This window comes from Streptomyces actinomycinicus, from assembly GCF_016741775.1.
Lineage (GTDB): Bacteria > Actinomycetota > Actinomycetes > Streptomycetales > Streptomycetaceae > Streptomyces > Streptomyces actinomycinicus.
Window position 1 is genome coordinate 1 of the sequence record NZ_JAERRK010000035.1, and the last position, 46,435, is coordinate 46,435.

The 46,435-nt window shown below is 67.7% G+C and carries 43 protein-coding genes and 6 pseudogenes; 28 read left to right on the top strand and 21 right to left on the bottom strand.

From position 1 onward, the window contains the following. Both JK359_RS37190 and JK359_RS37195 read left to right on the top strand, forming a co-directional pair. Positions 1-385: pseudogene (locus JK359_RS37190) on the top strand (dienelactone hydrolase family protein); the annotation flags it as partial. Between the two features lie 1,805 nt (positions 386-2,190). Beyond that, positions 2,191-2,997 (top strand): IS5 family transposase, encoded by an 807-nt coding sequence (locus JK359_RS37195; protein ID WP_236679053.1) that lies wholly within the window; start codon positions 2,191-2,193, stop codon positions 2,995-2,997. On the opposite strand, the pseudogene JK359_RS39640 reads toward JK359_RS37195, so the two are convergent. After that, positions 2,939-3,442: pseudogene (locus tag JK359_RS39640) on the bottom strand (hypothetical protein). The gene JK359_RS37195 and the pseudogene JK359_RS39640 overlap by 59 nt on opposite strands. 425 nt (positions 3,443-3,867) lie before the next feature. Between JK359_RS39640 and JK359_RS37200 the strand changes: the two are divergent. The 5 genes and pseudogenes from JK359_RS37200 to JK359_RS37220 form a co-directional block, all read left to right on the top strand. Next, positions 3,868-4,980, top strand: a complete 1,113-nt coding sequence (locus tag JK359_RS37200) for a glycosyltransferase family 4 protein (RefSeq protein WP_201844059.1) — start codon at positions 3,868-3,870, stop codon at positions 4,978-4,980. 1,055 nt (positions 4,981-6,035) lie between these two features. Next, on the top strand, positions 6,036-6,845 hold the full coding sequence (locus JK359_RS37205; protein ID WP_201844060.1) for a hypothetical protein: 810 nt from the start codon (positions 6,036-6,038) through the stop codon (positions 6,843-6,845). A gap of 1,115 nt (positions 6,846-7,960) precedes the next feature. Next, positions 7,961-8,905: a hypothetical protein gene (locus JK359_RS37210; protein ID WP_201844061.1), complete on the top strand. Its 945-nt coding sequence runs from the start codon at positions 7,961-7,963 to the stop codon at positions 8,903-8,905. Positions 8,906-9,147: 242 nt separating this feature from the next. Next, complete coding sequence (locus tag JK359_RS37215; RefSeq protein ID WP_201844062.1) at positions 9,148-10,479, top strand: hypothetical protein; 1,332 nt, start codon at positions 9,148-9,150, stop codon at positions 10,477-10,479. A gap of 52 nt (positions 10,480-10,531) precedes the next feature. After that, positions 10,532-11,728 (top strand): annotated as a pseudogene (locus JK359_RS37220) (IS701 family transposase); the annotation flags it as partial. Here the strand turns inward: JK359_RS37220 and JK359_RS37225 are convergent. Further along, positions 11,723-11,824 (bottom strand): annotated as a pseudogene (locus JK359_RS37225) (IS5/IS1182 family transposase); the annotation flags it as partial. The pseudogenes JK359_RS37220 and JK359_RS37225 sit on opposite strands and share 6 nt — an antisense overlap. Positions 11,825-12,693: 869 nt before the next feature. Here JK359_RS37225 and JK359_RS37230 point away from each other — a divergent pair. After that, the gene (locus JK359_RS37230) at positions 12,694-13,449 is read left to right on the top strand and encodes an AAA family ATPase (protein WP_201844063.1); all 756 of its coding nucleotides are present in this window, start codon (positions 12,694-12,696) and stop codon (positions 13,447-13,449) included. A 122-nt stretch (positions 13,450-13,571) separates the two neighbouring features. On the opposite strand, the gene JK359_RS37235 is transcribed toward JK359_RS37230, so the two are convergent. Then, positions 13,572-13,877: a hypothetical protein gene (locus tag JK359_RS37235; protein ID WP_307788448.1), complete on the bottom strand. Its 306-nt coding sequence runs from the start codon at positions 13,875-13,877 to the stop codon at positions 13,572-13,574. 82 nt (positions 13,878-13,959) lie between these two features. Further along, entirely contained in the window at positions 13,960-15,543 is a 1,584-nt protein-coding gene (locus tag JK359_RS37240) for an SEL1-like repeat protein (protein ID WP_201844064.1), read from the bottom strand. Positions 15,544-15,928: 385 nt separating this feature from the next. Here JK359_RS37240 and JK359_RS37245 point away from each other — a divergent pair, with 385 nt between their 5' ends. From JK359_RS37245 to JK359_RS37255, 3 genes are all read left to right on the top strand, one after another. Further along, positions 15,929-16,180 carry a plasmid mobilization protein gene (locus tag JK359_RS37245; RefSeq protein ID WP_201844065.1) on the top strand — a complete coding sequence of 84 codons (252 nt, stop codon included), beginning with the start codon at positions 15,929-15,931 and terminating at the stop codon, positions 16,178-16,180. Further along, positions 16,177-16,560: a fic family toxin-antitoxin system, toxin component gene (locus JK359_RS37250; protein ID WP_201844066.1), complete on the top strand. Its 384-nt coding sequence runs from the start codon at positions 16,177-16,179 to the stop codon at positions 16,558-16,560. The genes JK359_RS37245 and JK359_RS37250 overlap by 4 nt, the downstream gene beginning before the upstream one ends. A 450-nt stretch (positions 16,561-17,010) precedes the next feature. Next, entirely contained in the window at positions 17,011-19,272 is a 2,262-nt protein-coding gene (locus JK359_RS37255) for a WD40 repeat domain-containing protein (RefSeq protein WP_201844067.1), read from the top strand. 356 nt (positions 19,273-19,628) lie between these two features. On the opposite strand, the gene JK359_RS37260 is transcribed toward JK359_RS37255, so the two are convergent. After that, a complete protein-coding gene (locus tag JK359_RS37260; protein WP_201844068.1) occupies positions 19,629-19,925 on the bottom strand; it encodes a hypothetical protein in 297 nt (98 codons plus the stop codon). A 30-nt stretch (positions 19,926-19,955) separates the two neighbouring features. Here JK359_RS37260 and JK359_RS37265 point away from each other — a divergent pair, with 30 nt between their 5' ends. Further along, positions 19,956-20,210 carry a hypothetical protein gene (locus JK359_RS37265; protein ID WP_201844069.1) on the top strand — a complete coding sequence of 85 codons (255 nt, stop codon included), beginning with the start codon at positions 19,956-19,958 and terminating at the stop codon, positions 20,208-20,210. Here the strand turns inward: JK359_RS37265 and JK359_RS37270 are convergent. Beyond that, positions 20,184-20,582, bottom strand: coding sequence for a hypothetical protein (locus JK359_RS37270; protein WP_201844070.1), 399 nt, complete (start codon positions 20,580-20,582; stop codon positions 20,184-20,186). The genes JK359_RS37265 and JK359_RS37270 overlap by 27 nt on opposite strands. Before the next feature lie 918 nt (positions 20,583-21,500). Next, entirely contained in the window at positions 21,501-21,746 is a 246-nt protein-coding gene (locus JK359_RS37275) for a hypothetical protein (protein WP_201844071.1), read from the bottom strand. A gap of 1,322 nt (positions 21,747-23,068) precedes the next feature. On the opposite strand from JK359_RS37275, the gene JK359_RS37280 reads away from it, so the two are divergent. The 5 genes and pseudogenes from JK359_RS37280 to JK359_RS37300 all read left to right on the top strand — a co-directional run. Then, positions 23,069-23,605 (top strand): phospholipase A2 family protein, encoded by a 537-nt coding sequence (locus JK359_RS37280; RefSeq protein ID WP_201844072.1) that lies wholly within the window; start codon positions 23,069-23,071, stop codon positions 23,603-23,605. 1,297 nt (positions 23,606-24,902) lie between these two features. Continuing rightward, positions 24,903-25,247: an NUDIX domain-containing protein gene (locus JK359_RS37285; RefSeq protein ID WP_201844073.1), complete on the top strand. Its 345-nt coding sequence runs from the start codon at positions 24,903-24,905 to the stop codon at positions 25,245-25,247. Between the two features lie 64 nt (positions 25,248-25,311). After that, positions 25,312-26,082, top strand: a complete 771-nt coding sequence (locus tag JK359_RS37290; protein WP_201844074.1) for a class I SAM-dependent methyltransferase — start codon at positions 25,312-25,314, stop codon at positions 26,080-26,082. A gap of 513 nt (positions 26,083-26,595) precedes the next feature. Continuing rightward, on the top strand, positions 26,596-27,399 hold the full coding sequence (locus JK359_RS37295; RefSeq protein WP_201844075.1) for a class I SAM-dependent methyltransferase: 804 nt from the start codon (positions 26,596-26,598) through the stop codon (positions 27,397-27,399). A 100-nt stretch (positions 27,400-27,499) separates the two neighbouring features. Further along, positions 27,500-27,682: pseudogene (locus JK359_RS37300) on the top strand (IS5/IS1182 family transposase); the annotation flags it as partial. A gap of 28 nt (positions 27,683-27,710) precedes the next feature. Here the strand turns inward: JK359_RS37300 and JK359_RS37305 are convergent. From JK359_RS37305 to JK359_RS37320, 4 genes and pseudogenes are all read right to left on the bottom strand, one after another. Beyond that, complete coding sequence (locus tag JK359_RS37305) at positions 27,711-28,730, bottom strand: hypothetical protein (protein ID WP_201844076.1); 1,020 nt, start codon at positions 28,728-28,730, stop codon at positions 27,711-27,713. A 1,256-nt stretch (positions 28,731-29,986) separates the two neighbouring features. Continuing rightward, positions 29,987-30,314 (bottom strand): annotated as a pseudogene (locus JK359_RS37310) (helix-turn-helix domain-containing protein). Continuing rightward, positions 30,311-30,457 carry a hypothetical protein gene (locus tag JK359_RS37315; protein ID WP_236679054.1) on the bottom strand — a complete coding sequence of 49 codons (147 nt, stop codon included), beginning with the start codon at positions 30,455-30,457 and terminating at the stop codon, positions 30,311-30,313. The pseudogene JK359_RS37310 and the gene JK359_RS37315 overlap by 4 nt, the downstream one beginning before the upstream one ends. Positions 30,458-30,636: 179 nt before the next feature. Then, positions 30,637-31,671 (bottom strand): hypothetical protein, encoded by a 1,035-nt coding sequence (locus tag JK359_RS37320; protein WP_307788449.1) that lies wholly within the window; start codon positions 31,669-31,671, stop codon positions 30,637-30,639. A 435-nt stretch (positions 31,672-32,106) separates the two neighbouring features. On the opposite strand from JK359_RS37320, the gene JK359_RS37325 reads away from it, so the two are divergent. Next, positions 32,107-32,310 carry a hypothetical protein gene (locus tag JK359_RS37325; protein WP_201844077.1) on the top strand — a complete coding sequence of 68 codons (204 nt, stop codon included), beginning with the start codon at positions 32,107-32,109 and terminating at the stop codon, positions 32,308-32,310. 9 nt (positions 32,311-32,319) lie between these two features. On the opposite strand, the gene JK359_RS37330 is transcribed toward JK359_RS37325, so the two are convergent. Then, positions 32,320-33,143, bottom strand: a protein-coding gene (locus JK359_RS37330; RefSeq protein WP_201844078.1) for an IS5 family transposase whose coding sequence is annotated in 2 segments (ribosomal slippage) — positions 32,320-32,823 and positions 32,826-33,143 — 822 coding nt in all. Because the reading frame shifts where the segments join, the coding sequence is not laid out codon by codon here. 90 nt (positions 33,144-33,233) lie between these two features. Here JK359_RS37330 and JK359_RS40295 point away from each other — a divergent pair. Beyond that, on the top strand, positions 33,234-33,599 hold the full coding sequence (locus tag JK359_RS40295; protein ID WP_504739959.1) for an NsdA family TPR-like regulatory protein: 366 nt from the start codon (positions 33,234-33,236) through the stop codon (positions 33,597-33,599). A 53-nt stretch (positions 33,600-33,652) separates the two neighbouring features. Here JK359_RS40295 and JK359_RS39655 read toward each other — a convergent pair whose 3' ends face one another. From JK359_RS39655 to JK359_RS37355, 5 genes are all read right to left on the bottom strand, one after another. After that, positions 33,653-33,967: a glycosyltransferase gene (locus tag JK359_RS39655; protein WP_236679060.1), complete on the bottom strand. Its 315-nt coding sequence runs from the start codon at positions 33,965-33,967 to the stop codon at positions 33,653-33,655. After that, positions 33,850-34,539: a glycosyltransferase gene (locus tag JK359_RS39660; protein ID WP_307788450.1), complete on the bottom strand. Its 690-nt coding sequence runs from the start codon at positions 34,537-34,539 to the stop codon at positions 33,850-33,852. The genes JK359_RS39655 and JK359_RS39660 overlap by 118 nt, the downstream gene beginning before the upstream one ends. A gap of 7 nt (positions 34,540-34,546) precedes the next feature. Continuing rightward, the gene (locus JK359_RS37345; protein WP_201844080.1) at positions 34,547-34,759 is read right to left on the bottom strand and encodes a hypothetical protein; all 213 of its coding nucleotides are present in this window, start codon (positions 34,757-34,759) and stop codon (positions 34,547-34,549) included. 75 nt (positions 34,760-34,834) lie between these two features. Beyond that, positions 34,835-36,142, bottom strand: coding sequence for a hypothetical protein (locus tag JK359_RS37350; protein ID WP_201844081.1), 1,308 nt, complete (start codon positions 36,140-36,142; stop codon positions 34,835-34,837). 47 nt (positions 36,143-36,189) lie between these two features. After that, complete coding sequence (locus tag JK359_RS37355) at positions 36,190-37,440, bottom strand: nucleotide sugar dehydrogenase (RefSeq protein WP_201844082.1); 1,251 nt, start codon at positions 37,438-37,440, stop codon at positions 36,190-36,192. 66 nt (positions 37,441-37,506) lie between these two features. Between JK359_RS37355 and JK359_RS37360 the strand changes: the two genes are divergently transcribed. Then, positions 37,507-38,280 carry a glycosyltransferase family 2 protein gene (locus JK359_RS37360; RefSeq protein ID WP_201844083.1) on the top strand — a complete coding sequence of 258 codons (774 nt, stop codon included), beginning with the start codon at positions 37,507-37,509 and terminating at the stop codon, positions 38,278-38,280. Positions 38,281-38,416: 136 nt separating this feature from the next. Here the strand turns inward: JK359_RS37360 and JK359_RS37365 are convergent, their stop codons facing one another. The 4 genes from JK359_RS37365 to JK359_RS37380 form a co-directional block, all read right to left on the bottom strand. Beyond that, the gene (locus JK359_RS37365; RefSeq protein WP_201844084.1) at positions 38,417-39,316 is read right to left on the bottom strand and encodes a TauD/TfdA family dioxygenase; all 900 of its coding nucleotides are present in this window, start codon (positions 39,314-39,316) and stop codon (positions 38,417-38,419) included. Between the two features lie 119 nt (positions 39,317-39,435). Next, positions 39,436-39,861 carry an ATP-binding protein gene (locus JK359_RS37370; RefSeq protein WP_201844085.1) on the bottom strand — a complete coding sequence of 142 codons (426 nt, stop codon included), beginning with the start codon at positions 39,859-39,861 and terminating at the stop codon, positions 39,436-39,438. A gap of 271 nt (positions 39,862-40,132) precedes the next feature. Then, on the bottom strand, positions 40,133-40,465 hold the full coding sequence (locus JK359_RS37375; RefSeq protein WP_236679055.1) for a hypothetical protein: 333 nt from the start codon (positions 40,463-40,465) through the stop codon (positions 40,133-40,135). A 236-nt stretch (positions 40,466-40,701) separates the two neighbouring features. Further along, positions 40,702-41,334 carry an SMI1/KNR4 family protein gene (locus tag JK359_RS37380; protein WP_201844086.1) on the bottom strand — a complete coding sequence of 211 codons (633 nt, stop codon included), beginning with the start codon at positions 41,332-41,334 and terminating at the stop codon, positions 40,702-40,704. A 585-nt stretch (positions 41,335-41,919) separates the two neighbouring features. Here JK359_RS37380 and JK359_RS39665 point away from each other — a divergent pair. The 8 genes from JK359_RS39665 (at position 41,920) to JK359_RS37410 (ending at position 46,016) form a co-directional block, all read left to right on the top strand. Further along, on the top strand, positions 41,920-42,144 hold the full coding sequence (locus JK359_RS39665; RefSeq protein ID WP_236679056.1) for a hypothetical protein: 225 nt from the start codon (positions 41,920-41,922) through the stop codon (positions 42,142-42,144). A gap of 156 nt (positions 42,145-42,300) precedes the next feature. Then, entirely contained in the window at positions 42,301-42,489 is a 189-nt protein-coding gene (locus JK359_RS39670) for a sigma-70 family RNA polymerase sigma factor (RefSeq protein ID WP_236679057.1), read from the top strand. Then, complete coding sequence (locus JK359_RS37390) at positions 42,486-42,692, top strand: hypothetical protein (protein ID WP_201844087.1); 207 nt, start codon at positions 42,486-42,488, stop codon at positions 42,690-42,692. Before JK359_RS39670 ends, JK359_RS37390 begins: the two co-directional genes overlap by 4 nt. Before the next feature lie 56 nt (positions 42,693-42,748). After that, a complete protein-coding gene (locus tag JK359_RS37395) occupies positions 42,749-43,198 on the top strand; it encodes a hypothetical protein (protein WP_201844088.1) in 450 nt (149 codons plus the stop codon). Positions 43,199-43,382: 184 nt separating this feature from the next. Beyond that, the gene (locus JK359_RS40050) at positions 43,383-43,505 is read left to right on the top strand and encodes a hypothetical protein (protein WP_269139081.1); all 123 of its coding nucleotides are present in this window, start codon (positions 43,383-43,385) and stop codon (positions 43,503-43,505) included. 174 nt (positions 43,506-43,679) lie between these two features. Continuing rightward, complete coding sequence (locus tag JK359_RS37400; protein WP_201844089.1) at positions 43,680-43,991, top strand: hypothetical protein; 312 nt, start codon at positions 43,680-43,682, stop codon at positions 43,989-43,991. A 459-nt stretch (positions 43,992-44,450) separates the two neighbouring features. Then, positions 44,451-45,077 (top strand): hypothetical protein, encoded by a 627-nt coding sequence (locus JK359_RS37405; protein ID WP_201844090.1) that lies wholly within the window; start codon positions 44,451-44,453, stop codon positions 45,075-45,077. A gap of 84 nt (positions 45,078-45,161) precedes the next feature. After that, positions 45,162-46,016, top strand: coding sequence for a GNAT family N-acetyltransferase (locus JK359_RS37410; protein ID WP_307788451.1), 855 nt, complete (start codon positions 45,162-45,164; stop codon positions 46,014-46,016). Positions 46,017-46,435 lie beyond the last annotated feature (419 nt).

Below are 46,435 nucleotides of genomic sequence, written 5' to 3' on the forward strand. Positions count from 1 at the left end.
ACAGCCCGAGACCAGCGCCGGACCCGTCGCGGTGACCGGCTACTGCCTAGGCGGCCTGCTGGCGGTGCGCACCGCTGCGGCCCACCCCGGCCAAGTGGCCGCCGTCGCCGGATTCCATGCCCCCGTGGGCGCCGCCGGGCCCGACACCCTGCGCCGCCTCGGCGCCAAGGTCCACTTCGGCCACGCCGAAACCGACCTGACGTCCGAGGGCCTCGGCGAACTCAACCAGACCTTGGCCGCCGCGGGTGTCGACTACACCTCTGAGATCTACCCCGACACCGTCCATGGCTTCACCATGGCCGACACCGACGCCTTCAATCCCGCGGCGCTGCAGCTACATTGGGCCCTGTGCATCATGAAAAATGCACGTCAGATGGTCCGGGGCGGTAGTCCACCGACAAGGTCATCCGTCCGCGATGCCCCCTGTGAGCTGACCGCGCCCGGTGAAGGGATCGCGAGAGGTGAGGATGGCTACCCCGGCCAGTTGTCAGTGCCCGCCCGTAGCCTCGAAGAGGGAGTCGTGCTGAAGGGGGCCCCATGGCAGTCCGACCCTGTTCCAGGTGCGGCAAGAATGAGAGTGCCAACCGCAAAGGCAAGCCAGGACGCTGTGTTGAGTGTATCGATGCGATCTACCGTGCACTCAAGGTAGATCCAGAGGGGACGTTTGTATCTCCTGGGGCGCCGAGGAACTACCGGTGCCAGACCTGTGGCAGGCCTGGGGCGGTTTCGTACAAGGAGATCCAGTCGCGAAGTATTGAACTCTGCGACTGGTGCGTCGGTCGCCGCATGTATGAGGATGGTCTGGCGCGGGACCCAGAGCACTGGCTGATGGACCAGAGCGACGTGGCCCGAATGGTCCGCGAAGCAGGTTTTGAGATGGTGGATGGGTCTGGGATGACACTTGCCGAGAGTCAAATGGTCAGCCGCATCGGGGAAGTTTGGGAGTCGATCGATGTCATGTGTGTACTCTGTGCTGCCCCGAACACCTTCAACGCCGTCCGCATGCTTTCGAGTTCGAGTAAGCCATGGACGCAGTGCTATGCATGTTTCACGTCAAAGTTCGCTGGTTGGCAAAGTGAGTTCTATAGCAAGTTCGGATTGATTCGAGAGCACGACGGGTATGCGAAGCCATCGGATCCAGTCTCTGCGCACTGTGCTGAGCCCGACTGTGGTGCGAGCAGGAAGGTCTCCATCTGCGCGCTCGCTGCTGGCGCCCCTCCTTGCTTGCGGTGCGCAGAGGGGATCGACCCGCATCTCCCTCACTGGGTATATCTGATCCACTTTCCCTCCCTTGGGCTGATCAAGGTCGGAATCACGCATAGCGAGCCGAGGGTGTATGACCGCGTCGCTGCCCACATCTCTCGGGGCGGTGTCCCGATTGATCAGTGCCTCGTTCCGAATCGGGAGGCTGCTCGCACTGTTGAGGATTGCATATTGGAGTCGATGCGCCAGCACCTACGCCCCGGAGATCCGAGAGACTTCCCTCAAGGAGGGTGGACTGAGACCTGGGTCGACAGTGCTCCCTCCTTGGACCTCCGCGCGATGATTGATGAAATTGCCACCCAGAAGGCCCCTGGATTCGATCGAAGGGCAAAGGTGGAAGATGCCCCTTCATCGCCGGCAGTGGACGGCAGCATGCACGGTAGGTTCGTGTTCTCTGAGGAGGTTTCGGAGAGTGGAGAGGTCACTCATACCGTGACTTTTGTTCATCCACTGCTTGGGTGATCAATTTCTGTCCTCGCTTCGCTGTATTGGAGTTGGACAGGTGGTGTGGAGTGGTACGAAGTAAGGCGCCAGCATGGGCGTATGACTGATCTTGATCACCAATGAGCGGTGTGCATCGCGAAGCCGCAGGTCGCGGGTCTGGTGTGAATGACGAGTGGGGCACTCGCGCCGGTCGGTGGCCAATGACCTTGGTATAACTGCCTGTTCTCTGTCCGCTCGCGTGGTCGATCGGGTTCGAACAGCGTCGTGGTTCGAGTGAGTTGGCCGGTCCGCGTGCATGGAAGAAGGGCCTCTTGGTAGCTCGCGGTTGTTGATTCCAGCGAGAAGCAAGAAGACCTGTTGTCGAAGTGTCGCGTGGTCGTGGTTGCCGGGTCCAGTTCGTCCACTCGGGGGTGTGACTGCCTCGCTCACAGGTTCGGTAACGCGGTCGACCGGGCAGATCGCCGGCTCCGCGACGGCTCGGACATGAGCGACGCGCAGTGGGCTGTGGTGAAGAATCTGCTGCCGGTTCCCGGATGGCTGGCGGGTCGCGGCGGACGGCCGGAGGGCTACTGCCACCGGCAGATGATCGACGCGGTGCGCTACCTCGTCGACAACGGCATCAAGTGGCGGGCGATGCCTTCCCACTTCCCGCCCTGGCCGCGGGTCTACGCCTTCTTCGCCCGCTGGCGGGACACCGGGCTGACGGCCGAATTGCACGACCGGCTGCACCAGGCGGTCCGCCAGGCGGAAGGCCGTGACCCGGAGCCGAGTGGGGCTGTGGTGGACTCGCAGTCGGTGAAGGCGGACGCGACCGTTGCCCACGTCTCACGAGGGTTCGACGCAGGCAACAAGATCAACGGACGCAAGCGGCACCTGCTGACCGACACGCACGGGCTTCTCCTGGCCGTGCAGGTCACACCGGCGTCCGTGACCGACCGGGACGGCGCCCGGATCCTCCTGCCGCCGGCAACCGGCCGCTTCCGGAGGCTGGCGCGGGTCTGGGCCGACGGCGGCTACACCGGTCACCTCACCGGCTGGACCAGCCAGCATCTCGGGCTCGTCCTCGATATCGTCCGCCGGGGCAAGGACGTCAGAGGCTTCCAGGCACTGCCCCGCCGCTGGGTCGTCGAGTGGTCCTTCGCCTGGCTTGTGCGCAGTCGGCGCCTGGTCCGGGACTACGAACGACGCGCCGACACCAGCGAAGCCGTCATCCGGTGGTCGATGATCGCACTCATGAACCGCCGCCTGGCCGCACGACCTCATCGGCCTGCTGCCCTGCCGGCAGGGTGAACCTTCCGGGCTTTGCCTCCACCAGCCAGCCACGTTCCACCAGCCTCTTCAACCGTGCTCTCGCACCCTCGACCCGCCAGGCGGAGGCACTGTCCCAGCCGAGTACCACGGCCGCCCGCCGGGCGCCCAGCCCGTCGTCTCCGGCCTCTGCCGCGGCGGATCACCGCCTGGTAGTCGAGCGACAGGTCCTCGACCCCGGCCGCGTTCTTGCGATGCGGCACCGCACGGCGCGGGCTACCGGCTTCCGCCGCGACGGACCGCCGACCGCCATGGCGGGTGCGTCCTCCTCGGCCAGTGCCTCCAGATACTGCTCGAGCCCGATCACCCGCCGTCTGAGGACCTCCTCGGCGTCCGCCAAGTCCTCCCGCCCCCACTCGAGTTCGGCTTCGAGTTCCTCCACCCGCACCATCGCGGCCTTCCGCCGCGCTCCCAGGACCGCCCGCATCGACGGCATCCGACACCCCCACGACAACTCGGTCAGCAACGAGTCGAGGCTTCCGTGGCAGCCGCAATCCCATGTCTGACCAACGGAATCCGCACACGAGGTTCGGAAAGAGAACGACCTCTGAGGCGCCCGGACCAGTCGCTCCGGCGGTCAAGTGGCTTGTGTAGGTGCACCGTTAGTGCTTCCGCACGCTCCCTCACACGATGGACACGCTCCGCATTCCTCCAGACACGAAGGGTAGTTGAGTGGGACGTCGGCGTTCTCGTCACGGCACGGGAGTCGTGCGGCTCGCCATCGTCACAAGGCATTCACGGCCCTCTGGCTCGGCCGCGGCGTCTTTTTGACCCCTTTGGAGGGAGTTCTTGCTGGTGGACACTGTGATGTCCCGCCCGTACCGGCTGACCACGACGCCCAGGGGGCGGTGCATGTCCATTGTGGCCCGGGTGTACGGATATCCACCGGACCACAACGCCGGATCCGAGTGGATGCTGCACTCGATGCTCCGTCCTCTGGCCGAGCGCGGTCACCGGGTGGAGGTGTGGCTGTCGCACCCCGGGAGGATCGAGAAGAGCTACGAGGTCGACGGGGTGCAGGTCGTCCCCTACCAGGAAGGCATGGACTTCGCCGCTCACGCCCAGAAAGCCGACGTGCTGTTGTCCCACTTCGAGAACGTGCCCCTGGTGGCAGGGCTCGCTAGAGACCGGCTGATCCCCCTGGCGGTGATCTGCCACGACAACTTCGCCGTGAGCTTCCACAACGCGGCGGGAGCCGACCTCGTCGTCTACAACAGCGAGTGGATCAGACGGGACGGTGAGATCTTCTACGCCCGTTACCCCCGGGAATTCCTGCCCAGGAACAGCATCGTGGTGAGGCCGCCGGTGCTCGCGGAGGAATACCGTACGGAACCCGGTGACCGTGCGACCCTGGTCAACCTCAATGCTGACAAGGGCGGCGAGGTGTTCTGGCAGATCGCCGCATGGACCCCGGAGTGGAATTTTCTCGGTGTCCGCGGCGCCTACGGGCAGCAGGTCATGCCGCCGCCGCGGCTGCCCAACTGCGAAGTGGTCGACGGGGTGCCCGGGCAGCGGATGCGCGAGCACGTCTACAGCCGCTCGCGCGTCGTGCTCATGCCGAGCCTGTACGAGTCCTGGGGGCGGGTGGCGGTGGAGGCGTTCGCGTCGGGCATCCCGGTCGTCGCCCACCCGACCCCCGGGCTCGTCGAATCGTTGGGCGAGGCCGGGATCTTCGCCTACCGCGACGACCTCCATGCCTGGATCCATGCTCTCTCGTCCCTGCGGGACCCTGACAACTGGGCCCGGGCTTCCCGCCGGGCTAGGGCCCGCTCCATCGAACTGAGCGCGGCGCCCGACCTCGACCTGTGGTGCGACGCCGTCGAAGCACTGGGCAGGACGAGCCGACGCCACGGACACGGAGGGCGCAGACGGGCCATCGGCACGCTCGTCGACGCCACCGACATGCGCCCCAGCCCCGGGGACGGCATCGCGGATCCGGCAGCCGAACGACGCACCTGCCCCTGACGGTAAGGCACAGCACAAACGGACCACGGCCTCACCACCGCAGGCAACGACATCGAAGAGCACGGCAACAGCCCGGAAGAAAGTCCTGGCAGGCGCCAGGACTTTCCTGCAGAGCTGTCCGCCTGCACTGCGAGGCATGGCCATTCCAGTCCAGCTGCAACGAAGGGACGCACACCATGACCCAGGAAACCCTCCTTCCCTCCGCCCCCCAACCCGTCGCTGTCGAATCCGGTACGGCCATCGCGGAGACGGCCAGCGCACCCATCGCCCCGTACACCCACATTCGCCGCTTCAACCATTCCGGCGGTGTCGAGAACTTCACCGTCCCCCCGGGTGTCACGACCATCAACGCCCGCTGCTGGGGCGGCGGAGGCGCAGGAGCTGATACCGGGGGCGCAGGCGGATACGCCACCGGGAACATCGCTGTCGTGCCGGGGGAAACGCTGCGGGTCGTGGTCGACCTGGGAGGAGGCTTCAAAGGCGGTGGCGGTATGAGCGGCTTGTACAGCCAGCGGCTGGGACAGACGCTGCTGATCGCCGGTGGAGGTGGAGGGGGCAGCGCGGCGAATGCCCCCGATATCCGCGGTGGTGCGGGCGGCGGCATCAGCGGCTCCGCCGGCCGGATCTCCTCGCGAGGGGGGCGGACGGGGACGGCTGCGCATGGGGCATCGGGTTCGACGGGCGGTGCCGGTGCGTCCGGGGGCGGGCAGCAGGCGGCCCGCGGCGGCAACACCGGCCACAACGGCGGCTCCGGTTCCGGCGGCCAGATCCCGGTCCCGGGTATGGGGGGAGGCGGGGGATCTGGGATCGGGGTTGGCGACGCCTCGGCAGGGGGAGCCGGCTACGCCGGTGGCGGCGGGGGCCTCAGCATCGGCTCGTCCGCAAGCGGCTTTTTCAGCGGCGGCGGGGGCGGCAGCAGCTTCGTGGACGGCCCCGGCGTCACGGAGGGAGTCACTCTGCCCGGCCAGGGCACGCAAGCGGGAGGCAAGGACGATCCTGTCTACCGGTCACCCGTCGGCGACGCAGGCCACCACGGCCAAGTAGTGCTGCAGTGGATGGAGTACACGGTGACCCGCGGCGGGCCGCCCGACGTGGAACTGACCCGCGGCGGGCCAGCCGGATACCCCGGCGTACGTGTTGAATCCGACGCCGCCTTCCACCCCGTGTCCGTGACCGTCGCCCTCCCTGCCGATCACGACCTGCTGTTCGGATCCCAGACGCTCGCCGACCACCAGCTCACAGTCCACAGCACCGGCCAGGAACCCACCCCCTACCCGGGAGAACTGTCACCGGACGGAACCACGCTCGTCTTCTCGGACGTCCACCTTCAACTGCCCGGAACCACCGTGATGTGGGTCGCCGTCAGTGCCGACCACGACGCCCCGCTCGGAGCCACCAGTCTCACCTTCGCCGTCGGCGGAAAACCCTCCCCTTCCACCACTGTCATCGTCACACCGGCCTTCACTGTCGCGCCCAGTGGCGGCCCGGTGACTGCGGAGAGGGCAGGATCGCCCAGGTATCCGGGCGTCGAAGTACGCAACCGAGGGTCGCAGGACATCCCGCTGCAGACGGTCACTGCAGCTCTGCCTGCCGACTCCGCCATGCGCTTCGGGACGCACGGCAATCCCGATCACCAGCTCACGGTCATGGACGGCGCCAGCTCCAGGGCCTATCCGGGGAGCATCGCCGACGACGGACAGATGCTGACCTTCTCCGAGGTCGACCTGGCCATCCTCGACGACGGATCTCGGTCCGTGATGTATGTCTGCGTGAGCGCCTCCGATGACACACCCCCGGGCCCCACCAACGTCCAGTTCACCATCGGCGACCGCACCTCACCCTCCACCACTATCGACGTCGTCTGACCCCCGCTCACGCCTTTCCCGCAAGCAGACGGCCCTGCCCTACGCGAGCGTCGAAGGTCTACGGGCCAGCACGGACGGCAGTGCTGTCGGAAGGCCGGCCGGGCGCAGGCCAGCGGCAGGTGCGGTGGCGTGAGGCGGACCGGCGGCTTCGGAACTCTGGTCTGACGCCGCCCGATAGCAGGCCCGCACAGGCAACCGACCGGCACGCCCGGCGACCCCATCGAACCGGGCCGCACCCCTGCAGCCGACGCCGTGCCACCGGGACCCGGAGTGCACCCGCATCCCTGACCATGCTGCGCAACACCAGTGAACCAGCACTGAATCCATCAATCCGCTACGAAAAGGATGCCGCCATGACGCAAGGCACCCTCAGCGCCGCGCCCCAACCCGCCGCCGCTGTCGAGCCCCGTACGGCCGTCGCGGAGACGGCGAGCGCACCCGTTGCTCCCTGCACCCACATTCGCCGCTTCAACCATTCCGGCGGCGTCGAGAACTTCACCGTCCCTCCCGGTGTCACGACGATCAACGCCCGCTGCTGGGGCGGCGGAGGCGGTGGGGCCACACAAGGAGGCGGGGGTGGTTTCGCCACCGGGAACATCGCCGTCGTCCCGGGCGAGATCCTCCGCGTCGTGGTCGACCTGGGCGGAGGCAATAGCAGCGGGGGCGGAATGAGCGGCCTGTACAGCCAGCGGCTGGGACAGCCACTACTGATCGCCGCAGGAGGCGGAGCATGCATCGTGACGGATGCACCCGATGCCCGTGGCGGTGCGGGCGGCGGCGTCAGCGGGTCCGACGGCCGGACCTACTCGCGAGGTGGGCCGACAGGGACGGCTGCGCGCGGAGCATCAGGTTCGACGGGCGGCTCCGGCGCGACCAGCGCGACCGGGAACCGCGGAGGACACGGCGGGAACACCGGCCAGAACGGCGGTCCCGCTTCTGGCGGAGGGAGCGGGGGCCAGATCCCGATCCCGGGTATGGGGGGAGGCGGGGGAACTGGGAATGGTAACCCTGGCTCCCTGGGCGGAGGGGCCGGCTACGCGGGCGGCGGTGGAGGCTTCGCCTACGCCTCTTCGGAGCGCGCCTTTGTCAGCGGCGCCGGGGGCGGCAGCAGCTTCGTGAACGGCCCCGGCGTCACGGAGGGATCCACCCTGCCCGGCCAGGGCACCCAAGCCGGAGGCAAGGACGATCCCGTCTACCAGTCCCCCGTCGGTGACGCGGGCAACCACGGCCAAGTGGTCCTGCAGTGGACCGAGTACACGGTGACCCCGGGCGGGCCGCCCGACGTGGAACTGACCCGCGGCGGACCAGCCGGATACCCCGGCGTACGTGTTGAATCCGACGCCGCCTTCCACCCCGTGTCGGTGACCGTCGCCCTGCCCGCCGACCACGATCTGCTGTTCGGATCCCAGACGCTCGCCGACCACCAGCTCACCGTCCACAGCGCCGGCCAGGAACCCACTCCCTACATGGGAGAACTGTCACCGGACGGATCAACGCTGGTCTTCTCGGACGTCGACCTTCAGCTGCCCGGGAGGACGGTGATGTGGGTCTCCGTCAGTGCCGACCACGGCGCCCCGCTCGGAGCCACCGGCCTCACCTTCACCATCGGAGGAAAGCCCTCCCCCTCCACCACCATCGTCGTCACACCCGCCTTCACCGCCTCACCGGGCGGCAGCCCGGTGACCGCGGAACGAGGCGGATCGCCCCGCTACCCGGGCGTCGAAGTACGCAACCCGGGATCGCAGGACATCCCGCTGCAGACCGTCACCGTGGCCCTGCCCGCCGACGCGGCCCTGCGGTTCGGCACACCGGCCAACCCCGACCACCAGCTGACCGTCATGGACGCCGGCGCCAACACCATTGCCTACGACGGAACCGTCGGCGAGGACGGCCAGGCACTGGCCTTCACCGACATCGACCTTGCCATCCCCGACAACGGATCCCGCGCAGTCATGTGGGTCTGCGTCAGTGCCGACGACGACGCACCGGTGGGCAACACCCACGTGGACTTCACCATCGGCGACCGCACTTCACCCTCCACCGCCATCGAAATCATCTGAGGACCGCGAAGGCATCCCAAGCGTTGCCACGGAAGCAGACCGCACGGGCGGTGAGGACGGATTCAGCCGGTCGCCGACCGCGCGGGCCACCTACGGGTGGCGTCGCCGGCGCTGCCGATGCGCCAGCACAAACCCGGCAGCGGCCGACGGGTGGAGAGACGACTCGTCCCTGCATCCCGCCAATTACGTCCTGGTCTGAGCCTCGCACGCTCAATCAGGGCTTTCCAGCAAAGGAGATCAGCATGATCGATACAGCGACACGCGAAGACGCCACCTCAGCGCTGGAAGCGCTAAGGAACGGGATCGAGACACTGGGCTGCGCGAACCGGTTCGCCGTCTGGGACTCCGAGTTCCGCTACGACGGCCGTCTGCGCGTCCCGGTGGGCGTGAAGATCACCAGGGTTCGCTACGCATACCTCGGCAACGACAAAGCTGAGACGGAGGCAGTCCAACTTCTGCGTGGCAGCATGGGTGTGGACCAGCAGTACGAGGTCATCGACCTGACGTTCCTGGCGGACTCCGACGTCATCACCTTCACCCTGCGAGGCGACCTCAACGTCGACGCAGCGCCCGACAAGGGCCAGTACAGCAAGACGTACCCGATCCTGGTGAAGGTCGACCTCAGCAACGGCGAGACTCGCACGGCCAGCCCGCAGGTGGAGGTGCTCTGGCCCGAATACATTCCGGACCAAGGCAGGATCGGGCGCCCCTTCGTCCGCCTGCCCTGGGACTATGTCTGGGGCGGAAATCCCAACAGCCAAGCCGGGTTCGGCTACGTCGCGGACAGCGGCTACATCCCCGGTGACAAGCTCATCGTCGACCTGGTCAACCCGCGCCAGGGCAGGGACGTCCCTGGCAGCCACAGCGACTTCGTCTACTACCAGCTGGTACACGAGGACGGCACCCCGTCCCGCCTCACCGCCACCCCACGCATGCTGAAGGTGGAGGGGCACGCCGATGCCGGGACCGGCCGCAAGCAGACACTGGGTGTCATCGACCTTCGCGAGGCAGGTGACAAGCCGGGGTACTACCGCTTCCTGGTGTGGCCGCAGGCCACTGACTCCAGTGGCGAGGCGAGCGCGACCAGCTGGGACCCGAGCAAGCCCGAAGACGCCTTCCAGGTCGGCAGTGTCTACTACCGCTACACCGCCCCTCACGGCGCGGGATTCTCGGTGAGGCCGGGCGGTCCGCCGGACGTGAGGCTGGACAGCGACCATTCCGTCGGCTATCCGGGGGTGCGGCTGGAGGCCCAGGACGGCCCCGTACCTCTGCAGTCCGTCCGGGTCACTCTGCCCCAGGGTATGGGGCTGCAGTTCGCCGAGGAGGGCAACCCGGGCTACCAGTTGACCGTCCAGGACGCCGACGGCACTGTGAAGTCCTACCAAGGGCAGTTGTCGAGGGACGGGCAGACGCTCACTTTCGAGAAAGTCGATCTGTTCCTTCTGGCCAGGGGGTCCAGGTCCACGGTCTGGGTGGCGGTGAAGGCCACCGACGCGACCACCGCCGGGCGCACGTCCCTGACGTTCCAAGTAGGGAGCCAGGGCAGCCAGTCCACCCCGATCGAGGTCTCCTAGTAGTGCTTCGTTACGTTGAGTAATCTCGGCTGATCGTGGGCAGCTTTCCGGAATGAGGTTGGGGGAAGTGGACCGGCTCCGGGGCGACTTGGTCGAGTACGTTGCCGACGTGTTCGGGTCGTTTCCGCGGCGGGATCAGCGGCGGTGGGGCGAGTGCTGTCTGCGGGGCCTGATGCTCGACGGCCGGCGCAAGTCGATCCAGCCGATGGCCGAGCGTCTGCCGGACGGGAACATGCAGGCCCTGCAGCAGTTCGTGAACCAGTCGCCGTGGGATCCGCTGCCGGTCAGGCGGCGGATCGCCGAGCGGCTGTCCGCAGTTGTCGGGCCCGAGGTATGGGTGATCGACGACGTGTCGTTCCCCAAGTGCGGCAAGGCGTCGGTCGGTGTGGCCCGCCAGTACTGCGCAGCGGTCGGCAAACGGGCGAACTGCCAGGTCGCGGTCAGTGTCCATGCCGTCACCGACACCGCCTCGTGCCCATTGGAGTGGCGGTTGTATCTGTCGCGTGAGTGGACGGACGAGCCGGACCGATGCCGCAGGGCAGGAGTCCCCGACGACGTAGTGCACCGGGAGAAGTGGCGTCTCGCGCTCGGCATCCTGGACACACTCACCGAATGGCAGTTGAAGGCGCCGGTCGTGGTCGCCGACGCCGGCTACGGCGTCAGCACCCCGTTCCGGCTCGGTCTCGAGGAGCGAGGGCTGTCCTGTGTCCTGGCCCTGAACGGGAAGGAAGTCGCCCACCCGGAGGATGCCGAGTCTCACCGGCCTGCTTGTGGCGGGCTCGGACCACCCACCCTTCCCCGCTACCGCACCCCACCTCGAGCCGTCTGCGTCCTGGCGGCGGAGGCGGGTGCGCAGCGGTTCACCGAGGTGACCTGGAGGCAGGGCAGCAAAGGCGTGATGACCTCACGGTTCGCGGTGCTGGCAGTGCGGCCCGCGGGCAAGCAGGCCATGGCTGCGGCTCAGGAGGCGGGCGGCGGCCGCAACCGGTGGGACGGCGTCCTGCCCGTCCAGACACTCCTGGTCGAATGGCCGGACGGCCAGGACACCCCGACGGAGTTCTGGATATCGAACCTGCCCGCCACCACACCGGCCCGCGATCTGGTGCGGTGGGCCAAGATGCGCTGGCGGATCGAGCACGACTACCGCGAACTCAAACACGGCCTGGGACTGGACCACTCCGAGGGCCGCACCTGGCGCGGCTGGCACCACCACGTCACCCTCGTCACCGCCGCCCAGGCATTCCTCACCTGCCTGGCCGGGCGTGATGACGAATGCGAGCGGGCGGCAGCGGCTGCCCGCAGCGAGATGGATCTTCGTGGTCAGTCCGCCCCGGGACCGTCCGAGGGCATGATGGTCCGGCTCGCCGGCCGGGGCCCCTTTATCGACGGCTGGCCGTCCCGTGTTCCCTTCACTCACTTGGCAGTGCCGTCATTTCTCTTCGACACTCGCGAGCTGGCTGATCGACAGCTGACTGCGAAATCGGTCGACAATCGCTGTTCCTGGCGATGAACGAAGCCATCTTCAGAGTCAGCAGGCACGGACCGGGGGCGTACGTACGGGTGTTGGTGACCATCTCGCTGACGGCCAGCTGCACCATGCCCATTGCCCGGGCGGACGCCGGGAAGCCGTGCACGGCCTGCACGTCGGTCAGGAAGGAGCGGGCCAGGTCACGGGCCTGACCGATCTCCTCACTGCCCTCGAAAGCAGCCGAGACCGATATGGGTCAGTCCACGAGCGGCTGCTGGCCCTCATCTTGCCCAGCGGGGTTCATGCAGTCCCCCTCACCTTCCGAAGCGCCGGTTCTTGACCACGGCGTATACCTCCGAAACCTCCCCGCACACTCCCTCTACATAGCGATGTCCGGCAAGGCTTCGCCCGGCATGGGCGGCGAGTCGCCGCACTCGTCGGCTGGGGAGCCAGCCTGGTCGACGCGGCGCACATCCTGCGCCCGAAAGTGCTCACACCCGACCCACGTCACCAAACCTCCATCTAACGCGAACAGGACCCGCCGACAGCGGTGAACAGCCCCCGGCGACCTGCGGGACCACTGGATCACGCCCACCAGCAATCGTGAAGGTCACAGACCACGGCGCGGGTGGTCGTGGCGTGGTAGCCGCTCCCATTAGTCCGGAGGTTGTCAGTGCCTGGATCTATGGTCAGAGCATGACTTCGACAGACCCTGCTGCATCGGACCGGACGGGAACGGGGAGCCGATGACCCGCCACGGCGAGGGTTTTATCCGTTATGTCGCACTCGATTCGCGCGTGGACACCGACCGGTACCCCTTCAGCCTGCCGGTCGTCACCACTCTCGCCTGCCTGGACAGGCTCGATCTGGACCCGGCGGTGACGTTCCTTACCGGCGACAACGGCTCGGGCAAGTCCACCTTGATCGAGGCGCTCGCCACGGCCGCCGGGTTCAACGCCGAGGGCGGTTCCCGGTCCTTCCGGTTCACCAGCCGGGCCACCGAGTCCGATCTGGGCGATCACCTGACTGTGTGCTGGAACCGTAGACCTCGCACGGGTTTCTTCCTGCGTGCGGAGAGCTTCTACAACGTGGCTACCGAGATCGAGCGGCTGGACGAAGGCTCGGGGGAACTGCTACACGCCTACGGCGGCCGGTCCCTGCACGAACGCTCCCACGGCCAGTCGTTCCTCGACTTGGTGCACCACCGTTTCGGCCCGAATGGTCTCTACGTACTGGACGAGCCGGAGGCAGTCCTGTCGGTGCAGGGATGCCTGGCGATGATGGTCCGCATCCGGGAACTCCTCCAACAAGGATGCCAGTTCGTGGTGGCCACGCATTCGCCGATCCTGCTCGCCATGCCCGGCGCACGAATTCTGCAGATCGAAAGCGACGGCACCATCGAACAGGTGGAATATGAGCAGGCCGAGCCCGTCGCTTTGACCCGCGCGTTCATCAACCACCCTGACCGCTTCCTGGACCGGATGTTCGCCGAGGAGACATAGAATCAGGATGTACCACTCGTCGGCGCCCGTGTACTGGACGGTGACGCACGTGCTGCGCACGTCACGGCCGGGAGTGGTGCGGACGGTGAGGTCCCCGGTGATGACATCGACGTCATCGGTCATTACTCCGCCCGGCCCAGCCGTGACTTCGTCCTGGTACCAGGCGGGGTTCGCGTCGTCGCTCGTGACTCGCACGTGTCCAGCATCTCGTTCAGTTTGTTCTCCTCCGCCTCGGTGGTGTTGAGGTGGTACACGTACTTCACGTAGGTCCAGGCCTCGCTGTAAGTGCACCAGTAGGAGTGCAGGGGCGGGGCCCACTGGTCGGGGGACTGGTCGCCCTTGGCCCGGTTGCTGGAGGCGGAGACCGCGATCAGCTGGGGTTCGATGAGGTCGTTGGCGAACTTCTGGTGCAGCGTGGTGCCCCCCACTCGTCCGCGCCGGGGCGCCAGGCGTTGGCCAACTTCTCCTCCCTCGCCGCATTCAGCGCCTACCGCGACATTGACGAGCGCGTCATCGTCCTGCTGGACGAAGCGGGCACCAGCCTGCACGGCGAGGCCCAGGGCGATTGCCTCCGGTACGTCTACGGGGAACTCGGTCCCAAGCAGCAGGTCCTCTACACCACCCTCTCCCAGCACATGATCGACTCCACGCGGTACGAGACCATGCGTGCCATGGGATGGTGCGTTTACGGTTTGCTCCTGGAAGCCGTGCATGGTTCCGGCCATACCCATGGCTCGGCGGCCGCTCCCTCTGCTTCAAGGCCGTTCGCTGAGGTAGGGCGATGTCTCCGGCGTCGGCGGCGGCGCGGTACAGCCGTTCGGCCTCCTCCTGGTCCCCGGCCTCCTCCCGCATCTCCGCCAGCCACGTCAGGGCGGATGAGCCGTTCCTCGCAAACAGCCCGCCGGAGGAGTCTCCAGCGTGACGGGCGAGCCGCTCGGCTACCTCCCAGTCACCAGCCCCGCCCCGCCTTTCCGCCAGCCGCTTCGAGGAGGAGGTGCTTCCCGCGTCGGCGGCGGCGACGTACAGCCGCTGGGCCTCCTGGTCCCCGGCCTCCTCCCGCCTCTCGGCCAGCCACGCCAGCCCTGAGGGCTCTCCGGCGCAGGCGGCGACGTACAGCGGTTCAGCCTCCTCCTGGTCCCCATCTCCCTCCCGCATTTCTGCCAGACGCGTCAGCGCCGAGGGGTCTCCAGCTTCGGCGGCGACGCAATACAGGTGTGCGGCGTGGCGGAGCCGGTGCCGCACGGGGGCGGCGTAGGCAAGCCCCGCAAGGGCATCGGGACTTTGTAGATGGCGGGTGGCGGCGTTCCAGAAGGTGGCGGGCGGGCAGAGGAACCAGCGGGTGCGACGGTCGTGGTGTTGGAGATAGTCGGCGAGGCTGACCACGCCGGCCAGCGCACCCATACCGGAGGGGCAGGGCACGTCCTGAAGTGGCCTAGTGATCTGTTTGATCAGGATTGGGGCGTGAGTGAGGGCGCCAGCGAACCAGGTGTTGGGGTCGGCAGCGGCACGTTCGCTCCCGGTGAGGTAGCCCTGCGCCGCATCGTGCAGGAAGGTCAGCGGCAACGGCCCGATGATGCCGGGGCGGTGGGCGTCCATTGCTGCGCTGATTAGGGCCTTGCCGTAGATGCCATACAAGCTGTGCGGGGCTTCGTAGTGGTCCACCAGCTGGGGTCCGGCGGCCAGGACCTGGGCGATGTCGGCGCCTCCGGCATTGAGGGCGCTGGCAAGGGACGCGTCATGGCTGACGGCGTGACGGACGGCGTCCAGGTGTTCGGCGAAGGAACTGGGAAGGTGGACGTAGTGGGCCTGAGACAGCAGCGCCCGGGCCTGCCGGTGAGGGTCGTCGCTGGAAGTGGAGGCGGTGGTGAGGGCCTTGTCGTGGTCGGGCCACAGGGTGGCGAGCGCGACGAACGGGCCATCGGCGTCGAGGCGGCGTAGCAGTGCGGCTGCGGCAGCCTCGTCGGCGGAGCCGTCCAGGTAGTGCTGGGCCTCATTCAGCCACAGCACGGTGCGCGGGCCGAGGGCGTCCGCGGCCAGCATGGCCAGGAGGCTGTCGGCGTCCGTGGGGAAGAACAGTTGGAAGTCGTTCGGCACCGCCGTGAGGGGCCTCGACCGCGGTGCAGGTCTTGCCGGTGCACGACTCCCCGCGCACCACCACCAGCAGCGACGCATTGTCGGCCACTGCGGCAGTCAGACGTGCACGCGAGCGGTCGTCGTGGGGATCATCCCCGCATGCGCGGGGAGCACCGGGGAATGGCGCCCCGCATCCTGTGGGACCCGGGACCATCCCCCCACGCGCCGGGATGGTCCGCTGCCAGGTGAGCGAGTGGCCCAGGGCTTCGTGCTCCTCGCGTCCGCGGGGATGGGCCCCTGGCACCCGTTCCCATTGGGGTGTCTGTTTCTCGGCGCCGAGTGCCGTTATCGGGGGGAGGTGTGGATTCGGCTGTAGCGGTGTGTACGGGCCGCTACGCTGGCGGGTATGGGGAAGAAGCAGATCAATGTCCGTGTAGACCAGGACGAGTACGACGTGATTGCGGAGCGGGCGGCGGCGGCCGGCATGGACGTGTCCGAGTACGCCCGTCGGGTGCTGGCTGACGAGGGCAACGACCTGCGGCACCGGTTCCTTGGTGCGGCCGAGCACTTCGCGCAGGAGTGGGGCCCGCACTTCGCTGAGCGGTTCGGCCACCCGGCCCCGGAGGCCAAGGACAAGACGCATGGGCGGGCTGCGTGATCCTGCACATCGACCGTGCCTGGCTGCTGGACCTCGCGCACCGCAGCGTGCCAGGCGACCCGGACGTGCTCGACTTCGGCACGCTTCAGGCCGCGGTGGCCCGGCACGCCGACAAGGTGATGGACCGGCCCGTGTACGCGCAGATCCACCACCGTGCGGCCGCGCTCATGCACCAGCTGATCCGGGTGCCGGCTCTGGAGTACGCCAACGAACTCTTCGGCGCGATTGTCGCGGCCGCGTATCTGTCGGCGTCCGGCGCGATGGTGACGGTGGATCACAAGCAGGCCGCGGACCTGGCCGAGCGGATCGCACGGGACGGGCTTGATGTGCGGGAAGTCGCGGACGAGATCAAGGGATGGACCTACCGGCCGCAAGGCTGAGCCGTACCTTGCGGAACTTGCCGTGGCGGCAGGTGGAGTGCTTCCCGCGCCCGCGGGGATGGTCCCGAGCCGCTTGCTGGGTTCGATCGGGAATCCGGATGCTCCTCACGCCCGCCGGGGATGGTCCCGACGGGCTGCGTGCGGCGAAGCCACTGGCGGCATGGGGGCCAGATGAGGCGATCTCCGCGTTGTTCGCCGCCGCCCACGTCCCGGGCGCCTCGCCGGCCCCTACCCCCTGCCCGACAGGCCGGCACCTTTATGTGGGGGAGCCCGGGATCGTGAGGCCGCCGGGCCCGCGGGGGGCGGTGCACCTGCCGGTCGGATCCCGCATACTGGCTGCGATCCGGCGCCGTGCCGCCGGCGGGCGTCTACGGGCCGGGACGGCCAAGCCGGAGGTACTTGTTGAGCAAGCAGTCCTCCCCACCGCCCTGGTCCCGGCTGGAGCCGGCCGTGCTGACAGGCATCGCCCGTCAGGCCGCCGAGACCGGGAAGCTCGATGAGTTGCTGACCGACACGGAGTTTTTGGTCTGTGCCGAAGCGCAAGGACTGCTGCCCCTGCTGGCACATGCGCGCAGTGCACCAGCCCGCTTGGCTGCGGCGGTGTATCGCACCTCCCTGCCGCGGCACGCCGGGGCCGGGCCGGACCAGCGGCGGTGGCTGCTCAGTCTGGACGCAGTCCGTTGGGGTGCCTGGGTGCTGGCCGCGGATCTGGCCCGGCCCCTGGACGCGCCTTCATGCCTCTTCCCATGGCGCGTGCGTTGGGCCACGGGATCCCAGACCAGCCCCCGATTGCGAGGCTTCCTCACCGGTCACACCAGCCCGATGACGGCGGTGGCGACGGCAATGGTGGAAGGCCGTCCGATCGCCGTAACCGGCCACGACGACGGCTCCGTACGGCTTTGGGATCTGCACTCCGACGCGCCCCTGGGGCCGCCCCTTACCGGTCACGACGGCACGGTGGAGGCCATTACCACTGCCGAGCTCGACGGCCGACCGGTGGCCATCACCGGCAGTAGCGATGAGACGGCGCGGATCTGGGATCTGCGCAGCGGCACACCGCTGGGTAATCCGCTGGCCGGTCAGAACAGTCCGGTGACAGCCGTGGCGACGGCAATGGTGGAAGGCCGTCCGGTCGCGGTCACCGGCAGCGACGACGGCATCGTGCGAATCTGGGACCTGCGCGGCAATGTGCTGCTGGGCCGCCCATTGGAGCACCCGTTCTGGGACGACGGCGTGGAAGACGTGGGCTGGGCCGTGACAACGGTGCTGGACAGCCGGCCAATCGCTGTCACCAGCAGCGATGAGACGCTGCGGGTCTGGGACATGTCCACCGGCGAGCAGCGGGACTATCCCGGAAATGACGCGCTCTGCGCCGAGTGGGTGACCGCGTTGGCCGCGTGCATGCTGCAGGGCCGTCCGGCGGCCATCACTGGCCGTGGCGATGGCACCGTGCAGGTCTGGGATCTGGGCACTGGGCAGCTGAGCCGGACTCTCACCGGCCACGACGGCGGGGTGCGGGCGGTAGCCACCGCACTGCTGGACGATCGGCCCGTTGCCGTCACCGGCGGTGATGACTGCACCGTACGGGTCTGGGACATCCTCACCGGCGCACCGCTGGGCGAGCCGCTGGCCGGTCATACCCAGCCGGTGCGGAAGGTGGCGATCGGCACGATGGACGATCAGCCGCTCGCCGTCACCGGCGCGGACTATGACACCGTACGGATCTGGGACCTGGCGCTCAGCCCACGACTCGGCAACCCCGTGCGCGGTCACAGTGACTGCGTCAGAGCGGTCACCACGGCAGTGCTGGAGGGCCGGCCTGTGGCCGTCTCCGGCAGCAGCGACGGCACCGTACGGATCTGGGACCTCCACACCGGTGTACCGGTGGGCCAGCCGTTTACCAGCGGTGAGGAAGGCGGGATGCAGGCGGTGGCCACCACCGTCCTGGACGGCCGGCCGGTGGGCGTCACCGACGGCGATTGCGGCACGGTCTGGGTCTGGGACCTGGGCACCGGTGCACCGCTGGACCAGTTCGCGTGCCACGAGGGCATGGTGCAAGCGCTGACGGCCACCGTCGTTGACGGCCGAGCGGTAGCCGTCACCAGCAGCGACGACGGCACCGTGCGGATCTGGGATCTGCACACCAGGGCGCTGCGCGGTGGGCCGCTGCCCGGCCATGCCGACGAAGCGAAGGCAGTGGCGACCACAGTGGTGGACGGCAGGTCGGTCCTCCTCGTCGGCAACGAGGATTGCATCGTGCGGATGTGGGACCTGCACACAGGCGAGCAGCTTGAGCAGTCGCTTCAGGGCCACACCGCCTGGGTGCGAGCCGTGGCGACGGGAACGCTGGACGGCCGGCCGGTGGCCGTCACCGGTAGCCTGGACACCACAATGCGGGTCTGGGATCTGCATACGGGCGAGCAACTCGGTCGGCCCATCAGCACCGGCCCGGCGGGAGGCCCCGGCACCGACTGGGTAAGCGCGATGGCCATCGCAGCGGTGGAGGACAGGTCCGTCGTCATCGCCAGCCTCCACGATGCCACGGTGCGGGTCTGGGACCTGCACACAGGCGGGCAGTGGGGTGCTGCCACGGTGTTCCCGCAACCGGTTGGCGCTCTGGCCTGGCACCCTGGTGGCGGGCTGGTGGTGGGCTTCGGATGGGAGGTCGCGGTTGTGGAGCCTCGGCCGCAGAGCCCGTCGGGCCAGCGCTGAAGAGCGTCGGACACCTGCGGGACGGGCGACTCCCCGACCCAGTACGCCCAGTACACGAGGCTGGCCGCCTCGCCGGCGTCGTCCGCCAGGGCGGTGCGGATGAAGTACTCCATGCGGTCCCGGTCGCCGGTGTCGGGCGGCGACCGCGGCCACTGGCCGGTTGGTGAGCCAGGCCGTCAGCCAGTCGTCGGGGCGCTGGCTGCGCTGCTGGTGGGCCAGCCACTGCCCGGTGTCCGCCTCCCGGTCATAGCCCGCTAAGTAGAGCGCCTGGCGGCGCAGCAGGAACTGCCCGGGCCCAAGCGCCTGCTCGGCCGTCGTGAGTATGCGGGTGAAGAAGGTACGCCGGCCGAGCCTGGTCACGCTGTGTCGAAGTCCGACCGGGGCCGGACCTCGACGACGAAGTCCGCGTCCGTCGTGTCGCCCTCCTCGTCGTGCCAGAGGAAGACCCGCACGTGCATCGCGTGGTGGAGGCCGGTCCTCTCCCACTCGGTCATCAGGTCGGCGACGATGCGGCCGATGGCATGCCTGGCGCCCTCCTCCGTGTCGGCGGCGGTGATGGAGCCCACCCACCGGTCGGGGTCGCCGTAGGGGCGCCATCCCTCGGAGCCGTGCGGCTCGAACACCCGGAACGCCCAGTCCGTATTGGTGTTCATAACACCGATCCTGTCACCTCAAGGAGCCGCATGCGCCGCATCGGATCGACGTCCGCCCAGCGCGGGTGCGGAGCGAACAACAACTGCCCGGACGTCTTGGAGCTGGAGGACGGCGACTTCCTCGTCATCGGCAAGCTCCGCCTCCTGACCGCACCGGAGACGGAGCGGATGAACGACGCGGGCGCCTCCATCGGCGAGGACGAGTCCGTGGTCCTGGTGCCACGCGACTGCATCCTGGCCGCCGCGCACCAGCTGGAGTCAGAGCAGGTCGCCGGGGCTGGGTGACAGAGGGCGACCGCGACCCGATCGGTAGCGCCGGTGCCGGACACACACCTGCTGCCAGCGCAGCAGATACCGCACCGCCCGCACCGTCTGCCCGGTGCGCCGCGCGGTGCACAACCGGCACCGCGAACGCCGCTTCTCCCACCACCGCGCCTGCGCCAGGCCGGCCTCCCTACCGGTGCTGATCTTGGGGTCATCCACGGTGAAACGCGGCCAGGGCCGGGCCAGCACCGTCGGCTCGACCCCGCACAGCTCGCCGAGCACATCCCGCCCGGCTTCGTTGAGCAAGATCTCCGCGTCGGCCCGTGGGCCGCCGCCGTACAGCCGGGCGGGGGAGTTGCGGCACGTCCACTGCCGCAGCACACTGATGGCCATTCTTGCAAACTTCGAATCCCCATCACCGCACGCGACTGCTCCGTGATCGCACGGGCCGGTGGTGCCAGCGCCGCCTTGACCCTCCCGGTGGGGCGAGTGCAGATGCGAGTGGAAGCCGGTCGAGGCCGGGGCGCGGCACCCCTGTTATGTCGTTGTGGGGCGGGCGCCGGGTGTGAGAGGGCCTGGCCGGTAGGAGGCGTGGACGTCTGCCACTGTCTGATGCCAGGCTGCCGGGCCGGCGTCCGGCTGCCGGACGAGGTGCTGGTAGTGCGGGTGCGGCATTCCGCTGCTGGTGGTGATCAGGGCTGCCAGTGGCAACCCGGCTCCGGAATGGGCGCAGGCCGTGTGCAGGACCCGCCGCTGCTGCTTCTCGCTCAGGCCTTGCAGGCCCTTGGCCTGCGCGCACGCCTGCCGCGGGCCGTGTCACCGCTCCGATAGCCCCTCGCCGGAGGCCTGGCGGCGCCAATGCACGCGGGAAACCTTCGGCGTGATCTGCATCCACCGGGCGAAGTCCCGCGCATCTCGGCGGCTCGCCCGATCCCACGCGACGCCCCATCCGGACAGGAACCGCCACCATCGCAGCATGTCCATGCCGTAGAAGCGGATCGTGGTAGCCGGACGCGCGTTGGCTTGAGCTCCGCGATGAACGTCTCTACCGGGGCGACGATCGCGCCTTCCGCATCGAGCAGGACACATGGCCACAGCGGGTCCGCCGTCTCGATCAGTGCACCAGCCTCCGGCAGCACGAAGCCCGCTAAGTCCCGGGCAGCATCGTCCGTCTCAAACATGGCCGGGAAGCTAGCACATAGGGCCTCTGACCAGCGAATATTCCTTGCTTAGTTCAGTCAACGGCACCGCTGCGGCTGGAGTCGCTGCGTACCGGGCGGATGCGCACCACCGCACCGGTGCGCATTCACCCTACGGTGGTGCGGCTGCCGGGGGGCCGGCTGCGGGGTGCACGGCGTGCGCCAGCACCAGGCGCTCGTTGCGCATCGCCTGCAGGGCGTTGGCGGTGTCCGGGACGACGTTCGCCGTGAACCGGATGATGCCGCTCCCGTCCACGGCCGTGACGGGCCATTCGATGTCCTCGGCCAGCCGCAGCAGGACGAGCGCCGGCTCCGGGTCCGCTTCCGCCCGCCCGGCGACAGCGGCACCGCCACCCATCTAGAGCGCTTGGAAGTAGTTCAAAGTCCGCTCTACCGGATGCGCTTTGGGCGCCCATGGCCGATCACCGCCGTCCGCACCACGCCGGGTCTTCCGTCACGCCATCTTCCGCGCGGTCGGCCTCTGACCCTCACGGCTCCGTCGCCGGCTCATCGGCTGCCTGGGGGAGTGGGCGGTCGCTCATGTACATGCCTCCAGCGTGCCGCCGCCTAAGCGGATGCGCATGAGTAGGCGTACTCATGTCAGGCCGTTGCTCGCTGCGTTCCCTAACCGCTGCGGCGACTTTGCCATATCTTTGCATAGTTGCTTGATTTGAGGTAATGCTGAGAATTCACCACCCACGGTCAGAGTGGTATGTTAAAATGACTCCTTTTGTCCCGCTTGATTCTTCCCGTCCAGGCGGCCGACTCTGCCCGCATGCCGCTCATTTAGTGCTTCGAGCGACTCGCCCGCTTGCGAAGATCGCCGGAGGCATGTAGCAATTGCCCTGGGGGTGCGCCGCTGGGCTGCGGACGGGCCAAGCGAAGCGCACGGGCAGTTCCCGGACCAGGAGCTGCTTGCCATATCAAGGGGGACAATCGCATGACGCAAACCTGTCATCGCGCGGGATTCATATATCCTGTGCGTCAGGGTGATCCATTCATTCCCAAGCGGCTTAGGGCTGACCACAGCTGACTGCCGCTGGCGTCTCGGTCCACGGATAGGACCTCTTTCGAACATGCAACGGCTACCCTGACCAGGTGGCTTGCTTCATGCTTCGAAGGCGGTGTATCTGACGGTGAGAGAAGAGCAGCAAGTCGAGGCAAAGGCGTCTGTGTCCAAACTGCGCAGGAACATGTTTCCAGCCCGAGCCGCTCAGTCTGATACGTAGTCCCGGCAGGGATGCGTATTATCTTTGACCTGTTGCTCTGGTGCCTTTTACTGATTCGTATCAGCGGCGCATCTCCCGTTGTCCTTCTCGTGTGGTTCCGTCATGCCTTGGTTATTCGATTAATTCATTCACTGAGTCTACGGGGAAAATGTGAGAAAGCTCCACCTGTACGGTTCCATGGCTTCCGGCCTCGTCGCCGCTGTGGCAATTGGCATGTGTACCGGTGTTCCCGCCCATGCGGATGACGGCGACGCCGTCGCCGGTCGAACCGTCGCCGCGGCCGACGCAAGCAGCGTCGGAATGTCGACGCAGATCGCAGATCCGGAAAACCATTGTCATTGGATGCCACGGCATCTCACCCACCTACCGGTTCACCACGGTTACACCCGCACACGGGAGTCTCGTGCCCTCAGAGACCCCTGCCGGCGGCGAAGTAACGAGTGACGTGGTGGTGACAGACGAGTCCGGCAATTTTCTTGGCGGCTACGACGCCCCCTGGGCGTTCGATGCGGACAACCATCCAGTCCCCGCGAGCTATCGCATTGAAGGCTCGGACCTTATCGAAACCGTCAAGCCCAGAGCGGGTACCAAATTCCCGGCGGCTCTCAACCGTCCGCTCTACTCTGCGGTCACTGCTGATGGTCCCGCTTCTGACGGTGATGATGCCGGGCTCGTCGCAGCCTCAAGCGGAAAGGTCACCGTACCGTCCAACTATGTCTACAACCCCAGAAAGGGTAGCCTGCACGACTATTGCACCAGCTCGCCCGACACTTGGGGCAAGGCCGACTTCCGCGGGCCGTGCGCCCGGCGCGACATGTGTTACGGGAAGAAGGGAGACCATAAAAAGGCGTGCGACGCCAACCTTTTCGTTAACCTCGCTCATAACTGCGAGTACGCTTACGGCTCGTGGAATCCCCTGCGCTGCGAATGTCTGACTGTTGCCGCAACGTACTGCGACGCCGTCACTGCTTTCGGTGACGGCCAGTAGGTACCTTTTGCGGTTTCCTGTCGGAGACGCAAGTTACCTACTCCGTCACCGATGTTCGCGAGCCGGCCCAGCCAGAGAAAAATATCGGAGTGAACCGGATGTGACAGCCGAGCTGGAAGCTGCTGTCTTCCGACCGGTCTGATCTCAGTATGGCATGCAAGATATCTACCTGCCGTATCCTAGGAGGCATCGAAGTGTCCCGACTCTTGAAAGTTGGCTTGGCTAGTCTCGCCGCGAGTCTATGTGGCGCGGCAGTGAACTTGTGGGCGCGTAATGCATTCCCCGATCAATGGGGAGGGCCAAACATCGGTGGCGGAATGCTGCAGCTGCTGTTTTACGCTGGTATAGCGGCAGGTGCTGTCATCATCGTGACGAGCCTCATTCAGAAGCGTAAGTCGTAGCAGAGCTCAGCCTGCGGGGCATGAGGCTGCTTCCTTGAGCAGAGGAACCCGGGACAGCGGACACGTGTTGCGGTGTCGTCTCCGCGTGGGGTGGTGCGCGCCTCGCGGTCGGAGGTCCTCCGGCTCTCTGCTTGAGAGCGCCCCGTAGGGTCTCGGCCCCGGCCCAGGGTGGCGCATTCAACGTAGTGGCGATCGGCGCGGGTGGGCCCGGCGTCTGGCGGGTGGCATTGCCCCGTAAGGCCGGAAACCGGGACCCGGACAGCAGCGGCCCGGAAGAAAGATCCCGGGGCACGACGACGGCCGGGGCACCTGCTGCGGGCCTTGCGCTGTAACACCATGGAGAGACTGCGGTGCCCTAAGGCATCTGCTGGTCAGGCGCAGAGGCCACCTTCGACGGCTGCGCGCCGGGACAGGCGCCCCGGGGCAGTCCAGGGCGTGACCGGTCCGGCCGGGTGTGCGGTGTACGTGGCGTGCATCGGGGCGCGCCGCCGGCAACGATTTGCTCCGCTGGAGCCCTCCCAAGGCCACACTCGACCTTGTAGGCCACACGCAATTGGGGCCAGCACTGGACGGTCTAGGGCCTCTTACACCCATGGACAAGCTGACGACGAGTAACCAGGCCACATACGTGTGGGGCACCTTGTTGTTCGGCCAGAGCATCCTGGTCCGCGCCAGGCCTGACCTCAGGCCGCTGGATGCGAACCTGCTCCTAGGAGATATGAGACAACCGCGGAGCCGGCCTGCGAGGCAACGACCGCGGTGCCCGCGATCGCGGTCGTCATGGCCCCGGCGAGGACCAGACCGGCGAGCGAAGCCCACATGGCTACGTTCGAACGCGCCGCCCCCCGCTGCACCCCCTGTGGAGCTGCGCCGCGCCCGAGGTCACCAGGAGAGCCATGACCATCCCTGCCCAGCACCTCCAGGACCTCGTCACCGGCTACCTGCGCGGGCACCCCGACGAACAGCCGCTGCTCCAGCCCCTCCTGGACCGTCTCACCGCCGGCGCCAACGTGACCGACAGGCGGGAGTTCGACGGCCACGTCACCACCTCGGGCGTCGTCATCAACGACGCCGACGACGCCCTGCTCATCCACCACCTCGCCTCCGGCCGCTGGATCCAGCCTGGTGGACACCCGGAGGATGCGGACGGCACGCTCGGGCAGGCCGTCCGGCGCGAGATCGCTGAAGAGACCGGCGTCACCGAGCTGGAAGTGTTCGGCGACGGCACGCCCTACTGGTGAAGAGGCAGTGTTCCGACCTTGCACTATTCAGTGCGGCGGGCCCGCCTGGCTCTAGGCTGCGACGATGGAACGCGCAACCGGCATACCCGAGAGCTTCCCTGATGCTGCGGAACCGGCCCGGGTGAACGACTACGACAGTTTCGCCGACGCGTATGCGGCGGAGAACGAGAACAACCTCGTGAACGCGTACTACGAACGGCCCGCGATGTTAGCCCTCACCGGGGACGTGACTGGCCACCGAGTTCTGGACGCTGGCTGCGGCTCGGGCCCACTGGCCGCCGCACTGCGCGACCGCGGCGCGGTCGCCACCGGGATCGACGCCAGCGCGGGGATGCTCGCACTGGCCAGGCAGAGGCTCGGTGATGACGTAGCCCTGCACGTGGCCGACCTGGGCGAGCGCCTGCCGTTCAAGGACGGCGCGTTCGACGACGTGGTCGCGTCGCTGGTCCTGCACTACCTGGAGAACTGGGGGCCGACGCTGGCCGAGTTTCGGCGAGTACTCAGGCCCGGCGGCCGGCTGATCGTGTCCGTGGATCACCCGGTCACGGCGTACACGTTCCGGGACCCTCGGCCCGACTACTTCGCGACCACGAGCTACACCTTCGACTGGATGCTCGGCGGGCAGTCCACCCCGATGCGACTCTGGCGAAAGCCGTTGCACGCAATGATCGACGCTTTCACGACTGCGGGCTTTGGCCTGTCCGTCATCAGCGAGCCGCAGCCTGACCCAGTCGCCCGGGCCCTGTTCCCCGACGGCTTCGACGACCTTTCGACCAAGCCCTGCTTCCTGTTCTTCGTTGTCGAGGCGCTGCCGTCGGTCACTGGCCCGGAGTAGCGCGTCGAGGCTGCTGGAGACGTCGAGGTCGCCCAGGTGAGATGACGTCAGGTGCCTGAGCAACCCTGCCACCTCACCTGAGCCCCTCCCTCGGCGGCAGGAGGGCAGGTCTATTGCGTCAGATGGTGCGCAAAGCCCGCCGTATCGCCGATGCGGGAGCTACTGACGAGCCTTCCGAGGCCGTTGTCCGGGGCACCGGTCATCCGCCCTCTGGTGCGTCGTAGGAGAACCTGTATCCGGCGAAGTCGGCGAGATGGACGTAGCCGCTGTGCCTAAAGCGCTCCGCAGTGAACGCGCGCTTGCCGACCGCGGTCCCCATTGCGGCCGATGGGGCGCCGGTGGAGTGGGGACCTGCGCCGGTCCGGCGTGTCGTGGTTTCCCACGAAATCCGGTGGAGTCTCAGCGGCCGGAAGTGGTTGGGTCCTGCTCAATGCTGCGCTGACACGGCCCGGCACAGTGCGAGGGGCAAGGTCCGAATCGCAGGCGCGGTCTAGCCCCGCGTGTCGTCGAGTGATGGAGGTTATTGCGGTGGCTGGTTATAGGGCGCTTTCCGACGTATACGAGTGGCTGATCGGGGACGACAGGTTGACCCCCGCCAAGGCAGCTGCGGTTTACTACAGCGGTGTCGTGGGCTCTCTGCCGCCCAACGCGCGCGTCCTCGACTGCGCGTGTGGAACCGGCCAGCTCGCCGTCGGTCTCGCGAGTCTTGGCCTTGACGTGGTCGCCGCAGACGCCAGCGATGGGATGGTTCGCCGGACCGAGAAGGCCGCCGACGAGCAGGGTGTCTCGCTTCGAGCCCTCCGCGCGAGCTGGGACGAGCTGCCCGACCACCTGGAGGACTCCACGTTCGATCTGGTGTTCTGCGTCGGCAACTCGCTCGGGCACGCCGAGGGCGCAGCCGGGCGCCTGACCGCACTGGAAGCGATGTCGCGGCTGCTGAATCCGGGCGGACGCCTTGTGCTCCACTCACGCAACTGGGAGCTCGTGCGCTCTGCCGGCTCACGGGTAGACGTCCGCGATCGACTCATCCGCCGCGACGACCGCGATGCGGTCGTCAGCTACTACTGGCAGATCGAGCAGTGCTGGGAGCAGGAACACTTCCTTGAGATCGTGGTCGCCCAGATCGAGCCGGATGGGGTAGTGCGAGCTTGCTCGGAGCGGTTGTCCATCTGGCCCTACCGGTACGAGGATCTCGTGGCGCAGTTGCGGAGTGTCGGGCTCACGGTGCAGTCCACCACCTTCGACCCTGAGAGCGATGGATACCTGGTGGTCGCCGGCCGCGATCAGGCGCAAGGCACGTCTGAGCCGGCGCCCTGATCCGCTTTGCGTCGTTGCGTTGCCGACCTGCTGGCTCGCGACCGCCTGCAGCGGGTTCTTCGCGAAGTGTTCAGCGCTTGAGGCGGTTGCTGTGGGTGCGGTCCTCGCCGCGCTGGCTTCGGACCTGCGGACCGCGGGCTGCACCGCCTCCACCAAGGCATTCGTAATCCTGGACGGCACGCTGCTGCCGATCGACTGAATCGCGGCCGACCGGCCCTTCTGCTCTGGGAAGCATGAAAAGCACGGCATGAACGTGCAGATCATCACCGATCCCGCCGGGCGTCCTATCGTTGCCTGATGAACACACCCCATCAACTCGTTTGGTGCGGGTGCGGGCGAGCCGCGGCCAGGTAGTCGGACCAGTTCTCGCCGGTCATGGCTGCGAAGCGTTCCGCGGTTCTCGGCTGGATGCCGATCAAGTCGGAGAGCACGACGGGTGGCAGGTCGGCGAGCGCTTGCATCATGGCCGCGTTCCGGGCTGCGCGGGCGGGCAGGCCGTAGCGCTTGAGTTTGTCGGACAGTCCCGCAGGGTTGCGGGGGCGCCCGGTGGCTCGGCCCGGCACCAGGTACCTGGTGGCTTCGTTGCCGTGCCGGGATCCGTCTTCGAGGTGGTCGTCGATGAGGCGGGCGAGCTTCGGTGGAAGGACGACGGGGTGGCGGGTGATCGTCAGGTAGGTGTGAACCGCGTCGTGGTGGAGGTGGTCGGTGGTGAGTTCGACGATGCGGGTCAGAGGGAGGGCGTAGAGGCGGATGAGGGCTGCGGCGATGCGAACGTCCGACGGAAGCGTGGGGTCGGTCAGGCACCGGCGTAGTTCCTCGTAGTGGTCTTCTTCGATCTGGAACTGGCCGGGGAGCTGGGAGGGCGGGTGGCCGATGGTCAGGCCGGCCCGGGTGAGGTGGCGGGCGCCGGCCCAGCGGATGAAAGGGATGGAGCGGGCTCGCAGGGTGGGCGCCCAGATGTCCAGGTCTTCCTGTGTGAGGCTCTGGAGGGTGTGTTGCTGGGTATCCAGCCAGGTGAGGAAGTCGATGGCGGCGCGGATGTTGGCGCAGTCGCCCTTGTGGGCGGTGTAGGTGTAGCGGCCGCGCGCCGAGCGCCGAGCGCCGACGAGCGTCGCGGATGATGTGCTACTCGGCGACGGACGGATCAGGGTCGCCTGATGTCCCGGCAACTTGGCCAGCGTGCGGTCCGTCCAGTTGATGAGCAGGGCGAGGTTCTCATCGCGTGGCGGAAGTAAGCCTGCGGTGGTGAGCAGGATGCGGACGTAGGAGGTGGCGTGTCCTTGGGGCAGCGCGTCCAGGGCCGCGTGGTCGAGTTCGTCGGGCGCGGTCACCAGCTGGCCCAGAAGACGCGCGGCGGGGCTTCGGCGCAGCCAGGCCAGGACGGGGTAGGCCGCAGAGAGGCGTCGAGGGTGGTTCCGTCGCGTGAGAGCAGGCTGGTCACCTTGGCGAGGAGGGTGCAGCGTGGACAGCGGCGTCCCGGCAGGAGGTCAGCCGGCTGCTGGCAGGACGTGCAGTAATCGGGCCGCTCGTCGGGGAGGGAGCACGCCTTACAGATCCGGCCGCTGCCCGGGGTGCGGCCCACGAGAATGCGCTGCCGGCCGCACCTCGTGCACGATTCCGGCTGCGTCAGAGCAGTCCGGTAGCACGGGGGGCAGACTGGCCCTACCGGCCAGAACACGCCCACCTTCCGCTCCTGGACGCACAGAGCGCACATGTGCAGCTGCCGCTTGCGGGCCTCGCACGGGACGCACCCATCGCAGTGGAACGGTCCATTGCCGTGGTCGATGTGGTGGCCGCGACGGATCCGCCCGCATACGGTGCAGAGCTTCTCCGGCCGCACGTAGCAGCGGTAGCAGATGTCAGGAACCTCGCCTTTGGCCCGCACCCTGATGGGCCCCACCTGCTCGCAGACGCCACACCGGCGCGCAGAGCTCGCGTAGCAGTTCCCGCAGACGGGCCCGTCGACGGGCAGCGCGTTCGCCCGCCGCCGGCGGCCACAGCGGCAGCACATCTGGAGCTTCTTGGGGGCGCAGGTCTGGCCCAGGTAGGTGCCGTCGGGCAGGCGCCGGGTGGGAATCATCATCCGAAGGCAGCTGACGCACTCCTTGCGCGAGCCCGGCTCCTTCTCCTTGCACACTTGGCAGATCCGTCCGTCCGGACGTCGTGCCACTGCCTTCGCGAGCTTGCCGCACCGCGCGCACGCGACCGCCAGGCGCCGGCTGGAGCAGCCGTGGCACAATCGCCCTTCGGGACCGGCGTACGCCGGCAACGGGTTCGTCCGTCCGCAGTCGGCGCAGGGCACAAGGCCCACGTTCTCGCCGTGGCCGCCGGCGATCAGCAGTGCGATCAGCCGTACCCCGCAGGGCGGGCAGTCCGGCGTCGGCGCACTCAGCGCGTCAGATCTGGACGCCAGGTAGCGCAGCAGACGGAAGGCGTTCGGACCGCTCCGCGCCCGCGGCTTCTCGACGAACTCCTGCGCCTGCTCCATCCCGAGGTACTCCCCGACGGCCAGGTTCAGCAGGACGACGATCCGGTCACGGGCCCCGGCCAGATCCTCGCCGTACCTAGTCCGCGGTCAGGTACTTCCTCACGGCGCACCGGGACGCCGGATCGTGGTCCTGCGCTCCGTCAGCGACAGCGGTTCCTCCTCGCCGCCCGCGGCCTTCTTCACCTGCGCGTTGACGACCATCGGCTTGATGAGGTCGTTCGGTGTACAGCCGAAGATGTCACACAGCGCGACCAATGTGTCCATGCTCATCCGCTGCGGGGGCTGCGTCACCAGCCGGTAGACCTGCTCACGCGACAGGCTCACCCCGCGCTCCGCGAGCAGCGGCACGAGGTCCCGAGGTGTGGAACATCTCCTGCTCGGCCATGATCTGCCGCAGCCGCCACTCGTAGCCCATTTTCTTGATCACGTAAGGTCCCAGTCGTCGCCGATCCGGCGCTTCAGCGAAGCCTCCAGCAGGTGGTTGCGGTACTCGTCGGAGACACCCATGTAGATGGCTGTCGTCGAGCGGTGGGAGTGGCCAACCTGCTGCTGGATTATCTTGAGTCGCATCACCCGCCAGAGCCCTGACGTGGGCTGTTGCGTTGTGGACGATGTGCTCGACGAACAGGTTGTGGTGATCGTCGGCTCTCTGAGGCCGGCTTGATCGTTATCGTGACGAGACGGCAGTCGGCGCCGTTGGGAGAGCAGTTCGCTTGAATGGTTGCGCGGTACGGGCGTAGGTCGGCACCTCACGATGTCGCCGCCGGTCCCGGCGAGCGCTGCTGGTCTTGCTGATGACGGCCTGCGGCCTGGAGGGACTGGTAGCGGCTGCGCTTGTCGGTGTCGTTGAGGTGCTCGGCTGCCGTTATCGCCGGGTCGATTACTCCATTTAGCCACTTCTGCGGGACGCCTCGAAGTTGCTCGTCAGCCTCCGCGAGTAGCCGTCGGCTGGTGTTCTTGTCGGGCGCAACCGGAACAAGGAGGAAGTACTCCTTGACGACAGCGATCCACATGCCCATCCACGGCCAGTCCGGGACCGCCGAGAGGGCTTGTCCGGCTGCCTCCAGGGATTGCAGCGCGCCTGCGAAGTTGCCGGCCTGTCGTTCCAGTTTGACCAGCTGCAACAGTTTGCTGGCCTTCAGGCTCGACTCCGGTGGGCTCTGGCAGATCGCCACGGCCTCCTTCTGGACCGCCACCGCTTCGGTGAGGTAGCCGAGATGGGCCAGGTGGAACTGCAGGGTGTTGAGCGTGTCGTCGGTGCGGGGCCCACCGGCTGCCCATTCGGTCATGAACAGGCGAGACGCCTCGCGCTCGCCGAGGCGCGCGGCGTGGTAGGCCCAGGTCTTCAGGCTCTCCTCAGCCGGGTCGGCGGGAAATATCCTGCGTTGCTCTTCCAGCCATTCCTCGACGGCGGTATCGGTATGGCGGGACGGGGTAATGTCCTTGAGAAGGCGATCACGCTCAGGGTGGGAGCTGGCCCGTACCACCTCGACGGTGGCTGCGATGCCTCCCGTGAGCAGGTGGTAGAGGTGGTAGCCAAGAGCCGTGTCGAAGCTGATGTTCTTGGCGGTCCAGTGCAGCCACACGTCCTCCACCTGGCGGTGCTCGGCGACCAGGAACCCGGCCAGCGTCAGGTCGGGGGCCAGCCCCATCGGGACGGCTTCCCGATAGAAGGTGGCTTGCTCCTGAAGAAGGAAGCGCAAAAGCGGTAGGTCCTCGGGGCGGCGATCGTATTGCAATGCCCACAGAACCCCGAAGCGAGCGGCCCCGTTGCGGTCGGTCACGCGGCCTTCCCCGGTGTGCTCCGCGCGGAAGACGAGGTCGTTCCACGTCGCCGGGTCCCGCCGGGCTCGGTCGAGATCCCTTCTGGGCCCGTGCAGGAGTCGTTCTTGCTCGTCAGTGGTCCCCATCATGTTCCTCTCACTCGATCCGTAGTGATTCTGTCGGCTCGTTGTTCGCCGAGTGCGAGGGCCAGCTGGTCCCGGAGGCGACGGTTCTCCTCTGTCAGTTTCCGAACGCGAGTGTTGGCCACTTCGAGGCGCCGCAGGAGGGAAGCGTCGGACGTGCGCTGACCAGCCGGGAGTTGTGACGAGGGTGCTCGGCGGCGTGCTGCCCGTAGGCGTTCGACCTCGGTCCGCAGGTCCGGCTGGCCGTAGAGCCAGGAGCGGGAAACGCCCGCTCGTTACGCGACGGCCTCGAACGTGACCGGTTCCCCGGCAGTGTCGAACTCGCGTAGTGCCTGGATCGCTCTGGAGCGTGTGTACTCGCTGCGGCGACGGGCAGCGTCGATCGACCTGATCGACGAACAGCGCTACACCCGTCCCCTGGGAGTACGCCTGCACAAGCTCGCCGCCAGCCTCTCCCAGACAGTCGCCTGGATCCGTTTCGACCACGGCCAGCACGACGCAGCCAGCCGGTACTAGGGTCCGTCTTCAAACGGATCCTGCCCAGAGCAGGAATGAAGCGAGTGCGACCGCCGCTTCGTAGGAGGTGGCGGTCTTCTCGTATCTGGTGGCGATGCCGCGGAAGCCTTTGAGCCGGTTGAAGCAGCGCTCGATGATGTTGCGTCGGCGGTAGGTCTCCCGGTTGAATCCTGGCGATCTGCCGCCGTGGCGGCCGCGGTTGTGGCGGTGTCGTCGCTGGTCGGTCTTCTCGGGGATGACGTGCGCGATGCCACGTTTACGCAGGTAGGAGGGGAAGCCGCGGGAGCTGTAGGCCTTGTCTGCAACGACGTGGTCGGGTTTGCAGCGCGGTCGGCCTGGGCCGATGCGGGGAACGCGGATTCGTTCCAGCAGAGGGCGTGCGCAGATGCTGTCGTGGCGTTGGCCCGGTGTCACGAAGATGGCGAGCGGGCGTCCTTTGCCGTCGCAGGCGAGGTGGATTTTGGTGGTCAGTCCTCCTCGGGATCGGCCGAGGGCGTGATCGTCCGGTTCGTCCGCCCGTTGCTGCCCCCTTTTCGGCCGGTGGCGGCGGCGTGCTGGTGGGCGCGGACGACGGTGGAGTCGATCTGGACCAGCCAGTCGATGTCGCCGGCTGCGTCGGCTTGGGCCTGGATCTGCTGCAGGGCCGGGGTGAGCACACCGTCCAGGGCGTACCGGCGGAAGCGGGTGTACACCGTCTTCCACGAGCCGTAACGGGCTGGCAGGTCGCGCCAGGAGATCCCGGTGCGGATTTTGTAGACCATGCCGTTGATGATCTTCCGGTCCTCGACGCGAGGTCGGCCCGTCACGGCTCGGGGTATCAGTGGAGCGAGCAACTCCCACTTTCGGTGAGTTCATGGCGGCGTATCACGCCCACCGTGATCCATCACGAGATGATCTTTGAAGACGGACCCTAGATCGCCGGGCTGCACGACGCTCACGCCGGGGACGACCGAGACATGGGAGCGGCCCTCCTCAGCGACCTCGCCTACCAGGCCTCCTGGCGGGACGACCCCGCCACCGCCGCCGGCATCCTCACCAAGGCCCTCAGCCGCACCACCCACCCCGTGGCCAGCTCTCTGCTGCACTTGCGACTGGCACGCGCCCAAGCCGCGCTCTGCGACCGCAGCGCCACCCTGCGCTCCCTGAATACGGCAGAACGCCTGCTCGACGCCGGGGACACGGGCGACACCCCCGCATGGTGCTCGTGGATGTCGCCCGCCGTTATGCGATCTGTCAAACTGTCTCAACGCCGAGGTGTCTCACAGCTTATCTACGTCCTGGCATCGTGAATCATCACAGGACGCGACCTCACCAGTCCCGAGGCCGGTATCGAAACACCGAGTTAGGAGGTAACCCGGAGCGTCAAGTCGTGAAGCTGGCGGCCGGTGGCAGTGATGTCGTATCGGCGCGCGTTATGTAGAGCCGCCTTGATCAGGGCCTTCCGCCGATGGAAGTCTCGGCCCATCTCGTCTAGGGCCACGGCCAGCGAGCACGGGTCGCCGGGAGTGTACGGAACACCAGCGCTCCCGAGGATTTCCCTCACACCGGGAAGATCGGAGTAGACAACCGGAAGTCCGTGGGCTTGGGCCTCAATGAGGACGAGCCCGAAAGCCTCCAGACCCTTGGTCGTGAAGACGAAGGCGTCGAAGTTCGGCAGGCGGCGCCACAGTTCGGCGCGGGCAGGAACGGATAAAAATGGACTCGATCCCGCAGGCCGAGTTCGATAGTCCGCTGTTCCAGATGCTCCCGTAGGGGTCCGTTGCCGATCACGGTCAAGTGGTGCGGCTGATCGGTCAATGCGAGGGATTCGACGGCGGTGATCGTAGATTTGTTGTCGTCCAGGCGACCGGCGTGTACCAGAGACAGGGGACCGGACCCTGCGGACGGCTGATCGCGTACATGGGCATCGGCCAGACGGATGCCCCACGGGATGATGACGATGCGGTCGGTGAACCGGCGCCCGGTGAGGCGATCGATGCGGTCGGCGAGGACCGAGGTCGGGGTGACGATCGCGGCGCTGGCACCGGCGACTTCGAGCACAGCCTCGTGCTCCGCCATGTTGCGCTCGGCCGCCATCACTTCGGGGCCGTGAGCGATGGAGATGATCGGGATCGTGCCGGCGGTGCGACTGAGCGCGAGGCTGAGTGCGAACCCGACGTTCTGGGCGTGGATGGCGTCCGGCCGGATCTGCTCGATGAGCTTCCCTACCTCTTGCGTCAGCTCGTCCACGTAGGTGTCAGCCAGGGCCCTGGGGTTGCTTCGTCGCGGAGAGGGGGATCAGGTGATCGAACGCGGTCTTCCACACCTGATGGACCGGTGTCCGGCCGAGGAAGGTCGTATGGGTGTTGGGCATGGCGTGGTAGAGGTCGCCGACGAGGATCATGCTGCCGGACGAAGGCTCGGACGTGCGGTTGATGCCGGTGAGGATAGTCAAGGGTTTCGTGGTCACGCGGAGATCCCCTCGATAGATGACCGGTGGGCGGGAACCGAGGACGGGGCACTACGGTCCACCATGACCTGCGGATCAGTGGTGATCATCCGTCCGCGGTTGCGAGGTGGCGCCCACCACGACGCCAGGTGCGGCGTGAGGACAGCGGTGATCTCCTGGGCTGGGTGCAGGAAGCCTCTGCTGTCCCGCTTTGCCGTCCACGCCCTGACTGCCGACCGGGGGGTAGACGGGGTGTATCCCGATCTCGCCCTTGGGGAGGACGCCGTTGAAGGGCGTGGGGATGCCCTCGTGGTTCCAGTAGTCCCAAGCCTCCAGCGCCTTGGCCTTCTCGAAGCAGTGGTAGAGCTGCCGATAGCGTGGCATGTACCGGATCTCACGGAAGATCATCTGCCCGATCAGTCCCGGCGCGATGTACCGGAGCGCGCTGAGATCAATGCCTCGGAAGGTCACCGTGGCCGCGTCCTGGGACGGGTGCAGCGCGATCCGGGCGAACAGATGGGACAGCCGTCGCCGCACGTACTCGGCGGCTCCCGGAGCGAGCGCGGGTTCCACGCCGGCGATGAGCTGGACGAGCTGCTGGTGGCGCGGATGGAAGCGGGCCAGGTCGAACAATCGATGCATGCCGTCCACGGCGGCGAACGCGAGTCGCTTGTACAGCCAGTTGTTCAGCTCTCCGACCTGGGCGTAGCCCTTGGTCTCCGGAGTCGTGGAGTGGAGCATCAGGTACTCGGACAGCACCTCGAAGTACAGGTAGCCGAGAAACGGTACGGCGGGCACGACAGCGGCCAGCTGGTCGATGAACTCGTGGGCCGCCGTGGCGCGGCCGACTGCGTTGTGCAGGGCCGTGTCGAGGAATCCGGCCGCGGCGCCCAGCCCGGCGAGCACGACATGGTCGAGCTGGTCGTTCTCAGCCAGGGTGAGAAGGCTCCGGTAACGCAGGTAGGTACGCAGGTGGATAGCACCGAGGTGCAGATAATCCACACCCTTGGTGGGGACCGGAGCGTCCGGGATGACCTCGAAGATCATGGGCGTGGTGTCGGGCTTCGTCTGCATCAGGTAGGCGCCGAGATTGTGCGGACGCAGTCCCTCACGCTGACGGACGAGAGGGGAGCAGTACAGGGCTCCGACCAGGCATCCGGTGGAGACGTGAAGTTCGCCGCTGGTGCGGATCGCAGTGATGTCCTTGGTGGTGTGCAGCAGGTACATGGGCTGGCCGCTGACGAGCGCTTCGGTCATCGCGCTGTGCTGGATGAGCCAGCCGTTGGGGGTGTCACCTTCCAGGTAGCGGCGCCAGTCGCCCTCGCTTTCGGCCAACGAGGCAGGGGCGGGGCGCTGCGCGGGCCGGGTGTAGTCCGTGTGGACGCGCTCCCATTCGTCACGCAAGGGAACTCCTGGGGGTTGAAGTCAGCAGCGGGTCAGGGGTTCGGGAGCTACAGGGTCTCGACGTTCGCTCCGGACAGGCGGTTTCGGCAGTCGAACACGTACGGCGCGCGCTTCTCGATCATCGCGAGGTCGAATCGCGGATGATCCATGAGAAGAACCACCGCATCAGCGGCGGCAACCTCTTCCGGGGACGCATCGACCCGGGGCACGTTCAGCTCGGTGTCGTCGCCGCCCGGGATGTTGGGTTCGGCGCCGCGGACCTCGGCGCCGAGGCCGATGAGGAGTTCAGCGACACGTGCCGACGGGGAATTGCGAAGGTCGGTGGCGTCGTACTTATAGGTCAGGCCGAGCAGCAGAATCTGAGATCCGCTGACCGGTATGCCGCGCTTGCTGAGTGCTTCCACGAGGCGTCGGACTACGTAGTCGGGCATGTGCCGGTTCACGTCGGCGGCGAGTTCCGCGAACCGGAACGGGATGCCAAGCTCCTGCTGGGCCTTCCATGAGAGGAACATCGGGTCGACGGGCAGGCAGTGCCCGCCGACCCCCGGCCCCGGAGTGAACTTCGTGAATCCGAACGGCTTGGTCGCGGCGGCGTCGATCGCCTCCCAGATATTCACGCCGAGGGCATCGGCCAGCATCGCCATCTCGTTGATCATGGAGATGTTGACGAACCGGAAGGTGTTCTCCAGCAGCTTGGCCAGCTCAGCGACCTTCGGCCCTGACACCGGCACCGTGGTCTGGAAGATGCCGTCATAGAAGTTCTTGACCACGTCGAGCGATTTGGCGTCGATTCCGGACACCAGCTTCGGCGTCCCGTCGAACGACCACCGCTTGTTTCCGATCCGCTCGGGACTGAAGCCGGCCAGGAAGTCCGCCCCGCCCTTGAGGCCCGAGGTCTCTTCCAGAATCGGCAGCAGCAGCTCCTCGGTGGTGCCGGGATAGCTCGTGGACTCCAGGACCACCGTCGCGCCGGGGCGCAGGTGCTCACCCAGTGTCCGCGCGCAGGACTCGATGTAGGTCAGGTCGGGCACGCCGTCCCGCAGCGGGGTCGGCACGGTGATCACCGCGATGTCGAAGCCGGCCAGCGCGGCGGCGTCGGCGGTCGCGGAGTAGGCCCCGGAGTCCAGCACTGCGCGCAGTCGCGTGGAGTCCACGTCCCGCACGTAGGACTGGCCGGCGGCGAGCTGCTGGACGCGGTGCGGGTCCACGTCGTAGCCGACGACACGGTGCCCCACCTCTGCGGCGCGTACGGCGAGGGGAAGCCCTACGTAGCCCTGACCAGCGACAACTATCTGCATGGCAGCTCCTACTCGATTGCGGTGTTTGAATGGACCGTCGTTCCTGGTCTGGCAAGGAGAAGTGCTGTGCCCCTGGTGTCTGTCGTGATGCCCGTCTACAATTCCGCAGCCACCCTCGGCGCGGCCGTCCGATCGGTGCTCACGCAGACGCACGCTGACGTAGAGCTGCTGGTCACCGACGACCAGTCCTCCGACAGCTCCATGGACCTGCTGATGGAGTTCGCCGCCCAGGACGAGCGCGTACTGCCCAAGACAGCGCCCGAGCGGGGCGGTGCGGGCCGGGCCCGCAACCTCGCGATCGAGCGGGCCCGCGGGGACTACGTCGCGTTCCTCGACTCCGACGACCTGTGGCTGCCGGAAAAGACCGAGAAGCAGGTCGCCTTCGCTGCCGAGGGCGATGCGCCGCTGACGTTCACCTCGTACTTCAAGATGGACGCCGACTACGCCGGCGAGAGCACGGACTGGGTCCCCAACGGGCGGGTGATCCGCGCGCGCGGGCATGTGGACTACCGCGCGATGCTGCGTCGGGACTACATCGGCGCCCTCACCGCCATGTACGACCGCAACGCCCTGGGCACCCGACTGATGCCGGAGATGCGCAAGCGCCAGGACTACGCGTTGTGGCTGAGCATCATGCGAGACGGCGCCGACGCCCGCGGTCTGGCTGAACCGCTCGCCGTGTACCGAGCAGGCCAGACGGGATCGCTGTCTTCCAACAAGCTGTCCTTGGTCAAGTACAACTGGTCGCTGTATCGCGAGCACGAGGATCTGTCGGTCCCGCAGGCGACGCGGGCGCTGGCCGGCGCTGTGTGGCAGTCGCTGCGCAACTCGCGCATCTAACGCGCGCGAGCCCGGGGAGCCCGGTGCACAGCCGTTTCCGGGTGTGCCCGACCAGGCCCCGCCCCGTAATCGTGCCGCTTGCTCTGGGGCTGGACCCGGGAACGTGACTCGGTGGGTCACCGGTGCCGTCGACCTGCTAGGCGGCCGAGCCGTCGCCGGCAGCCGCGCGCAGGAACAACTGGAGGAGCAACCGGCGGTCGGCGGCCGGGATGGTCTCCTGACCGCTGTGGAGCGCTTCCCGGCCGTGCAGGAAACGGCGCTGGTTCAGGATGAGGTAGTCCCCGGGCTGGAGCATGAAGGAGACCTGCCCCCGGACAAGTTCCTCGGCGAGTTCCCTGGCGGATTCGGCGTGCGCCTGGCAGAGTTCGGACCTGTCCAGCATCTTGGCGGTGAACCGGACGAACCCCTCGCCCGGGTCGGAGCCGTCCAGGACCGGAAACGGGCCGTACTCCTCGCCCACACCGAACAGGTCGAAGGAGGTCCCGTAGTGGTAAGCCGACTCAGCCAGCAGGGCGCGGCAGTTCTCCGACAGCCGCGCCACCGCCGCGTGCGCGTCGGAGAGGATGCTGAGGCCGCCGCCGAGCGGATCGGGGCGAACGCACAGGAGTGTGGTGTAGTCCGGGGGCAGGCTCGCGTTCACCAGGTCCATATGGAAGGCGTTGTACCCGATGCCGCTGGACTTGCCGGGGTCCTTGTCGATCTTGACTCCGATGTCCTTCCACAGGGGCCACCGTGGGAAGGGCGAGAAGGGGACCGCCACCTCGGCCGCTAAGCCCGTCACCAGCCGCCGGAACCGGTTGCCGGTCCCCAGCGCCTTGGCGAGGTTCCCCAGACGCAGTACGGCATATCCGCCGTCCTCCCTGGTCAGCGCGTGGCGCAGCGTCACGGCGGTCTCCTCGAACTGCGGGGTGGCCGTCAGCTCGGTCCGGAACCGCTCCATGGTGGACTTCGCCAGGAACGAGCCCTCCAGCTCCCATGTCGGGAGAGGAAGGTCGATCAGAGCAGCTTCGAGTTCGCTCGGGATGTCGATGAACACGCGGTGCTTCCTTCTCTCTTGGGTTTTCGGGGTGTCGTTCGCGTGCTGCTGTCGTCCGGGCGCCGAAGGCGGTCCGACAGCGAGTGGGGCTCGCCGGGGCGTGGGGCCTCGGGGATGGATCAGGCCGCAACGGGAGCCAGGGGAAGGCGGATGATGATCCGCTTGCCGCCCGTGGTGGTCTCCGGGAGGACCTCGGCTCTGCCGTGGACTTCCCTCACCGGGGCGTCGACCAGGAGCAGGCCGCGGCCGCCGAGGTCGTGGGCGGCGGGCAGGGGCTTCGGCTTGAGCGGGTGGGCATCCGCGACGGCCAGCACCAGCGCGGCCTGCTCCTCGACAGCGAGGGTGACAGCGGCAGTGGGCGAGAGTACGGTCGCGTGCCGCACCACGTTCGCCACCAGCTCGCTGATGATCAGGCAGGCGGTGTCCACGACGTCCTCGAACATGCCCCAGTCGGTAAGGACCTTGGCGGTCTCGCGGCGGGCCAGCGGGACGTACTGGGCCTCGGAGACCACCTGGAAGTCGTGGCGCATCACAGTGCTGGACATCACGGGGGCTCACCCTCTCTCCGGGCGTCAGCCGCCCGGACCATGACCGAAGGTAAGAGCCCCAGCACGCAGAGGTGTTCACGACGGTGAACCCCGTGATCCCCCAGCCCGGATCAGGGACGGACAGCGAGGAACGCCAACTCGGGTGCGAGGAGTTGCGTACAGACCAACGTGCTCAACCGCGTACGGCGCCTGTGCAGAAGTCACGTATCGACCGTCCCCAGTCGCGTACGGACTGATGTGCTCAGCCGGAGCGGGGAGACGCCGCTGATCAGAGAGGCAAGCCGATGCGGTGGGCCAGGCCCCGCAGGTCCCGGGCTGCGTGGGCGGGCAGCTGCCGGTCGGTGAGGAACGCGACGGGGTTCCTCACCGGTGCGTTGGCGTGGATGCGCTGTGGTGCGATTTCCTCGGCGGTCAGCAGGGCCGCGACCGCCTGGGCCTCGCGGCCTCGCAGATGGGCCAGCGACCGGCCCAGGTCGGCGTGGAAGGCGGCCTGCCGTCCCGGAGCCTCCGCCGGAGCCAGTGGTGGGCTGCTGGGTGGCGGGGGTGGGTGTGTGCGTGGTGGTAGGTGCGTTGCCACAGGATGGGCCAGGGAGGGTTCCACCAGGGGTCGATCGTGGCGAATGCTTGTTGGGTGGGGGAGGGGTTGCTGCGTTTCTTCGCGAGTTCGCGCTGTCGGTTGAGCCATTCGCCGAGGGGTGGCTGCGTAGGTGACAGCGGAGAGCACTTGTCGGTGGGTTTCGAGAACGACGACGGGTAGATGCCTCGGAAATGTTCGCGAGAAGTAAGAGCAGTCGCGTGGTTCGTGTCGGCTCGGCGGCACGTCTGCGAGGCTGGTAGTTAGGGCAGTCCGATCGGTGCGGACCTCAGCGGTTGACCGTTGAGTTCCTCGCAGCCAGCGTCGTCCCACCAAAGCTCGCCTTTGGTGGTGAGGTAGGGATGCAGCCCGCGCACGTCACCGCCTTCGTGGAGCACATGGGCGACCGCGTGGAGAAGGCTCGCAAGATCAGGCCAGGAATCGGTGAAGTCGCCGCCACCACTGTGGCCCGCCCAACCGAGACGGCCCGCGTCCGGGCCAGGACGTTGGTCGATCACCTGCGCCCCGCCATCGGCGCTCTCGGCCCAGGGAACCCAGAGCGGGTGCCACCACGGCTCGTCGTCCCAGGGCCGACGGGTTAGCCCGTCGTTCTCCGCCGCGGCATCCATGCAGGTCTGCCAATGGTCCACGATGCTGCTCACCGGGAGCGGTGACTGCTCCGGCAGGAAGGTCGCCCAGGCGCTCACCCCGTCGTGGCAGTGCAGAGACTCAGCAAGATCACCAGGCAGTGGGATGCCGAGAAGCCGCTCCGCCTGCTGGATGTCGTCCCGTGTCGCAGGCGGATTGAGCAGGGCGAAATCGGACACCGCGTAGGTCGCCAGCCAGGCGTCGATCCGGCGCCAGGATTCCGACGGGGGCAAGATCTGCTGTGCCATGAAGCTATCCTGCCCCACGCTGGGGCCTGAGCATCGACGCTGACGAACGCACCGCCTCGCAGACGTGCTGAGCAACTGCCCGAATGTTCCCGTCACCGTCACGTCGGCCCGCTGAACCGCCGGGTGCGGCGGGCGGCGTCGGATATAGCGCGCTGCGCCGGGTGGGTGCGGCGTGTGAGGCGCTCGATGGCGGCTGCGTGAGGCAGGGCTGGGGGTTGTCCGGTTTCTGAGTGTTGGGCGTGAGGTGGTGTGATCCGGCCGTTGTTGACGCGTGGGTAGCGTGCCGGTGAAGCGCTCGGGCATCTCCTGCGGTGGGTGTTTCGAGTAGATGTCACCCGTTCGTGTAGTGCACCGGCGTGCACCTGCCAAGACCGGGGGAGTGACGTGCGCCACAGGAGGCGCGTTGCGCCGGGCGTGCGCCCTGCGGGGAGCGGCATAAAAGAGCAGTTCATGGCCTATAGACGCCGTCGCGTTGATCACGCACGGCGTTCGTGGCTGTTCGCTGAGTGATTTTCGACGTCGGGAGCATGCGTGTTCGGCGCCTTTGCCCGCTTGAGTGGTCCTCACCAGCGGGCGGGACCAACCGTGTTGTTCCCGCCCTTCGCTCCCAGCCCTCAGCGAAGAGGACTCATCAACGAAGACGTACGCGCGGACGACGGCGGCGGGCGAGTCGCCGACGCCGACGCGGTACTGCCTCTGCCACTGGAGTTCGAAGCTCTCTACGTGGCCAACCAGGAGGCGTTCCACGACTACGCCCTGTTCTACCTGGGCGGCAACGACGCCGCCGAAGAGGCCGTCCACCGGGCCTAACTGGAGATTCTCAACCACTGGAGCGCACTGCTGGAGGAGAGCAACCTCCAGCAGCAGGCCTGGGCGATCCTGCGCCGCGTCGTCATATCGCAAGCCCTGGAGGGCTTCCGCCGCAAGCTCTCCCTTCTGCGCAGCGACATCGGCCTGTTCAAGGCCATGTCCAGCCTGCCCCCGCGCCAGTTCGACGTCATCGTGCTGCGCCACGTCCTGGGCTACGACACCAAGAAGATCAGCTGGTACATGGGGGTCACCCCCAGCACGGTCGACTACCACGGCCGCAAGGCCAAGGACCGCCTGCAGCAAGCCGTCGCGTCGTACCTGAAGAAGGATGGGGACCGTACGTGAGCAGCGTGGAAGAACGCCTCAAGGCAGCCGGCAAGGCACTGCAGGAGACCCGACGTCCCTTCGACGTCGGAGCCGGCCTGCACCGCCTGGCCCGCGAAGCCGGCTACACCGCCACCGCCCGCCCCGCCCCCCGCCAGCGCACCCGCCGCAGCAGCGCCGCCGACGGCGGCATCCCCCCGGCCCCCGAGCCGGTCACCAGCTGACCGTCGTCGCCCGCTGGGCCCTCAAGCAGCCCCAGGCCGCCGACCACGTCCAGCGCTTGGCTGAGGAGATCGGCGACGAGGACACCGTCGCCCTGCACGAGGCATCGACGGAGGACCTCGACGTCGACGGCGCCCAGGTCTTCGCCTGCATGCTCTACCTCGCCGGTCACCCCGAGAGTGCCTGCTTCTGGTGGCAGCTGGCCGCCGGAGCAGGCCACCGCGTCGCCGCCTACTGCCTGTACCTGCACCACCTGGAACTCGGCGAACTCAAGGAAGCACGCCAGTGGCGCAAACAGCTCCAGCAGGACATCGACGGCCCCGACGACGTCTTCCTCAACATCATTGAACACTTCGCCGGATACGTCCGCCGGCACTGCACCGCCACACCCGTGCCCGGTCTGACCGAGGAAGTCGAACGCCTCGCCACCCGCCCCAGCGGCGACGTCCTGGTGCTACCCGAACGCGAACTCGCCGACCGCCTGCAGGACTGCACCAACCAGCACTGACACCACCCGCAAAAGCACGAGAAGAGCCCACCGGATGGTCACAGGTTCCGAGGCCACCGACCACCGACAGGCTCTCTCGCAACGCCCCATCAAGGAGCTCCCACATGCAGCGTAGGCCCACGCCCCCCCCGCTACGGCTACCACAACCGGCCCGCACCCACACGAAAGCGGCACCAAGACCGGCATGCTGGCCCGTCTGCGCAGCCACCGCCGCACCGCCACCGGCCAGTTGCTGCGCGGCTTGTGCTACGGCGCCGGCACCGGCATCGCCGGCCTGGCGTCCTGGTGGCTCCAGCAGCATCTGTAGCACGTCCCCGGCCAGCCCCGCCCTGCGTAGCCCGGAGCCTCCCGCCCAGCGCGGCCCCCACCTTGTCACCGGGGAACCGGCCGGATCACCCCCCGCGCGCTCATCAAACGCACCCTCAACCAGCCACAGCCTTGCGGCCGCACGACGGCCGAATCGACCCCCGGGGAAACAGCCATGCCTTTCGATGACGAACTCAGCAAGAGCCGCTTCGCCCGCTGGCTCGTGCATCACAGCCGCCTCGCCGGCTGCGACACCACCGCCATCCAAACCCAGATGACGATCCTCCTGCTGACGGGCATTGCCCTGTCCGACGGCCTGGACGCCACCATGACCGCAAGCCTCGCCGACGCCCTCGGCGTCACACCCCAGGACATCACGACCGCCTACATCGGCGAGATGCGGCGAACCGTCCTCACCAAGATCCGCAGCCACCCCGACCTGCGTGCGCTGGACGCGCAACTGGACCAACTCCTCCGCAACCATTGATCAAGAGCACTGCCCGTACGCTGAGCGTGTGACCATCCGCCGCACCCTTGGCGCAGGACCCCGGGCAGCGCACGGTATCGGCGCCGCCCAGGCCGACTTCTCGGCGACCTCCCCAGCGTGCGTCTTCCCGACCTGGACGAGCTGCGGGGTCGCGGTGTGCTCGGCCCCCGCCCGGTACGGCCTCAGCGCCGCGGCGCACGCTGGACGCCGGCGGCCGCTCGGACGAAGAATCGCCGCCGTCTTCCGCCTGACCCCTCCTGCTCCTGTCCACCTGCGTACGGTCCTTTCCAGAGTTCAGCCGTCTGCCCAGGTGGAACGGTTCGCCAGTGCGCTCCCTGTTGATGTGTACTAAGAGGAGTGGCGATACCGGCGCTGAGCTTGTTCTTTAACCTTTCAACCGTTGTAGGGCGGTAAGGGTCTTCTCGCGTCGCCGCCGACGTGGCCCGCTCCGGGCCCGGCGTGACGGGCGAAGTCCTGGCCGCAGGATCGCGTCTGCTGCGCCCCGAGCGGCAGGCAGCGGCCTATTGGGCGGTGAACTGGCCGGAGTGGGCCGACCCCCAAGCCACGCCCGTCCTGGCCGAGCCGTACCGGTCCAGGGCCACGGCGTGGGCCCGCGCGTGGGTCGCCGACCGCATCGCCCAGCACGCTGAAGCAGGCCGCTCCTGGGCGCAGGCCGACGCGCACGACGCGTTCTACCCCCACGACCTGCTCCCCGCCGCAGGCGACGTGCCCGAGGCCTCTCCGTACCTCACCGAGACGTTCCTGTCGGCCGCGTGGGCCCTGCCCCTGGCCGACCGCTACGGCCCACACCTGCCTACCGCCTACTGGCGGTGCAAAGCACAGGTGATCAACCTGATGCCCCGCAGCGCGGTGCGGGCCCTGCCACGACGCAAGCAGTACTACACCCAGGCCCTGGCCCGGCAGGCGGCAGCCATCACCCTCCGGCCGCCGCTGCTCGCCGCCGACCTCGGCCTGATCGACCCCGGCCGCCTCGCCCGCGAGCGGGACCCCTCCGTCCTGCTTGCCGTGGCCGCCGCCGAACAGTGGCTCCAAGGAGCCGCCGAGCGCGGATACATCCGCACCTGAAACACCCACCTGCCGGACGGGAGTCCCCTCCCGTCCGGCCTCACCTCCTGGACACAGAGAGGAGCATCGCGCATGGTCGTGTACGTGAGCCCTGTACTGGGTGTGAGCCTGCGCCCCTACGCCCCGGCCGACCGGACGGCGGTCCTGGGCCTGATCAACGCCGATCGGTTGTCCGGGCAGCCCCTCACCACCCCGGCCATGCTCGCTGAGGCGCTGGCGGGCCGCTCGGGGGTGGATGCCGGCTGGTGGGCCGAACTCGACCGTCCCGTCACGTCCGTGGCCACGGACGCCGCCGGAGCCGTCCTCGGCGTCGTCTCCTACGCGCTGCGCCCGAAGGACGCCCACGGCGTGATCCTGTGGCTGCACTGCCGGGAGAACGAGACCGTGGCCCGCGCCCTGCTCGACCACGCCGCCACTGAGCTGGGCCCCCGCCCCCTGGAGGCCTTCCACTTCACCAGCGCCCTCACCCTGGGCCTGGAAGCCCTCCCCGTCCGCCACCGCCCCGCCACCCACGCCGCCCTCACCGCCGCCGGGTACAGGGGAACCGACCTGTGGCGCTACATGCACCGCACCCTCCCTGCCCCCGAACTGCCCCGCCTCACCCACCACGACACCGAGCCCGCCACCCCTGACACCCGCCGACTCCTCGTCACCGAGGACGGCAAGACCCTCGCCGACGCCACCATCGGAACGCCCGTACAGGGCACCGGGGTTCTGTGGTGGATCGGTGTCGAGCCCGCCGCACGCGGCCGGGGACTCGGCCGTGCCCTTCTCGGCACTGCCCTGGACGCGCTCCACCGCATGGGCGCCACGGACGTGATCCTGTTCGTGGACGACGACGCGCCTGCTGGCGACGACCGAGACCGAACCGCCGCGAAAGCTCTTTACGAGTCGTCAGGATTCGAAGAGATCGACCGTCTGCACTCATTCACGAAATAGCGAAGACCGCTATTGTGGGGAGGCCCTGAAAAGGGGCCTCCCTTTTTTGTATTGCAGGAGTGGCCGGGCCTCAGTCCAGTCTCTATCCATTACTCCAGTTTGAAGCATCCATGAGCGCTGCACCCCGTCGAGGACTGCTGCGCTGCTTCAACCGCCCCCCGCCCCTCTTGCTGCTGCGTCAGGGCCGCGCGGAGCGTGGCCCGTTGCCTCGCACGCAGTGCGAGGCGCTGCGGCCGGAGCGCAGCGGCGGCCGCAACCGGCCTGGCTTTGCCAGGCCGAGCCGCGTAGCGGCTCCGCTCCTGGAGCACAGCGGAAGGAGCGTCAACCTGACCGCGCAGCGGTCAGGTTGACGCGGGGAGCGCAGCGAGCCGCCAGCGCTCACGCGGAGCGGGTCCCTCCGGGCTGCGCCCGGAGCAAGC

What these genes read in the sequence shown, in the direction of transcription:
- JK359_RS40050 (WP_269139081.1), top strand. Translation starts at nt 43,383, where the DNA reads ATGCTGGCCCGTCTGCGCAGCCACCGCCGCACCGCCACCGGCCAGTTG.
- JK359_RS37295 (WP_201844075.1), top strand. Translation starts at nt 26,596, where the DNA reads ATGGAGGTTATTGCGGTGGCTGGTTATAGGGCGCTTTCCGACGTATAC.
- JK359_RS37245 (WP_201844065.1), top strand. Translation starts at nt 15,929, where the DNA reads ATGGGGAAGAAGCAGATCAATGTCCGTGTAGACCAGGACGAGTACGAC.
- JK359_RS37370 (WP_201844085.1), bottom strand. Translation starts at nt 39,861, where the DNA reads ATGTCCAGCACTGTGATGCGCCACGACTTCCAGGTGGTCTCCGAGGCC.
- JK359_RS37195 (WP_236679053.1), top strand. Translation starts at nt 2,191, where the DNA reads ATGAGCGACGCGCAGTGGGCTGTGGTGAAGAATCTGCTGCCGGTTCCC.
- JK359_RS37215 (WP_201844062.1), top strand. Translation starts at nt 9,148, where the DNA reads ATGATCGATACAGCGACACGCGAAGACGCCACCTCAGCGCTGGAAGCG.
- JK359_RS37230 (WP_201844063.1), top strand. Translation starts at nt 12,694, where the DNA reads ATGACCCGCCACGGCGAGGGTTTTATCCGTTATGTCGCACTCGATTCG.
- JK359_RS37260 (WP_201844068.1), bottom strand. Translation starts at nt 19,925, where the DNA reads ATGAACACCAATACGGACTGGGCGTTCCGGGTGTTCGAGCCGCACGGC.
- JK359_RS37315 (WP_236679054.1), bottom strand. Translation starts at nt 30,457, where the DNA reads ATGCGACTCAAGATAATCCAGCAGCAGGTTGGCCACTCCCACCGCTCG.
- JK359_RS37290 (WP_201844074.1), top strand. Translation starts at nt 25,312, where the DNA reads ATGGAACGCGCAACCGGCATACCCGAGAGCTTCCCTGATGCTGCGGAA.
- JK359_RS37265 (WP_201844069.1), top strand. Translation starts at nt 19,956, where the DNA reads ATGCGCCGCATCGGATCGACGTCCGCCCAGCGCGGGTGCGGAGCGAAC.
- JK359_RS37275 (WP_201844071.1), bottom strand. Translation starts at nt 21,746, where the DNA reads ATGGGTGGCGGTGCCGCTGTCGCCGGGCGGGCGGAAGCGGACCCGGAG.
- JK359_RS37400 (WP_201844089.1), top strand. Translation starts at nt 43,680, where the DNA reads ATGCCTTTCGATGACGAACTCAGCAAGAGCCGCTTCGCCCGCTGGCTC.
- JK359_RS37205 (WP_201844060.1), top strand. Translation starts at nt 6,036, where the DNA reads ATGGAGTACACGGTGACCCGCGGCGGGCCGCCCGACGTGGAACTGACC.
- JK359_RS37270 (WP_201844070.1), bottom strand. Translation starts at nt 20,582, where the DNA reads ATGGCCATCAGTGTGCTGCGGCAGTGGACGTGCCGCAACTCCCCCGCC.
- JK359_RS37200 (WP_201844059.1), top strand. Translation starts at nt 3,868, where the DNA reads ATGTCCATTGTGGCCCGGGTGTACGGATATCCACCGGACCACAACGCC.
- JK359_RS39670 (WP_236679057.1), top strand. Translation starts at nt 42,301, where the DNA reads ATGTCCAGCCTGCCCCCGCGCCAGTTCGACGTCATCGTGCTGCGCCAC.
- JK359_RS37285 (WP_201844073.1), top strand. Translation starts at nt 24,903, where the DNA reads ATGACCATCCCTGCCCAGCACCTCCAGGACCTCGTCACCGGCTACCTG.
- JK359_RS37380 (WP_201844086.1), bottom strand. Translation starts at nt 41,334, where the DNA reads ATGGCACAGCAGATCTTGCCCCCGTCGGAATCCTGGCGCCGGATCGAC.
- JK359_RS37355 (WP_201844082.1), bottom strand. Translation starts at nt 37,440, where the DNA reads ATGCAGATAGTTGTCGCTGGTCAGGGCTACGTAGGGCTTCCCCTCGCC.